Below are 54,444 nucleotides of genomic sequence, written 5' to 3'. Positions count from 1 at the left end.
CCAGCCAGCGCCCGACCGCACCGGGGTATGCACGCCAGGCCAGCACGGCGAACAGCAGCATGGGCAGCGGCTTGAGCAGCCAGCCCAGCGGATAGGGCTTGAGCGGCAACAGCAGCAGATAGAGCAGGCCCAGGCAGAGGGCGGCGGCAAAGCAGCGGCGCTGGAAGGTGGTCATACGAGACTCCCTGTTCGAGACGAGCCCCGATCCTGCCGGCAAACCCCGCTCCCCGCCAAAACCTCAAGCGCCAGAAACGGCGGCCGCAGGCGTCAGTGACTGAGCAGGCGGCGCGGCACCACGCGCAGCAGTTGCAGGCGCTCGTCCTTGAGGTGGGCGGTCAGGCCCAGCTGCGGATAGATCCAGGCCTCGCCCTCCGGCAGCTGCAGGCGCAGGCGCGGCGCGCCCAGGCTAGCACTGAGCGTGGCGGCGGAGATGGCCTGCTGCGGCTGCAGGTTGAGCGCCTCGATGCGCTGCCCGGCCAGCTGCTCGCGCATCTGCGCCGACTGCGGCTGCTCCGCATCGTTGGGCTTCACGCCGCTGGCGGTAGCCAGGCTGTCGCGCTGGGCGGCGGTGAGCGCCAGTTCCGCCTCCAGCGCCCAGGCGCCCGACTCCAGGGCCTGCGCGTCGCGCAGCAGCAGGCGCGGGCCATCCAGGCGCGGCTGCAGCCACAGCTCGGCCTTGGGCAGGCGATCATCGAGCTGGCTGAGGGTCAGGCTGTCCTCGGCCAGCGGCTGCAGCACCTCGGCCTGCCACTCGCCGAGCCAGGGCAGCGGCTCCGCCTTGTCCTCGCGCGGCACCAGCCACCAGTAGCCGAGCAGGCAGCTGGCCAGGGCCACGACGGTGAACAGCAGGGCGGGCGGACGACGCTTCATGGCAATGCTCCGGGCAGAAAAAAGCCGCACCTGGGTGCGGCTTTTCGGGGTGGTGCTGCTTACGCCTGGATCGAGCCTTTCAGCTTATTCATGGCGTTCTTCTCCAACTGGCGAATGCGCTCGGCGGAGACGTTGTACTTGGCGGCCAGGTCGTGCAGGGTCGCCTTCTCCTCGGCCAGCCAGCGCTGGTAGAGGATGTCGCGGCTGCGCTCGTCCAGGCCTTCCAGCGCTTCATGCAGGCTGGCGCTGGAACTGTCGCTCCAGTCGGCATCCTCGAGCTGCATGGCCGGGTCGTAGCGATGGTCTTCCAGGTAGTTGGCCGGCGACTTGAACGCGCTCTCGTCGTCGTCTTCCGCGGCCGGGTCGAAGGCCATGTCCTGTCCGGACAGGCGGCTCTCCATCTCGCGGACTTCGCGCGGCTCCACGCCCAGGCTCTCGGCCACGGCATGCACTTCGTCGTTGCTCAGCCAGGCCAGACGCTTCTTCTGGCTGCGCAGGTTGAAGAACAGCTTGCGCTGGGCCTTGGTGGTGGCGACCTTGACGATGCGCCAGTTGCGCAGGATGAACTCGTGGATCTCGGCCTTGACCCAGTGCACGGCGAAGGACACCAGGCGCACGCCCATTTCCGGGTTGAAGCGCTTGACCGCCTTCATCAGGCCGACGTTGCCTTCCTGGATCAGGTCGGCCTGGGACAGGCCATAGCCGGCGTAGCTGCGGGCGATATGCACGACGAAGCGCAGGTGGGCCAGAACCATCTGGCGCGCGGCTTCCAGATCTTGCTCGTAGTAGAGACTCTCGGCCAGCTCGCGCTCCTGCTCGGGGGTCAACAGCGGAATGCTGTTCACCGCATGCACGTATGCCTCCAGGTTGGCGCCTGGAACTAGGGCATGAACAGGTTGCAGGGAAGTGGTCATCAAAACCTCCGGTATTGCAAAGCGGGGTGCAGTCTAGCACTGCCCTTTCTGAGGTGGGAACCAGTGGAAAAGTTCCCTTACAGTTGCTCAGAAAATGATCAAAAATCAATAAATTGCTAGCGCGGCGCGAGCTCGCTCAAGTGACGGGCTACCGCCAGCCAGGCGCCAATATAGCCGAGGAAAACCGCGCCCAACAGTAGCGAAAGACCATCGGCTGCCGGCACGCCACCCAGGGCGAAATCGCTGCCGTAGAGCCCCGCCAGGCGTACCACTGCCTCGTTCAGCCAGTCCAGGCCGAAGGCCAGCAGGCCCCAGGCCAGCAGACCGGCGCCCAGGCCATACAGCGCCCCCATATAGAGGAAGGGCCGACGCACGTAGCCATCGGTACCGCCGACCAGCTTGATCACCTCGATCTCGCTGCGGCGGTTCTCGATATGCAGGCGAATGGTGTTGCCGATCACCAGCAGCAGCGCCATCACCAGCAGCAGGGTCAGGCCGAAGACGAAGCGGTCGCCGAGGCCGAGGATGGCGGTGAGGCGCTCCACCCACTGCAGGTCGAGCTGCGCCTGGTCGACGCCGGGCAGCTCGGCCAGGCGCTGGCGCAGGGCCTCCAGCGCGGCCTTGTCGATCTCGTGCGGAGTCACCACCACCACGGCGGGCAGCGGGTTGTCCGGCAGCTCGCGCAGGGCCTGACCGAGGCCCGACTGTTCTTCGAACGCGGCCAGGCCGGCCTCGCGGCCGATGAACTCGGCCTCGGCCACGTCGGCCATGGCCGCGATCTCCTCGCGCAGCTGCAGGCCGGCGTCGTCACCGGCCTCCTGCTTGAGGTACAGGGAAATCTGCGCGGCCTGCTGCCAGGAACCGCCGAGGCGCTCGACATTGTCCAGCAGCAGGGCCAGGCCCATGGGCAGCGACAGCGCCACGGCCATCACCAGGCAGGTGAAGAAGCTGCCGATCGGCTGGCCGACCAGGCGGCCGAGGCTGTCGACCAGGCTGGCGCGGTGGCTCTCGACCCAGGCGGCGAACAGCGTGGAGAAGTCCGGGCCCTGCTTGATCGGCTTGTCGGCCTTGCTCTGCACGGCGCCGACGCGCTCGGCGGCCTTGATATTGCGTTGCTTGTCGCTCATCAACCGGCCTCCCCGTCGCCGATCAGTCGGCCGCGTTGCAGGGTAAGCATGCGGTGGCGCATGCGCGCGATCAGGGCCAGGTCGTGGCTGGCGATCAGCACTGTGGTGCCGAGGCGGTTGATGTCTTCGAACACACCCATGATCTCGGCGGCCAGGCGCGGGTCGAGGTTACCGGTGGGTTCGTCCGCCAGCAGCAGGGCCGGGCGATGCACCACGGCACGGGCAATGCCGACGCGCTGCTGCTGGCCAGTGGACAGGTCGGCCGGGAACTGCTCGACCTTGTCCGACAGCGACACACGCTCCAGGGCGGCATTGACCCGCTTGGCGATGTCCGGCTTGGACAGGCCGAGGATCTGCAGCGGCAGGGCGACGTTGTCGAACACCGAGCGATCGAACAGCAGCTGGTGGTTCTGGAACACCACGCCGATCTGCCGGCGCAGGAAGGGAATCTGCGCGGTGGTGATCTGCGCCAGGTCCTGCCCCGCCAGCAGCAGCTTGCCGGTGGTCGGCCGCTCCATCGCCAGCAGCAGGCGCAGCAGGGTGGACTTGCCCGCGCCGGAGTGGCCGGTGACGAAGAGGAACTCGCCGCGGCGCACGTGGAAACTCAGTTCATGCAACCCGACATGGCCGTTGGGATACCGCTTGCCGACCTGCTCGAATCGAATCATCCCTGTTCCTTCTCAGCAAAGAGTGCCTGGACGAAGTCCTCGGCGACGAAGGTGCGCAGATCGTCGATGCCCTCGCCGACGCCGATGTAGCGGATCGGCAGGCCAAACTGCTTGGCCAGGGCGAAGATCACCCCGCCCTTGGCGGTGCCATCCAGCTTGGTCAGCGCCAGCCCGGTGAGGGTCACGGCCTGGTTGAACTGCTTGGTCTGGTTGATCGCGTTCTGCCCGGTGCCGGCGTCCAGCACCAGCAGCACTTCGTGGGGCGCGGTCTCATCCAGCTTGCCAATGACCCGACGGACCTTCTTCAGTTCCTCCATCAGGTTGTCCTTGGTGTGCAGGCGACCGGCCGTATCGGCGATCAGCACGTCGACGCCACGGGCCTTGGCGGCCTGCACCGCATCGAAGATCACCGAGGCGGAGTCGGCGCCGGTGTGCTGGGCGATCACCGCGATGCTGTTGCGCTCGCCCCACACCTGCAGCTGCTCGACGGCCGCAGCGCGGAAAGTGTCGCCGGCGGCGAGCATGACCTTCTTGCCCTCGCCCTGCAGCTTCTTGGCCAGCTTGCCGATGGTGGTGGTCTTGCCGACGCCGTTCACGCCGACCACCAGGATCACGTAGGGCTGCTTCTCGGCGTTGATGACCAGCGGCTGCTCGACCGGCTTGAGCAGGCCGCCCAGCTCTTCCTGCAACGCCTTGTACAGCGCGCCGCTGTCGGCCAGCTCCTTGCGCGCCACGCGCTTGGTCAGGCTGCCGATGATGGTACTGGTGGCCTCGACGCCGACGTCGGCCATCAGCAGGCGGGTTTCCAGCTCGTCGAGCAGGTCGTCGTCGATGGCTTTCTTGCCGAGGAACAGGCTGGCCATGCCCTCGCCCAGGCTGGCGCTGGTCTTGGACAGGCCCTGCTTGAGGCGGGCGAACCAGCCGCCCTGGTTGTCGCCGGGCTTGCTCTGTTCGACCACCGCGGGCGCGGCAACCGGCTCGGGTTGCGGCGCGGGTTCGACGGGCGCTTCGTGGACCGGATGGGTGACTTCGCTGCCGGCATTAATGCGGAAGCGCGAGAAAGCCGGCTTGGGCTCTTCGGCCAGCGGCGCGGCCTCGACCACGGGCAGGTGCTCGATCGGCGGCTGCACCACCACCGGCGCGGGCACCGGCTCAGGCGCGGCGGCAACGGGCTCGGGTACGGGCTCGACAACCGGCGCTGCGGCGGGCGTCACCACAGCGGGCTCAGCGCTGGTCGCAGTCACTGGCGCAGGGCTTACGGCAGCCTCGGGCTCCGCCGGCGCGCTGCTCGGTTCGACCGCTGGCGCGGGTTGAGGCTGCTCGGCCGCCCCCGGAGCTTCCGGCTTCTTGCGCAGCCAGCCAAACAGGGATTTCTTCTCGCCGGGTTGCTCCGGCGATGGCTTGTCGTCTTGGGAACCAAACATGGGTCGCTTGATCTCAGGGGAGCCGCACGGATCGCCGCGCCGCCCCGGAAAAGGATGCGGTATCCTAGCACCTCTTCGCCCGCCGGCGGTACGACCGGCCGGGCCGTCCGACAGGTCAAGAGCCCCTATGACACGACTCGCCCGCCGCTGCGCCGGCCTGCTCCTCAGCGCGTTCTGCATGCCCCTGGCGGCAATCGCCGCCGAACCCCAAGCGACCCACGAATTCCAGTTGGACAACGGCCTCAAGGTCATCGTCCGCGAGGATCACCGCGCCCCCGTGGTGGTCTCCCAGCTCTGGTACAAGGTCGGCTCCAGTTATGAGACGCCCGGCCAGACCGGCCTTTCCCACGCCCTCGAACACATGATGTTCAAGGGCAGCCGCAAGCTCGGCCCCGGCGAGGCCTCGCGCATCCTGCGTGACCTAGGCGCCGAGGAGAACGCCTTCACCAGTGACGACTACACCGCCTATTACCAGGTGCTGTCGCGCGACCGCCTGGCCGTGGCCTTCGAGCTGGAGGCCGACCGCCTGGCCAGCCTCAAGCTGCCGGCCGACGAGTTCGCCCGCGAGATCGAGGTGATCAAGGAGGAGCGCCGCCTGCGCACCGACGACAAACCCACCTCGCTGGCCTACGAGCGCTTCAAGGCCATGGCCTACCCGGCCAGCGGCTACCACACCCCGACCATCGGCTGGATGGCCGACCTCGACCGCATGACCGTCGAGGAGCTGCGCCACTGGTACCAGGCCTGGTACGCGCCGAACAACGCCACCCTGGTGGTGGTCGGCGACGTAACCAAAGACGAGGTACAGGGCCTGGCCCAGCACTACTTCGGTGCCATTCCGCGGCGTGACGTACCGCCGGCCAAGGCTCCACGCGAGCTGGCCGAGCCGGGCGAGCGACGCATCAAACTGCACGTGAAGACCCAGCTGCCGAGCCTGCTGATGGGCTTCAATGTGCCCGGCATCGCCACCAGCGCCGATGCCCGCGAAGTCCATGCGCTGCGCCTGCTCTCCGCCCTGCTCGACGGCGGCTACAGCGCCCGCCTGCCGTCGCGCCTGGAACGTGGCCAGGAGCTGGTGTCCGGTGCCTCCGCCTGGTACGACGCCTTCGCCCGCGGCGACAGCCTGTTCATGCTCTCCGCCACGCCGAACGTGCAGAAGGGCGTCTCGCTGGAGCAGACCGAAGCCGGCCTGTGGGCCCAGCTCGACGAGCTCAAACGCACTCCACCTAGCCCGGATGAGCTGGCCCGGGTGCGTGCCCAGGTGATCGCCGGCCTGGTCTACGAGCGCGATTCGATCACCAGCCAGGCCACCACCATCGGCCAGCTGGAAACCGTCGGCCTGTCGTGGACGCTGATGGACAAGGACCTGGCCGCCCTCGAAGCGGTGACCCCGGCCGATATCCAGAAGGCCGCCCGTACTTACTTCACCCCGTCGCGCCTGTCGGTCGCCCACATCCTGCCCGAGAAAGCCGCAGAAGGAGCCCAGCCATGAGCGAGCGCAACGGCATCCGTTACGGCCTGCTCGGCCTCGGCCTGATCCTGCTGATCGGCCTGCTCACCTATATCGCCAGCCGCAGCGCTCAGGCCCCGACGCTGGCAGAAGCGCCCGCCCAATCCACCGGCCTGGAGTCGCTGGCCGCCCTGGAAGGCAAGGCGCCGAGCAAGCGCACCCTGGATATCCAGCAATGGCAGACCGCTGAGGGCGCCAAGGTGCTGTTCGTCGAGGCGCGCCAGCTGCCGATGTTCGACCTGCGCCTGACCTTCGCCGCCGGCAGCAGCCACGACGACGGCGTGCCCGGCCTGGCCGCCCTGACCAACGCCATGCTCAACGAAGGCGTGCCCGGCAAGGACGTCACCGCCATCGCCGAAGGCTTCGAGAGCCTGGGTGCCGAGTTCGGCAACGGCGCCTACCGCGACATGGCCATCGCCAGCCTGCGCAGCCTCAGCGCCGCCGAGCAGCGCGAGCCGGCCCTGGTCCTGTTCGATCAGGTCATCGGCCAGCCGACCTTCCCCGAGGACGCCCTGGCGCGGATCAAGAACCAGCTGCTGGCCGGCTTCGAGTACCAGAAGCAGAACCCCGGCAAGCTGGCCGGCCTGCAACTGTTCGAGCGCCTGTACGGCACCCACCCCTATGCCCACCCAAGCGAAGGCAACGAGCAGTCGATCCCCGGCATCTCGGTGGCGCAGCTGCGTGCCTTCCATGCCAAGGCCTACGCCGCCGGCAACGTGGTGATCGCCCTGGTCGGCGACCTCTCCCGTGCCGAGGCCGAGGCCATCGCGGCCAAGGTCTCCGCCTCCCTGCCCAAGGGCCCGGCGCTGCCGCGCATCGCCCAGCCCGAGGAACCCAAGGCCGGCCCCAGCCATATCGAGTACCCGTCCAACCAGACCCACCTGATGCTGGCCCAGCTCGGCGTCGACCGCCGCGAGCCGGACTACGCGGCGCTGATGCTGGGCAACCAGATCCTCGGTGGCGGTGGCTTCGGCACCCGTCTGATGGAAGAGGTGCGCGAGAAGCGCGGCCTGACCTACGGCATCTACTCGGGCTTCAGCGCCATGCAGGCGCGCGGCCCGTTCATGATCAACCTGCAGACCCGCGCCGAGCTGAGCGAAGGCACTCTCGAGCTGGTGCAGGACATCCTCGCCGACTACCTGGCCAACGGCCCGACCCAGAAGGAACTGGACGAAGCCAAGCGCGAGATGGTCGGCAGCTTCCCGCTGACCACCGCGAGCAACGCCGACATCGTCGGCCAGCTCGGCAGCATGGGCTTCTACGACTTGCCGCTGACCTACCTCGACGACTTCATGAGCGAAGTGCAGGGCCTGAGCGTGGAGCAGGTGAAGGCCGCCATGGCCAAGCACCTGGCGACCGACAAGCTGGTCATCGTCACCGCCGGCCCCACGGTCGCGCAGAAGCCGCTGCCCCCACCCACCGACAAGCCCGCCGAACAACCGGCCGGCCCGCCGGAGCACTGATGCGCAAGTCACCTGGTAAAAAAACCGCAGAGCACAACGGCAGCGGCCAGCTGCGCATCATCGGCGGCGAGTGGCGCAGCCGCCAGTTCAGCTTCCCCATGGCCCATGGCCTGCGCCCGACGCCCAACCGCGTGCGCGAGACGCTGTTCAACTGGCTGGCGCCCTATGTCGAGGGCGCCCATGTGCTGGACTGCTTCACCGGCAGCGGCGCGCTGTTCCTCGAAGCCCTGTCGCGCGGCGCCAGCAGCGCCCTGGCCCTGGACAGCAACAACAGCGCCATCGCCAGCCTGCGGCAGATCCTCGCCACGCTGAAATGCAGCAACGGCCAGCTGCTGCAGACCGACGCCCTGCGCCACCTGGACAGCCAGCCGGCCACGCCCTACGACCTGGTATTCCTCGACCCGCCCTTCGGCCAGGACCTGCTGGCACCGGCCTGCGCGCTGCTGGAAGAAAAAGGCTGGCTGGCCAAGGACGCCTGGATCTACACCGAAAGCGAAACCGCACCCTCGACCCTGGCCATGCCCGGCAACTGGCGCCTGCACCGCGAGCAGAAGGCCGGGCAGGTGTACTACGCGCTGTGGGCGCGGGACTGAGGCAACCTTTGAAGAGATTCATCTACGACAACCTGCCGTATCTGCTGCTGTCCGCACTTGCGCTGGCGCTGTTGTTCAGCGACCGAGAGATCGGCTTCGGCCTGAACCGCAGCATACGTGAGGACAGCGGAATCGTGATCGGCCTGATCGAGCAGCGCCTCCTGGCTCTACTGGTGCTTCTGTTTGCGGCTTGGAAGATCTTGATACGCCCCAGACGCTAGCTCTCGCTGGCATATCCCGCTCTTACGTAAAAACGCTGCGAGCCTCAGCAATTGCGGCGTCCATAAACTGCAATCTGCGATCTTCATCATCCAGCTATGCACTGAGTCACGCCTCTGCGAAGCCAGCCCTAACTCAGGCCTCTTCGTATCGCATGGTCCAGTGCGCGTGTCGGCCCTGCGACCGACAGACAATTGAGGTCATGACGCATGAAGATCGCCGTTGCCGGGCTGGGTTACGTAGGACTGTCGAATGCCGTGCTGCTCGCTCAGCAGCATGAGGTGGTGGCCCTGGACATAGATGCGGCCAGGGTAGCGCTGATCAACCGACGGCAATCGCCGATCGCCGATCCCGAACTGGAGGACTATCTCCGGAACAAGCCGCTCGATCTGCGCGCCACCCTGGACAAGCAGGAAGCCTACGAAGGGGCGGAGTATGTGCTGATCGCCACGCCCTCCGACTACGACCCCCACACCAACTACTTCAACACCCAGGCCATCGAGAGCGTGATCGGCGAGGCCATGACGATCAATCCGGATGCGGTGCTGGTGATCAAGTCGACGGTGCCGGTCGGCTATACCCTGAAGGCACGCCAGCGCTTCGCCTGCGAGCGGCTGATCTTCTCCCCCGAGTTCCTGCGTGAAGGGCGCGCCCTGCATGACACCCTGCACCCGACACGCATCGTGGTCGGCGAGCGCTCGCGGCGCGCGGAGATCTTTGCCGAGCAGCTGAAGGAATGCGCTCTGGAGCCCGATGTACCGATCCTGCTCACCGACTCGACGGAAGCGGAGGCGATCAAGCTGTTCGCCAACGCCTACCTGGCCATGCGCGTGTCCTATTTCAACGAGCTCGACACCTATGCCGCCAGCCATGGTCTGGACAGCCGGCAGATCATCGAAGGCGTCGGCCTCGACCCGCGCATCGGCGACCACTACAACAACCCCTCCTTCGGCTACGGCGGTTACTGCCTGCCCAAGGACACCCAGCAGTTGCTGGCCAACTACCGCGACGTGCCGCAAAACCTTATCCACGCCATCGTGGCGTCGAACGACACGCGCAAGGACTTCATCGCCGAAGAGATTCTCAAGCGCCAGCCACGCGTCGTGGGCATCTATCGCCTGATCATGAAGAGCGACTCGGACAACTTCCGTGCCTCCAGCATCCTCGACATCATGCAGCGCATCATGGCCAGGGGCGTCGAAGTGATCGTGCATGAGCCGGGGCTGAATCAGAGCGAATACGCCGAGGCGCGCATCGTCGATGATCTGGAACTGTTCAAGCGCGAAGCCGACGTCATCCTCAGCAATCGCATGAGCCCGGCGCTCAGCGATGTGGCCGGGAAGATCTATACCCGCGATCTGTTCGGCCGCGACTGACTCTTCTCTGGAGCTCTCTAGCGCCTTACTCTGGAGCCTTTCCCGCTCCGGGCTGCAACCGATGTCCGCTCCCCCCTTCTCCCCCGCCTGGTGGCTACCCAGCCCACACTTGCAGACGCTGTTCGGCTCGCTGTGCCGCACGCTGCCGCAGCTGGAACGGCAGCGCGAGCGGCTGTGGCTGGAGGATGGCGACTTCCTCGACCTGGACTGGCATGGCCCGCATGAAGCCACGGCGCCGCTGGTGCTGGTGCTGCACGGGCTGACCGGCTCCTCCAGCTCGCACTACGTGCTCGGTCTGCAGCAGCAACTGGCGGCACGGGGCTGGGCCAGCGTGGCGCTGAACTGGCGTGGCTGCTCCGGCGAGCCCAACCTACTGCCGCGCGGCTACCACTCCGGGGTCAGCGAGGACGTGGTCAGCGTGGTGCGTCATCTGCAGGCCAAGCGGCCGCTGGCGCCGCTGTATGCGGTGGGCTATTCGCTGGGTGGCAACGTGCTGCTCAAATACCTGGGCGAGTCGGGCGAGGATTCCGGCCTGCAGGGCGCGGTGGCGGTGTCGGTGCCGTTCCGTCTGGACCACTGCGCCGAGCGCATCGACCGCGGCTTCTCCAAGGTCTACCAGGCGCACTTCATGCGCGAGCTGGTTGCGTATGTGCGCGACAAGCAGCAGCGCTTTACCGACGAGGGCCATCACGAGCGCCTGGCGGCGCTGCAGCAGTTGGGTCCGCTGGAGGGCATGCGCACCTTCTGGGACTTCGACGGGCGCTTCACCGCGCCGCTGCACGGCTACGCCGACGCCGACGACTACTACCGCCGCGCGTCCAGCCGTTACTACCTGGAGCGGATCCGCACGCGCACGCTGATCATCCAGTCCAGCGACGACCCCTTCGTCTTCCCCCACAGCGTGCCGCAGGCCCAGGAACTGTCGCGCAGCACCCATCTGGAGCTGCACGACCGCGGCGGCCATGTCGGCTTCATCGGCGGCTCGCCGCGGCGGCCGGAGTTCTACCTGGAGCGACGCATTCCTGCGTGGCTCGCTGGCGGACGCTAGCCGACCACATCCACCATCGACACGTGCAGGCGCTGCAGCAGCGCCTGTACCGCGTCGCGCGCGGCCTCGGTGACGTAGCCGCTCTCCAGCGCGAGAATCTGGTACACGCCGCGGCGCATCAGCTCCTCGCTCAAGTCGCCGGGGTTGTTGCGGATGGTGCAGAGGAAGCGCACCCAAGAGGTGAGGATGATCCAGCTGTTGAGGGTCAGCGCCTCGATCTGCTGGGCGTCCATGGCCAGGACGTCGGCGGCGACGAAGCCATGGTAGATCTCGGTGGCGGCCTGCAGACAGCGGTGGGCGAAGGCGCGGTAGCGCTCGGCCAGTTCCAGGTCGCTTTCCAGCAGGTGCTCGAGGTCGCGATGGAGGAAGCGGTAGTGCCACATGGCCGCCAGCAGCGCTTCCAGATAGAAGGTCTTGTCCGCCACCGTCAGGGCGCGACCCTCGGGCAGGCGCAGGAATACCGCTACCCGGCTCTCATACTCGGCGAACAGCTCGGCGATGATCGCCTGCTTGTTGCGGAAGTGGTAGTACAGGTTGCCCGGCGACATGCCCAGGTGGGCGGCGATGTGGTTGGTGGTGACGCTGCGCTCGCCCTGGGCGTTGAAGAGCTCCAGGCTGGCTTCGACGATGCGTTCGCGGGTCTTGTTCTTCGGGGCCATGGTTCGGCTCACGCGGCAAAGGGGACAAAAGTACAGGGAAGCGCCCGATCTGACGACCGGCGAGCGACTCGATTGACAGTTTAGAGCATTTACTCTAAAAATCATCCTCATCCACTCCGCCGCTCCCACAGAGGACGCTCCGCCATGGTCGCCGACGTTGCCTATCTCCAACAAAACCAACAACAGATCGACGCCCTGGAGCCGCTGCTGGCTGCCCAGCGTGCCGCCTACCGCGCCAACCCGATGCCATCGGCCGAACAGCGCCGCGCATGGCTCAAGGCCCTGCGCGAACTGATCCTCGGCGAGAAGCAGGCCCTGATCGATGCGGTGTCCAGCGACTTCAGCAACCGCGCCGCCAGCGAGACCCTGCTGGCCGAGATCATGCCCAGCCTGCACGGCATCGACTACGCCAGCAAACGCCTGGGCAAGTGGATGAAGCCGTCGCGCCGCCATGTCGGCATGGCCTTCCAGCCCGCCTCGGCACGCGTGGTGTACCAGCCGCTGGGCGTGGTCGGCGTGATCGTGCCGTGGAATTACCCGCTGTACCTGGCCTTCGGTCCGCTGATTGGCGCCCTGGCCGCAGGCAACCGGGTGATGATCAAGATGAGCGAATCGACTCCGACCACCTCGCAGCTGGTCAAGGACCTGCTGGCCAAGGTGTTCCCCGAGGACCTGGTGGCCGTGGTGCTGGGCGAGGCCGAAGTCGGTCAGGCCTTCTCGCGCCAGCCCTTCGACCACCTGCTGTTCACCGGTGCCACCAGCATCGGCAAGCACGTGATGCGCGCCGCCGCCGAGAACCTGGTGCCGGTGACCCTGGAGCTGGGCGGCAAGTCGCCGGCCATCGTCTCCGCCGAGGTGCCGCTGGATGACGCCGCCGAGCGCATCGCCTTCGGCAAGACCATGAACGCCGGGCAGACCTGCGTGGCGCCGGACTATGTGCTGGTGCCGCAGGAGCGCGTCGAGGGCTTCGTCGCCGCCTACCGCGCCGCCGTGCAGCGCTTCTATCCGAAGCTGGAAAACAACGCTGACTACACGGCGATCATCAACGAGCGCCAGCTGGGCCGCCTTAAGGGCTATATCAGCGACGCCGAGGCCAAGGGCGCGCAGATCGTCCCGCTGTTCCCCGGCGATCAGGGCCGCCGCCTGGCCCACAGCCTGGTGCTCAATGTCAGCGACGAGATGAAGCTGATGCAGGAGGAGATCTTCGGCCCGCTGCTGCCGGTGGTGCCCTACCAGCGCCTGGACGATGCCTTCGCCTATATCAACGATCGCCCGCGTCCGCTGGCCCTGTACTACTTCGGCTACGACAAGGGCGAGCAGCAGCGCGTGCTGCACGAGACCCACTCGGGCGGCGTGTGCCTGAACGACACCCTGCTGCACGTGGCCCAGGACGACATGCCGTTCGGCGGCGTCGGCCCTTCGGGCATGGGCCACTACCATGGCCACGAGGGCTTCCTGACCTTCAGCAAGGCCAAGGGCGTGCTGATCAAGCAGCGCTTCAATGCCGCACGCTTCATCTACCCGCCCTACGGCACCGCGATCCAGAAGCTGATCCACAAGCTGTTTATCCGCTAAGGGGCGCAGATGAGCGACATATCCAACGCCGCGCCGCAGCTGTCGCGCCGCGGCCTCCTCAAGGTCGGCCTGCTGGGCGGTGCCTTCCTCGCCACCGCCGGGGTCACCGCCAGCCTCAGCGGCTGTTCGGCCGGCGGCCCCGCTGCCGGCTTCGCCGTGCTGCGCGGCAGCGACCTGCCCAGCCTGCGCGCGCTGATCCCGGTGGTGCTAGAGGGTGCTGTGCCAACGGACGCCATGCAGGCTGCGGTGGACGCCACCCTGCAGGGCATCGACCACAACCTCAATCACCTGTCGCCGGAACTGCTCAAGCTCACCCAGCAGCTGTTCGACGTGCTGGCCATGAGCGTAACCCGCGGCCCGCTGACCGGTATCTGGGGCAGCTGGGAAAACGCCAGTTCGGAGGACATCCGCCAGTTCCTCGACCGCTGGGAGCACAGCTCGCTGGACCTGCTGCGCATGGGCCACGCCTCGCTGCTGCAGGTGGTGCTGATGTCCTGGTATGCCCGGCCGCAGTCCTGGGCCCATTGCGGCTACCCCGGCCCACCTCAGTTCTAACGGCCGGCGGCGCACCCTTACAGAACTACAAGAAAAGAGCCTGAACATGCCTGTACCCGATATCTTCCGCGACGGCCTGGCCCGCGGCTGGACCACTTACGATGGCTCGCGCCTGGAAAAAGACCTGCTGCTGGAAGCCGACGTCGCCATCATCGGCAGTGGCGCCGGTGGCGGCACCACCGCGGAGATCCTCAGCGCCGCCGGGCTCAAGGTGCTGCTGATCGAGGAAGGCCCGCTGAAGACCAGCAGCGACTTCAAGATGCAGGAGGCTGACGCCTACCCGCAGCTGTACCAGGAAGGCATCGGGCGCATGAGCAAGGACGGCGCCATCACCATCATGCAGGGCCGTGCCGTCGGCGGTACCACCCTGGTCAACTGGACCTCCAGCTTCCGCACCCCCGAGCCGACTCTCGCCCACTGGGCCGAGGCCCATGGCGTGAAGGGTCACGGCGCCGCCGATATGGCGCCCTGGTTCGAAAGGATGGAGCAGCGCCTGGGCGTCGCGCCCTGGGCCATTCCGCCAAACCCGAACAACGCGGTGATCAGCGCCGGCTGCGACAAGCTCGGCTACGGCTGGAAGGTGATCCCACGCAATGTGCGCGGCTGCTGGAACCTCGGCTACTGCGGCATGGGCTGCCCGGTCAACGCCAAGCAGTCGATGCTGGTCACCACCATCCCGGCCGCCCTCGACCAGGGCGGCGCCCTGCTCTACCTGGCGCGCGCCGAACGGCTTATTCACGACGGCCAGCACGTCAGCGGCCTGGAATGCCTGGGCATGGACGAGCGCAGCGTGGCGCCCAATGGCCGACGCATCATGGTCAAGGCTCGCCATTACGTGCTGGCCGGCGGCGGCATCAACTCGCCGGCGCTGCTGCTGCGCTCCAAGACGCCGGATCCGCACGAGCGGGTCGGCAAGCGCACCTTCCTGCACCTGGTGAACTTCTCCGCGGCGCAGTTCGAGCAGGTCATCAACCCCTTCTACGGCGCGCCGCAGTCGGTGTATTCCGACCACTTCCAGTGGAACGACGGCGCCACCGGGCACATGTCCTACAAGCTGGAAGTACCGCCGCTGCAGCCGGCCCTGGCCGCCACCCTACTCGGCCGCTTCGGTGTCGACAACGCCATGCGCATGGAGCAGCTGCCGCACACCAACGTGATGCTGGCGCTGATGCGCGACGGCTTCCACCCGGACAGCGCCGAGGGCACGGTGGAACTGCGCGGCGACGGCACGCCGGTGCTCGACTACCGCTTGACCGACTACACCTGGGACGGTCTGCGCCGGGCCTTCCACAGCATGGCCGAGATCCAGTTCGCCGCCGGCGCCAAGGCCGTGCTGCCGGTGCATGCCCAGGCCGAGTACGTGAAGAGCCTGGCCGAGGCCAAGGCACTGATCGAGCGCCTCGACCTGCGCCTGTTCCAGACTCGCCTGGGCAGTGCCCATGTAATGGGCGGCTGCGCCATGGGTGAGGACCAGAAGATGGCGGTGACCGACAGCCTGGGCCGCCACCACCAACTGGAAAATCTGTCGATCCACGACGGCTCGCTGTTCCCCACCAGCATCGGCGCCAACCCGCAGCTGTCGATCTACGGCCTCACCGCCAAGCTCTCGACCCTGCTGGCCGAACGCCTCGAGGTCTGAAGCAGATGAACAGGCTGATCGCTCTCCTGCTGCTGGTCGCCGGCATCATTCACCTGCTGCCGCTGGCCGGCGTGCTCGGTGGCGAACGGCTCAACGCGCTCTACGGGCTGGCGTTGGACGAGCCCAACCTGCAGATCCTCATGCGCCACCGCGCCGTGCTGTTCGGCCTGCTCGGTGCGCTGCTGGTGGCCGCCGCGTTTATCCCCGGACTGCGTAATCTGGCGCTGCTCGGCGGCCTGCTCAGCGTCGTCAGCTTCCTCCTGCTGGCCTGGAGCGCACCGCTCTACAACGAGGCCTTGCGCCGCGTGGTAGTGGCCGACTGGGTGGCCCTGGCCTGCCTGCTGCTGGCGCTGCCGCTGCACCTGCGCCTGACCGCTGGCGGCCCCTGAGGATTTCCTCTGCTTGGCCCGGGGGGAAACGCTGCGCTACCATCCGCGCACTCCAACCGCTCCGAGCAGGACTTCGCGATGAATCGAGTGTTGTACCCGGGTACCTTCGACCCCATCACCAAGGGCCATGGCGACCTGATCGAGCGCGCATCGCGCCTGTTCGACACCGTGATCATCGCAGTCGCCGCCAGCCCCAAGAAGAATCCGCTGTTCCCTCTGGAGCAACGCGTGGCGCTGGCCCGGGAGGTCACCGCGCACCTGCCGAATGTCGAGGTGGTCGGCTTCTCCACCCTGTTGGCGCACTTCGTCAAGGAACAGAACGCCAACATCCTGCTGCGCGGCCTGCGTGCGGTGTCCGACTTCGAGTACGAGTTCCAGCTGGCCAACATGAACCGCCAGCTGGCACCGGACGTGGAAAGCATGTTCCTGACCCCGTCGGAGAAGTACTCCTTCATCTCCTCGACCCTGGTCCGCGAGATCGCGGCACTCGGCGGTGACATCGGCAAGTTCGTCCATCCGGCCGTCGCCGAGGCCCTGGCCGAGCGCTTCAAACGCTGATCCTCGAGGTGCCGTGCGGGTGACTACGGTCGCCCTTGCATGGCGCGATGCCCGGCAATCCGGCACAATTCGCCCATTGAATGCCTGAAAGTGCCATGCCCAACGGGCCTGGCAGGAGTTGCCCGATGTCCCTGAAAATCACCGACGACTGCATCAACTGCGACGTCTGCGAGCCCGAGTGCCCCAACGGCGCCATCTCCCAGGGTGAGGAGATCTACGTGATCGACCCCAACCTGTGCACCGAGTGCGTCGGCCACTACGACGAACCGCAATGCCAGCAGGTCTGCCCGGTGGACTGCATCCCGCTCGACGAGGCCCGCGTCGAGACCAAGGAGCAACTGATGGACAAGTACCGCCTGATCACCGGCAAGGCCTGATCGCGTCAGCGAGTCACAGTCGCCACCGCTGGGTATCGATCTCCGCTAGGCTGTTAGGCCTGTCCCGCACGGATCGCCCCATGCTCGCCAAACATCCTCTCGCCGGCCTGCTGTGGCTTGGCTGGTGCGGCCTGGGAGGTGGCGGCTTCTTTCTGCTGCGCCAGGCCGGCGACAAGCCCACCTACCGTTTCATCGACGCCCGCGAACGCGCGCCGCTGAGCGCCGGTCCGGACCTCTACCGCCGCAACGGCACGGTGCAGCGTGAGTTGTCGCTCAACGGCCCGCTGGCCGCCGCCATTCCCGGCCTGCCTGCGGCCCTGGCCCATCTGGCAGAGCGCTACGGCAAGCTGCCACTGACCGATTCGCTGACTCCGGCCATTCGCCTGGCTCGCGACGGCGTGGGCATCGACCGGGTCTATCGCGAGCGTGCCGAATGGCGCCTGGAGGCGTTGCGGCAGGACCCGACCAGCGCGGCCATCTTCCTCGACCAGCAGCGCATCCCGCCGCTGCACGGCCTGCTGCGCCAGCCGGCCCTGGTGCGCACCTTGGAGCGCCTGGCTCGCGACGGTCACGCCGGCTTCTACGGCGGCGAAACGGCGCGCCTGCTGCTGGAAGGCGTCCAGGCCGGCGGCGGGGTGTGGAGCGCCCGCGATCTGCGTGACTACCGCGTAGTGGAGCGCCAGCCCCTGCGCGTGTCGCTGGAAGGCGGGCGCGAGCTGATCAGCGCGCCACCGCCGTCGGCAGGCGGGGTGGCGCTGGCGCAGAGTCTGCTGATACTGCAGCAACTGCCCTGGCAGAAGGCCGGGGCGGTGCAGCGCAGTCACTACGTGGTGGAAACCCTGCGCCGCGCCTACCGCGACCGCGGCCTGCTGGGCGACCCCGACCATGTGCGCAACCCGCTGCCCCAACTGCTCGCGCCCGACTACCTGAAGGAGCTGGCCAAGGGCATCGCCCTGCAGAACGCCACACCGAGCGCCAGCCTGCCGCCTTCGCCGGCCTGGCGCGAAGGCGATCACACCACCCACTTCACCGTGCTGGATGCCGAAGGCAATGCGGTGACCGCCACCCTGTCGATCAACCTGCCGTTCGGCGCCGCCTTCACCGTCCCCGGCACCGGCGTGCTACTGAACAACGAGATGGACGATTTCGCCGCCGACCCAAGCGGCAGCAATGCCTATGGCCTCTCCGGCAGCCAGGCCAATGTCATTGCCGCCGGCAAGCGACCGCTGTCCTCCATGAGCCCGACCTTTATCGAGAGCGACCAGGAGCTGGCCAGCTTCGGCACGCCCGGCGGCAGCCGCATTCCCAGCATGGTGCTGCTGGCCGCACTCGACTACCTGGATGGCAAGCCGGTGCAGCAATGGCCGGCCACGCCGCGCTATCACCACCAGTACCTGCCGGACGTGATCGAGTACGAGGCCGACGCCTTCAGCCCCAGCCAGCTGAGCAGCCTGGAAATGCGCGGGCACCGGCTCAAGCGCGTGGAACGCAGCTACGGCAACCAGCAGGTACTGCTGTGGCACAAGGACAGCGGCCAGGTAGAGGCCGCCAGCGACCCGCGTGGAGTGGGCCGCTCGGAGCTGTGGCAATAGACGACTGAGGGCAGAAGCGCAGAAGCCGGCCACAAGGACCGGCTTCTTGAGTAGAGCGGCGGAAGGATCAGTCCTTCTTGTAACCGCTCTCGGTGCAGCCCAGGCAACGCACGAAGGCGGACATACCAGGCTCCACTACCAGCGCCTGGCCGGCTTCCTTGACGTTGCCGCCGGCGGCAGTGAACGGCAGGCTAACCAGGAACAGGCCGGCACCGATCACAGTGACGCCGATCAGCAGCGGACGGGCGATAAGCAAGTCACCGGTCATGGCATAGCCCTTAGGAGCTTCGAGAGCATAGGCAGGATCGCCGCTGGCATTCTGCTGAACCACCTCCGCCTGCGCCGGCAGTGCCAGCAGGCCAGTGGTCAGAGCCAAGACAGCGGCGGTGGTGCGAAACAGGTTCATGGCGCGATCCTTCATTGTGTAGTTATGGCAGAGCGTTGCAGCTAACTATAACAGCGCTCGCGTAATTGTCAGCGTGAACGCCGTCAATCGCCGTGGAATGCGTATTCAGGCTTCTTCGGCACATAGGGGCGGAAGAACGCCTGCAGCGCGCGGATATCCGCCTCGGCGTCACCACTGGGCTGGAACGGCGCGCCGATCACCACCCGGCGATTGGCGAAGTCCAGGGCCGCCGGCACTATCGGCACACCTGCCCCCACGGCGATATGGTAGAAGCCCATCTTCCAGCGCTGCACCTTCTTGCGCGTGCCCTCCGGCGACAGCACCAGGATGAACTCGCGGCTGTCGCGAAAGCCCTGAATCGCCTGGTCCACCATGTTCAGGCTGAGATGGCGCTGGATCGGGATGCCGCCCCAGCTGCGCAGCAGGCCGCCGAAAGGCCAGCGGAAGATGCTGTGCTTGCCGAACCAGCGGGCGTTCAGGCGCAGAACGAACTTCAGCGCGATGAAGATCACGAAATCCCAGTTGGAGGTGTGGTGGGCACCGATGGCGACGAACTTGTCGATCCTTGGCAACGCGCCCTCGATACGCCAGCCCATCAGTCTCAGTGCGCTACGCCCCAGCCATTCGGCGAACGGGTTGGGCGGCAGGTAGTTGCCGTGCATCGTTGTTCCTACTGCCTGTTCTTATTCTGTGCGATCCGGGAGCACGCGCTCTAGCGCTGGCATTTCGGGCAATACACGCTGGCCCGCTGACCCAGCTTCACCTCGCGCAGGGTGGCACCGCAGACCCTGCAGAACTCGCCGCCGCGCCCATAGGCGAACAGCTCCTGCTGGAAGTAACCGGGCTGGCCATCGCCACCGATGAAGTCGCGCAGGGTGGTGCCGCCGCGCTCGATGGCGTGAGCCAGGATGCGCTTGATCTCCACGGTCAGCGCCACGTAGCGCGCGCGGGAGATCGAGCCGGCCTCGCGGCGCGGGTCGATGCCGGCGGCGAACAGCGCCTCGGTCGCGTAGATGTTGCCCACGCCCACCACCACCGCGTTGTCCATGATGAACGGTTTGACCGCCATTGAGCGACCGCGCGACAGCTGATACAGACGCTCACCATCGAAGAGGTCGGTCAGTGGCTCCGGGCCCAGTTTGAGCAGCAACTCGTGATTGAGCGGATCGTTGCTCCACAGCAGCGCGCCGAAGCGCCGCGGATCGGTGTAGCGCAGGGCCAGGCCCGACTCCAGTTCGATGTCGACATGCTCGTGTTTGGCCACCGGCGCACCCACCGGCACCAGGCGCAGGTTGCCGGACATGCCCAGGTGACCGATCAGGGTGCCGCTCTCGGCTTGGATCAGCAGGTACTTGGCACGCCGCTCGACGCATTCGATGCGCTGGCCGGACAGGCGCACATCGAGGTCTTCGGGGATCGGCCAGCGCAGCCGGCGCTCGCGCACCACCACGCGGCTGACGCGCTGACCGACGAGATGGGGGGCGATACCGCGGCAGGTGGTTTCGACTTCGGGTAATTCAGGCATTCACGCACTCGCGGGGTACAACTGAGCGGAGTGCCACCCTAGCAGGAAAGGCGCTGCGCCGGGAGGCCCGCTTAGCCGGCGCCCAGGTCGTGGATGCTTTCCTTGAGGGTCTGGAAGTCGTACTCGGTGAGGCCGACATACTCCAGCACGTGCTGCTGGATGCTGTCCCACTCGTGGTCCTCGTCCTGGTTGCCCAGCACCCGGAAGCTGGCGCAGATGTGCTCGGCCATCTTGAGGATCGCCATCAGCGTCTTCAGCTGGGCATCGCGGCCGGTGTCATCCTCGAAGAACGACAGCGCGTTGTGGTGGTTGGCGATGGCCTCGCACAGGTGCAGCGGCAAGTTCCACGACTTGGCGGTGAAGTAACCCACCACCGCATGGTTGGTGTTGAGCAGGCGGTTCTCGGTGTCCACCACGCGGCGCTCGCTGCTGGCGTTGAAGTACGCCTCCTCCAGCACCGTCATGTAGTTGGGGAAGCGCTTGAGCATCAGCGGGATGCCACAGTTGTGGAACAGGCCGAGGGTATAGGCCTCGTCCGGTGCCTGGTAGCCGATGCGTTTGGCCAGCGTCAGGCAGGTCATTGCCACGTCCTGGGCGGTGTCCCAGAAGCGGTTGAGGATGACGATGGTCTCGTCGCTCATCTCGCCCTTGATCGACTGGGCGTTGATCAGGTTGATCACCGAGTTGCAGCCCAGCAGGTTGACCGCTTGCTGGATCGAGGCGATGCGGTTGGACAGGCCGAAGAACGGCGAATTGACGATCTTCAGCAGCGCGCCGGACAGGCCCGGGTCCTGGCTGATCAGCCGGGCGATGGTCTTCAGGTCCGGGTTGGGCAGGAACTGCTCCATCTGCAGATCGACCATGATCTGCGGCTGCGGCGGCACGCTGATGCCCTGCAGCACCTGCTGGATCTGTTCGGCGGAGAGTTCTTGGGCCATGGAAAAGGACACGTGGAGAATGTGAACGAGCCTACAGTTTAACCGAGACGCGGCGACAAGGCGGTTAAACCTTTGGCTGACCTTTTCCACCCAGGGCCGGTCGGAACAGGGACATCCCATGTATAGAGGAGACTCCACCATGTCGCTGTCCCTGAAAGGCAAACGCGTCGCCCTGCTGGTGACCGATGGTTTCGAACAGGTCGAGATGACCGAGCCGAAGAAGGCCCTGGAACAGGCCGGCGCCCAGGCCGACATCCTGTCCGTCAAGGAAGGCCAGGTGCGCGGCTGGCACCATGACAAGCCGGGCGACAGCTTCCCGGTCGACGGCACCTTCGACACCGCCCAGGTCGAGGAATACGACGCCCTGGTCCTGCCGGGCGGCGTGATGAACTCCGACACCATCCGCACCGATACCGCCGCCCTGACCCTGGTGCAGGCCGCGGAGAAATCCGGCAAGCCGATCGCGGTGATCTGCCACGGTGCCTGGCTGCTGGTCTCGGCCGGACTGGTCAAGGGCAAGACCATGACCAGTTGGCCGTCGCTCAAGGACGACATCCGCAACGCCGGTGGCGACTGGCAGGACCAGGAGGTGATCCGCGACGGTAACTTGATCAGCAGCCGCAAACCCGACGACCTGCCGGCGTTCAACCAAGCATTGCTGGAGTCGCTGGCGGCCTGACGGGTGCGGGCGGGGTATAATCGCGCTCTTTTTTCCGGAGCGCCCCAATGACCCTGCCCGCCCTGCGCCTCAAAGCCAACGCCGATCGTCGCCTGCGCGCCGGTCACCTGTGGGTCTACAGCAACGAGATCGACGTGGCGGCCACCCCGCTGCACGGCTTCCAGGCCGGCGACCAGGCGATCCTCGAAGCGGCCGGCGGTAAGCCGCTGGGTATCGTGGCGATGAGCCCGAACAACCTGATCTGCGCCCGCCTGCTGTCGCGCGACGTCAAGCACGTGCTGGACAAGTCGCTGCTGGTGCACCGCCTGAACGTGGCCCTGAGCCTGCGCGAGCGCCTGTTCGACAAGCCCTTCTACCGCCTGGTCTATGGCGATTCCGACCTGCTCCCCGGGCTGGTGGTCGACCGCTTCGGCGACCATCTGGTGGTGCAGCTGGCCTCCGCCACCATGGAGCGCAGCAAGGACGCGCTGATCGAGGCCCTGGTCCAGGTGCTCAAGCCACGCGGCATCCTGTTCAAGAACGACTCCGCCGCCCGCGATGCCGAGGGCCTGGAGCGCTATGTCGACACCGCCTTCGGCGTGGTGCCGGAGTGGGTCGATCTGGAAGAGAACGGCGTGAAGTTCCACGCCCCGGTGCTGGAAGGCCAGAAGACCGGCTGGTTCTACGACCACCGCATGAACCGTGCGCGCCTGGCGCCCTATGTTCAGGGCAAGCGCGTGCTCGACCTGTTCAGCTACATCGGCGGCTGGGGCGTACAGGCTGCAGCCTTCGGCGCCAGCGAAGTATTCTGCGTCGATGCCTCCGGCTTCGCTCTAGATGGCGTGGAGCGCAACGCCACCCTCAACGGCGTCGCCGAGAAGGTCACCTGCGTGGAAGGCGACGTGTTCGCCGCCCTCAAGGAACTGAAGTCCGCCGAGGAACGCTTCGACGTGATCGTTGCCGACCCGCCCGCCTTCATCAAGCGTAAGAAGGACATCAAGAACGGCGAGGCCGCCTACCGCCGCCTCAACGAGACCGCCATGCGCATGCTCAACAAGGACGGCATCCTGGTCAGCGCCAGCTGTTCCATGCACCTGGAAGAAGACAACCTGCAGAACATCCTGCTGACCAGCGCCCGCCACCTGGACCGCAATATCCAGCTGCTCGAACGCGGCGCCCAGGGCCCGGACCACCCGGTGCACCCGGCCATCGCCGAGACCCGCTACATCAAGAGCCTGACCGTACGCCTGCTGCCCAACAGCTGAGTAACGGAAGCCCCGCCCGCGCCTGCGGACGGGGCTCGCTCCGCCTGCCTCAGAAGCCCTTGCGCTTCACCGTCCACACCGGGCTGACACACAGGCTGCACAGGGTGCCGTTGAAGGTGCTGCTGGCGCTCTGGTCGTTCATCAGCTGGTAGCGGAACCAGGCCGTGGCCGGGCCGCGATAGGCTCCACCACTGCCGACCGGCTCGAAGTGCGAGACCGTGCGGCGCTCGCCCCAGAACACCGGCACGTTGGCGCGGTTGTAGACCGGCTGGGCATTCAGGTAGGGGAAGGCGATGTTGTCGCCGCCGCCGGACATCAGGAACATCGGCCCCTTCTGCTTGCTCTGCGAACTGGTGTTGTGACCGAGCCCGAGGGTATAGGGCTGGATCGGCGCCGTCGTGCGCACCCGGTCATCCTGGCCGGCCATGATCGAACCGCCACCACCCTGGGAGTGACCGGAAGTGCCGACCCGCCCGGCATTCAGCTTGCCGGCATAGGTGCCGGAGGCGCTGCCGTTGGCCTGCACCAGGTAACTCAGGCAGGCGAGCATCTCCTGGCCGGTGCCGGCATCGGACGTTTCCGCGGCGGCCACCACGAAGCCGTGGCTGGCCCAGTGGGTCAGCAACGCCGCATAGGTGTCGGGCGTGGCGCCGGTGCCGTTGCCCCACAGGATGATCGGGTGGCGCACGCCATTCTGACCGAGGTTGCTGGGCCGGTAGATGCGGCAGCTGGGCCCCTCGGCCTGGCTGGTGGTGGCATACGGGCCGCTGTTGTCGAAACTGGAAACGGCCGGGAACGGCGTGCCGGGGGTGTCCGGCAACGCCGCGAGAGCAGAGGCCGAGAAGGCAAAGAGAGTGGCCGCCAGGCCGAGTTTGGAATCGAGCATCGAAGGGAATCCTTGTTGTTATTCGTCGAGTAGGAGTTCGCCATGGCCCTCCCCGACCCACTGCATCGGACTGGGCTGCACTGCTGGTACTTCGCCGGCGATTGCGGGCGCCCGGCAAACCGCGCGGAACGCACCGCACTGCACCGTACGTGACCGACTGGTCATACCAACAATCGCCCGAACGGCGAAACCGGATGAACGGCATAAGCCCAAAGAGCTAACTCCCCATGCCGGCAGCCGGGCCGCAGCGCCGAGCGCCATCGGACCGGGAGCTACCGCGAACCTTTCCCCGGCGGGCGCGGGGGGCGTAGAATCGGGGCATTCCTCGCCAACCATCCCCCGGCGGGTCCGTGAGCCCGGGCCGAACGAACGGTGACCCCGTTTCGTCCTGCGGCCCCCTTCCGAACGCACGGCCATCTCCCGTTTGCATCCGGTCCAGTCGACGCTCACCATACGAAACATCACCTGATTAGCCGCAGGAACGTGTCATGCCCGATTACCGCTCGAAAACCTCCACCCACGGCCGCAACATGGCCGGCGCCCGTGCCCTGTGGCGCGCCACCGGGATGAAGGACGAAGACTTCAAGAAGCCGATCATCGCCATCGCCAACTCCTTCACCCAGTTCGTGCCCGGCCACGTGCACCTGAAGGACCTGGGCCAGCTGGTTGCCCGCGAGATCGAGAAACACGGCGGCGTGGCCAAAGAGTTCAACACCATCGCTGTCGACGACGGCATCGCCATGGGCCACGACGGCATGCTCTATTCCCTGCCGAGCCGCGAGATCATCGCCGACTCCGTGGAATACATGGTCAACGCCCACTGCGCCGACGCCATCGTCTGCATCTCCAACTGCGACAAGATCACCCCCGGCATGCTGATGGCCGCCCTGCGCCTGAACATCCCGGTGGTGTTCGTCTCCGGCGGCCCGATGGAAGCCGGCAAGACCAAGCTGGCCAACCACGGCCTGGACCTGGTCGACGCCATGGTCGTCGCCGCCGACGACTCCTGCTCCGACGAGAAGGTCGCCGAGTACGAGCGCAGCGCCTGCCCGACCTGCGGCAGCTGCTCCGGCATGTTCACCGCCAACTCGATGAACTGCCTGGTCGAGGCCCTCGGCCTTGGCCTGCCGGGCAACGGTTCGACCCTGGCCACCCACAGCGACCGCGAGCAGCTGTTCCTGCGCGCCGGCCGCCTGGCCGTCGAGCTGTGCCAACGCTACTACGGCGAGAACGACGCCAGCGTGCTACCGCGCAACGTCGCCAGCTTCAAGGCGTTCGAGAACGCCATGACCCTGGACATCGCCATGGGCGGATCGACCAACACCATCCTGCACCTGCTGGCCGCCGCCCAGGAGGCGGAGATCGCCTTCGACCTGCGCGACATCGACCGCTTGTCGCGCAAGGTGCCGCAGCTGTGCAAGGTGGCGCCGAACATCCAGAAGTACCACATGGAAGACGTGCACCGCGCCGGCGGCATCTTCTCCATCCTCGGCGAGCTGGCCCGTGGTGGCCTGCTGCACACCGACGTGCCGACCGTGCACAGCCCGAGCATGGCCGACGCCATCGCCCAGTGGGACATCACCCAGACCAGCGACGAGAAGGTCCACACCTTCTTCAAGGCTGGCCCGGCCGGCATCCCGACCCAGACCGCGTTCAGCCAGAGCACCCGCTGGGACACCCTGGATGACGACCGCGCCGAAGGCTGCATCCGCAGCGTCAAGCATGCCTACTCGCAAGAGGGCGGCCTGGCCGTGCTGTACGGCAACATCGCCCTCGACGGCTGCGTGGTGAAGACCGCCGGCGTCGACGAGTCGATCCACGTGTTCGAAGGCACCGCGAAGATCTTCGAGAGCCAGGACAGCGCCGTGAAAGGCATCCTCGCCGACGAAGTGAAGGCCGGCGACATCGTGATCATCCGCTACGAAGGCCCGAAAGGCGGCCCGGGCATGCAGGAAATGCTCTACCCGACCTCCTACCTCAAATCCAAAGGCCTGGGCAAGGCCTGCGCCCTGCTCACCGACGGTCGCTTCTCCGGCGGCACCTCGGGCCTGTCCATCGGCCACGCCTCGCCGGAAGCCGCCGCTGGCGGCGCCATCGGCCTGGTGCGTGACGGCGACAAGGTGCTGATCGACATCCCCAACCGCAGCATCAACCTGCTGGTCAGCGATGAAGAACTGGCCGCCCGCCGCATCGTGCAGGACCAGAAGGGCTGGAAGCCGGTCGCCCCGCGCGCGCGCAAGGTGACCACCGCGCTCAAGGCCTACGCCCTGCTGGCCACCAGCGCCGACAAGGGCGCGGTACGCGACAAGGCGCTGCTCGACCAGTAAGGCACGCAGCAACTCCCACATAAGCCCGGCCCCGCGCCGGGCTTATGCTTTGTAGGGCGGGTGAAACCCGCGAACGGCCATGCGGGTTTCTCGGAGCACAGCATGAAGATCGGCCTGATCAGCGACACCCACGGCCTGCTGCGCCCCGAGGCGCTGGCGGCGCTGCAGGGGTGCGCGCATATCGTGCATGCCGGCGATATCGGCAGGCCGGAGATTCTCGACGCCCTGCGCGAGCTGGCGCCGCTAACGGTGGTGCGCGGCAATAACGACGAGGGGCTGGACTGGGCCGCCGAGCTGCCGCAGCAGGCCACGCTGCAGCTGGGCGGGGTCGGCCTGTATTTGGTGCACGAGGCGGCGCATGTGCCGGCGCAGTTACCGGATAACGTGCGCGTGGTGATCACCGGCCATTCGCACAAGCCGCTGATCGAGGAGCGCGCCGGCCTGCTGTGGATCAACCCCGGCAGCGCCGGACCACGGCGCTTCAGGCTACCGATCGCCGTCGCCCTGCTGCATATCGACAACGGCGAACCCCGCGCCGAGCTGATCGAGCTGCAGCCCTAGTCCGGATCCGTCTCAGCTGACGCCGGTATAGCGATCGGCGCGGTGGTTGATCGCCAGCACCAGGTTGAGCATCACCGCCCCGAGCACCGACAGGGCCACCTTGTCCGGCGTCACCACGAACACCGCCGCCAGCACGATGACCGCGTCGATCGCCATCTGCACCGCGCCGGCGCGCAGGCCGAAGCGTTCCTGCAGGAACAGCGCGAGGATATTCACCCCGCCCAGGCTGGCCCGATGACGGAACAGCATCAGCAGGCCCAGGCCCATGGCCGCGCCGCCGAACAGCGCGGCATACAGCTCGTTGAGATGGGTGAAGGCGACCCAGCCCGGGGTCAGCTCGGCCAGCAGCGACACCAGCAGCACCGCGCAACCGGTACGCAGGGTGAAGCCCCAGCCCAGGCGCCAGATGCCCAGCGCGTAGAACGGCAGGTTGACCAGGCAGAACACCAGGCCGAAAGGCCAGCCGGCCAGATACTTGGCCAGGAAGGCCACGCCCACGGTGCCGCCGGTGAGCAGCCCGGCGTGGCTGTAGAAGGCGATGCCCAGGGCCACCAGGGCGGTGCCGAATAGCAGCGCCAGGGCATCCTCCCACAGCGGATGGCGGACGAAGATGGCGGCGACGGTTTCCGCCTCGGGCGTATCGATAGGGTCGGTCATGTGCAAATTTCAGCGGGTAAAGGCAAAAGCATAGGGCGCCCCCTTCGAACGAAGGCGACGTCGATCAATGTCAGTGCAGAAAAGTCCTAGCGGCGCTGCCAGGTCTCGAAGCAATAGGCCGGCGACGCTTCGGTCGCCTCGTGCGCTTCGCTCTCGCTGCGCTGCCAGTCAGCCTCGGCGAAGGCCGGGAACCAGGCATCGCCCTCGGGCTGCAGCGCCACGCGGGTCAGGTACAGGCGCGCGGCCTGGGCCAGGCCCTGCTCGTAGAGCTGGGCGCCGCCGATCAGCATCAGCTCGTCGACGCCCTGCTCACAGGCCCATTCGTCCGCGCGCACTATGGCGGCGTCCAGCGACGGGAAGACTTCCGCGCCCTCCAGTTGCAACCCGGCCTGGCGGCTGACCACCAGGTTGAGCCGGCCCGGTAGCGGGCGGCCCAGCGAATCCCAGGTCTTGCGCCCCATGATGATCGGCTTGCCGAGAGTCTTGGCCTTGAAGTGCTTGAGGTCCGCCGGCAGGTGCCAGGGCAGCTGGTTGTCGCGACCGATCACACGGTTGTCGGCGAGGGCGGCGATCAGGCAGAGGGGAAGAGTCGTTTTCATGAGCGCGAGGATACCGGCTGGCGCAGGCTCAGGCCACCTGGCTACTGCCCGGCCGCTTGCCGACCACCCGGTTGCGCCCCTGCTCCTTGGCCAGGTACAGCGCCACGTCGGCCAGGCGCAGGGCGTCGGCCAGGCTCTGGTGCGGCTGCGGCACCAGCCAGGCCAGGCCGATGCTGAGCGTCACCACCGGCGCGATATCGGACTTGGCGTGGGCCAGGCCCAGGGCCTCCACTTCGGCGCGCAGCTGCTCGAGGATCTGCATCACGGCGGCCTCGTCCAGGTCGTACCAGAGGCCGACAAACTCCTCGCCGCCATAACGCGCGGTCATGTCCAGCGGACGCCGGGCCTGGGCGCCGATCACCCGGCTCACCCCGCGCAGCGCCTCGTCGCCGGCATTGTGGCCGTAGTGGTCGTTGTAGCGCTTGAAGAAGTCCACATCCATCATCACCACGGCGAGCGGCTGCTGCTCGCGCTGGGCCTGGCGCCAGCTGGCCTCGGCACGCTCACCGAAGGCGCGGCGGTTGAACAGGCCGGTGAGCGAGTCCTTCTCCGCCAGGTCCTGCAGCAGACCCTGGGCAAGGAAGCTCTGCCGCGTGGCGTACTCGAGGAAGTAGCAGCCCACCGAGCCGATCACGTTGGCCGTGGCCAGGAAGAACAGGTTGTACAGCAGCACCGCGCCATCCAGATCGTTGATCAGTTCCATCGCCAGGTAGGCGAGGAAGATCAGCCAGCCGCACAGCGAGGCGACCACGAAACGCAGGCCGGTGAGGAAGTAGAAGAACACCGTGACCAGGATGATGCCCTCATAGGGCAGCGGGTAGCCGTGAGCTCGGGCGACCCAGATGATGCCGACGACGCCCATGCCACAGACCAGCGCGCAGACCCCTCCCAGCAATTGCAGGCTGCCGAGCAGGCGGCTCCGATAGGTCGCCAACCAGTTCAGCAGCAGCACGGGCCCTATCAGCCCCAGGCGGATCGTCAGCGTCGGGTTACGCACCTCGTCCGGCAGGCTGATGGAGTCCAGCACGGCGAAGACCAGGAACAGCACGATGGCCACCAGCAGCGACCAGCGCATGCGGATCAGGAACACCCTGGCGTGGTAGTGGTGGTAGGCCGCCTCGAGCTCTCCGTCGAAATTGAGCAGGCGGAATCCCTCGCGCAACTGGCGCAGGTAGGGCGAGTCGTGGTTGACCCAGTCCAGGGGGGGCAGCTTCATGGCTGTGCTCTTCTCGTTGTTGTGCCTGAAGCCTAGTCGCAGCCGACGGCGCGCCACAACTCGGACTTTTCCCCAGGCGCGGCGCAGCGGTTATGCTTTGGCCCTCGACCCGCAGACGGAACGCCGCGTGACAAACAGTCCCCCGCCTCCCCGCTCGCGCCTGCAACGCCTCTGGCTGTGCGAAGCCATTCGCCTGCGCGAGGACCACGCCGGCCCGCTGGAAGATGTAGAGGCCAACCGCCTGGCGCGCCAGACCGATGGCGCCCTGGCGAGCCGCATCGAGGCCCGCGCCCTGTTCCTGGCCAGGCGCGATGGCCAGCTTCAGGCCCAGCGTCACTGGCTGCAGGGCGCACGCCTGGCGCTGCTGGCCCTGCTGATCCTGGCCCTGGTCGGCGGCGCCGGGCTGGCCCTGGCGGCGCTCGGCGACGGCAGCCGCCCGGTCAATGTGTTCTGGGCCCTGGGCAGCCTGCTCGGCATTCATCTGCTGACCCTGCTCGCCTGGCTGCTCGGTATCGCCTTCGCCGGCGAGCACCAGGCCGCCCTCGGTCGCCTGTGGCTGTGGCTCAGCGAGAAGCTGGCGCGCGACGCCGCGGCCGCCCAGCTCGGCCCGGCGCTGGTCCTGCTGCTGCAGCGCCGGCGCCTCAACCGCTGGCTGCTCGGCGCCCTGGTCCACGGCCTGTGGCTGGTGGCGCTGCTCGCCGCCACGCTGATGCTCCTGCTCCTGCTCAGCACCCAGCGCTACGGCTTCGTCTGGGAGACCACCCTGCTCGGCAGCGATGCCTTCGTCGCCCTCACCCACCTGCTCGGCGCCCTGCCCGCCCTGCTCGGCTTCCCGCTGCCGGACGTGGACACCATCCGCGCCAGCGGCGATTCCGCCCTGCTGGTGGAAACGGCGCGGCATGCCTGGGCCGGCTGGCTGCTCGGCGTGCTGCTGGTGTTCGGCCTGCTGCCGCGCGCCCTGTTCCTGCTGCTGTGCCTGTGGCGCTGGTGGCACGACAGCGCGCGCCTGCGCCTGGACCTCGCCCTGCCCGGCTACCGGCTGCTGGCCGAGCGTCTGCAACCGCCGGCCGAACGCCTCGGCGTGCTGGATGCGGAGCCGCAGGCGCTGCACCAACCTCTGAGCGGGCACAGCGCGCTGGCCACGGACGGCGCCCTGCTGGTGGCGGTGGAGCTGGACGACAGCCGACCCTGGCCGCCGCAAGTGGGCAAAGGCGTAGCCAACGCCGGTGTGCTGGACAGCCGCGAACAGCGCCAGCACCTGCTCGACCAGTTGAGCCGTTTTCCGCCGGCGCGCCTGGCCGTCGCCGTCGACCCGCGACGCTCGCCGGATCGCGGCACCCTGGCGCTGCTCGGCGAGCTGTCGCGCACGGCCGCCGCCACCCGCGTCTGGCTGCTGCCGCCACCACCCGGCGAGGCGCTGGACAGCCAGCGCCTGGGTGACTGGCACGAGGCCCTGCAGCGCCTCGGCCTGGCCTTCTCCGATGCGGCGCCACTGGCCTGGCTGGAGACTGGACATGACTGATCGCGTAGCCCGGATGCCATCCGGGAAGCAGGCAGCTCCACCCCGGATGACATCCGGGCTACGAACTGGAGAGCGGCCATGACCAGACCGCTGCGTCTGGCCGTGGTCGGCCACACCAATGTCGGCAAGACCTCGCTGCTGCGCACCCTGCTGCGTGACGTCGGCTTCGGCGAGGTCTCGCACCGGCCCAGCACCACCCGTCACGTCGAGGGCGCGCGCCTGTCGGTGGACGGCGAAGCGCTGCTGGAGCTGTACGACACCCCCGGCCTGGAAGACGCCATCGCCCTGCTCGACTATCTGGAACGCCTGGAGCGCCCCGGCGAGCGGCTGGACGGCCCGGCGCGCCTGGCGCGCTTCCTCGACAGCGCCGAGGCGCGCCAGCGCTTCGAGCAGGAGGCCAAGGTGCTGCGCCAACTGCTGGCCAGCGATGCCGGGCTGTACGTGATCGACGCCCGCGAGCCGGTGCTGGCCAAGTACCGCGACGAGCTGCAGGTGCTGGCCGGCTGTGGCAAGCCGCTGCTGCCGGTGCTCAACTTCGGCGCCGCCGCGGCCCAGCGCGAGCCGGAATGGCGCGAGGCCCTGGCCCGTCTCGGCCTGCATGCGCGGGTGGCGTTCGACACCGTGGCGCCGCCGCTGGATGGCGAGCGCCGCCTGTACGAGAGCCTGGCCCTGCTGGTGGAACCGGCACGCCCGCAACTGGAGCGGCTAATCCTCGACCACGAGGCCCAGGACGAAGCCCGCCGCCAGGCCGGCGCACGGCTGATCGCCGAACTGCTGGTGGACTGCGCCGCCTGCCGGCGCAGCGTGGCGGCCCAGCCGCAGATCGAACAGGGCGAGATCGCCGCCCTGCACCAGGCCATCCGCCGCCGCGAGCAGCAGTGCGTCGACGCGCTGCTGCGCCTGTATGCCTTCCGCCCGGACGATGCCCAGGCCGGCGACCTGCCGCTGGCGGACGGGCGCTGGGGCGATGACCTGTTCAACCCGGAGACCCTGCGCCAGCTCGGCGTGAAAGTCGGCGGCGGCATGGCCGCCGGTGCGGCCACCGGGGTGGGCATCGACCTGCTGGTGGGCGGCGTGACCCTGGGCGCCGCCGCGCTGCTCGGCGCCCTGGCCGGTGGCGGCCTGCAGACCGCGCGCAACTTCGGCGGGCGTCTGCTCGGCAAGCTCAAGGGCCAGCGCGAACTGACGGTGGACGACAACGTGCTGCGCTTGCTCGCCCTGCGTCAGCGCCAGCTGCTGGCCGCCCTGCTCGCCCGCGGCCACGCGGCGACCGCGGCGATCCGCCTGGACCAGCCGCTGGACAGCGCCTGGCGCGAGGCCCGGCTGCCCGAGGCCCTGCGCCGGGCGCGGGCGCATCCGCAATGGTCGTCGCTGAATCCCGGCGCGCGCCTGGAACAGGCCGAGCGGCGCGAGCAGGTGGATGCCCTGACCGGCGAGCTGCTCGGCGCCTGAGCGCCGTCAGCGCACCTGATTGACGCGGATGATGGCGTCGATCAGCCCGGCACCGGGGAAGTCGGCGAACACGATGCCGACATGACCGAGCTTGCCGCGCTGGGCGTCCAGCAGGTTGCGGGTCAGGTCGTTGGTGCCCTCGAAGGCGATCGAGCAGATGCCGATGAAGCAGCCGACCCGTGGGAAGTCCGGGTAGCTGCTCTTCCAGCCCGGCGTGGTGCGCCCGGTGAGCAGGCGCGGCGCACCGGTCTGCGGGCTGGAGTGGCCGCTGGCGACGAAGTACGGAAAGGAGCCGCCCGAACCACTGAGGAAGTTGATCGAGCTGTGGCCACGGCCATTGGCCCGCCAGACCTGCGCCTTGACCTTCTCCCACTTGCCGTACAGGTCCCAGTTGCTGCTCAGGTTGTAGGCGTCCTGGGTGTCGAACGAGCCGGAGTAGTCCAGGCCGTAAGTGGCCCCGGCGAAGTTCTGCAGGATCACGATCTTGCCGCGCACCTCATCGAGCAGCGGGTCCTGGCCGGTGGGCTGCCAGATGTAGCCGCTGTAGCGGGCGTTGTACTCGGTGAAGGTGGCCTCGAAGCTGCGGCTGACATTCTGCTCGGTGTGTTCGGGCTTGACCCGCACCAGCAGCGTCTCGCCCGGATGCTGGGCGAGGAAGGCGACCATGGCGTCGAGCACGTCGCCGAACATGGTGTGCTGGTACACCGGGCCATGGTGGATGGCGAACACGTTGTCGATGTGCCGGGCGCGCACGTCGAAGGCGCGGATGCCCGCCTCCAGCTGGGTGCGCAGCGGCAGCGACTGGGTGCGCACGATGTCGCCGCCATAAAACGACAGCGAGTCGTGGGTGCCCGGCACAGACAACTGGCGCACGCGCTTGGCGCCGTCCAGCGCGGCCATCCAGTCGCTGTTGCGGTAGTTGAGGTTGCTGTCGCTGGAGTAGGCGTTGCTCGAATGGGCAACGGCGGAGAGCGGCGCGAGCAGGCAGGCGACGGCCAGCGCGCGGCGCAGTAGGCGAGAGTGCATGGTGAGGTTCCTTGTGGTGCCGGTTCTTGTCGGTGTTGTTGGCTAACCACTACCCGGTCCGTCGGGCCGCTTTCTCGTGAGCGCGTCGGCGAACGGAAATAGCATCGGCAGTGAAGCGCCTCGCCGGCCATTGCGCCAGGTCCATCCGTGCCAGGTGCACGGGCCGATCACGACAACCGGCGTTTCAGCGCCGCGCCAGGCTGGTCCACAGGGTCGCCGCGACAATCAGCAGGCCGCCGATCCAGGCCTGCAGGCTCAGCTCCTCGCTCAGCCAGAGCACGGCGAACAGCGCGCCGAACAGCGGCTCGCTGCCCATCAGCAGGCTGACCCGGGTCGGGCTGCTGCGGCCCAGCGCCCAGTTCTGCACGTAGAAGGCGAACAGCGTGGCGAACAGCACCAGATACAGGCTGCCGACCCAGAATGCCGGTTCGGCCGGCAACGGCGGCAGGCCGTAGGGCAACAGCAGCGCGCCGAGCAGCAGACAGCCGAAGCCGATCACCCCGGACTGCACGGCGGTCAGCGCCAGCGGCGGCACCTGGCGATTGGCGGTGAGACGGCGGGTCAGGCATACCTGGAAGGCACGCAGCAGCGCGGCGGCCAGCATCAGGCCATCGCCCAGGCCGAAGTCGAGGTGGACGCCACCGCTGAGCAGCCAGGTGCCGATTAGCGACAGCGCCACCGCCGGCAGCAGGCGCGCATCCGGGCGCTGGCCGAGCATCAGCCACTCGACGAAGGGCGTCAGCACCACGCACAGGCTGATCAGGAAGGCCGCGTTGCTCGCCGTGGTCAGCTGCACGCCGTAGGTCTCGCAGAGAAAGATCGCCAGCAGGGCCAGGCCCAGCGGCAAGCCGGGTGCCCAGGCACGCCTCCCCTCGCCGCGCAGCTGCGGCACCAGCAGTAGGAAGGTGATGCAGAAGCGCACGGCGAGGAAACCCAGTACCGGGTAGAACAGCAGCGCCTGCTTGGCCACGCCGTAGCTGGTGCCCCACACCAGCGCCACCAGCAGCAGAAGCAGGTCGCTGGTGTGCAGCAGGCGGGCCCGCAGGGGTTGGCTCAGGGTGGTCATGGTGGCTCCAGCGCTACTTCGGGACAGAGCGGCATTGTCCATTGGGCATCACACCGCGATAATCCAACCATTTCGAACATGACTCGTTCCCCATGAGCACGAATCAGACCCAGCACCTGCTGCCATTGATGGCCAGCTTCGTCCGCGTGGTGGAGTGCGGCAGCTTCTCCGCCGCCGCCCGCCAGCTGCATACCAGCGGTTCGGCGCTGAGCCGCCAGGTCGCCCAGCTGGAGGCCGCGCTGGGCCTGCGCCTGCTGGAGCGCACCACCCGCCGCCTGCGCCTGAGCGAGGCCGGCGGTGAAGTGTTCGAGCGCTGCCGGGAGATGCTCGCGGCGGCCCAGGCAGCGGTAGCCGTGGGCGAGCGACTGATGAGCCACCCACGCGGCCAGGTGCGCCTGTCGGTGCCCAAGGCCTTCGGCAAGTACCTGGTGGCGCCGCTGCTGGCGGATTTCCTGGTGCGCTATCCGGAGGTGGACGTCAGCCTCAACCTCAGCGACCGCAGCCCGGACCTGATCGCCGACGGCTTCGACCTGATCGTGCGCATCACCGAGCAGCCACCGCAGCAGATGGCCGGGCGCCCGCTATGCCAGGTGCGCCAACTGCTCTGCGCCACGCCGCAATACCTGGCGCGCCACGGCACGCCGCAGCACCCGCAGGAGCTGGTGCGGCACCAGTGTCTGTATCTGGACGAGGTGGCGGACGATCACCGCTGGCACTTCAGCGACGGCCGCGAGCAGTGCATGGTGGCGGTGGCCGGGCGCTTCGCCAGCAACCACAGCGAGGTCCGCCTGAACGGCGCGCTGAACCACCTGGGCATCGCCTGCCTGCCGCACTTCACCGCCGCCCAGGCGCTGGCCGAAGGGCGACTGGTGCAGGTGCTGGCCGACTGGCGCTACACCGGCTCCTACCAGGGCACCGCCTGGGTGCTCTACCACCCCAACCGCCACCTGCCGCCGAAGCTGCGGGTGTTGATCGATCATCTGGCGGCGGGGCTGGCAGGCTAAGGCTGGTTACACCGCCACCGGCGCGGCGATGTGCGGGTGGGCCTGGTAGTTCTGCAGCTCGAAGTCCTCGAACTTGAAGGCGAACAGGTCCTTCACGTCGGGGTTCAGGCGCATGGTCGGCAGCGGTAGCGGCTCGCGGGTCAGCTGCAGGTCGGTCTGCTCGATGTGGTTGGCGTACAGGTGGCAGTCGCCGCCGGTCCAGACGAAGTCGCCCGGCTGCAGGTCGCAGACCTGGGCGATCATCAGGGTCAGCAGGGCGTAGCTGGCGATATTGAAGGGCACGCCGAGGAAGATGTCGGCCGAGCGCTGGTACAGCTGGCAGCTCAGGCGGCCCTCGGCGACGTAGAACTGGAACATGGTGTGGCACGGCGGCAGGGCCATCTCATCGACCAGCGCCGGGTTCCAGGCGGAGACGATCAGGCGCCGCGAGTCCGGGTTGTTCTTGATCATCTCGATCAGCTTGCTGATCTGGTCGATCGACTCGCCATTGGGCGCCGGCCAGGAGCGCCACTGGTAGCCGTATACCGGGCCGAGGTCGCCGTTCTCGTCGGCCCACTCGTCCCAGATGCGCACGCCGTTGTCCTTCAGGTACTTGATGTTGGTGTCGCCTTGGAGGAACCACAGCAGCTCGTGAATGATGGATTTCAGATGGCACTTCTTGGTGGTCACCAGCGGGAAGCCGCCGGCCAGGTTGAAGCGCATCTGGTGGCCGAACACCGAGTAGGTGCCGGTGCCGGTGCGGTCGCTCTTGAAGGTGCCGGTCTCGCGCACCAGGCGCATCAGGTCGAGGTACTGTTTCATTGCACGGCTCCTTGAACGGCCTGGCGGCGATAGGCCCAAATCATAAGGCCGAGGCCGCCGAGAATCATCGGCAGGCACAGCACCTGGCCCATGGTCAGCCAGCCGCCGGCCAGGTAGCCGAGCTGGGCGTCCGGCACGCGGACGAACTCGACGATAAAGCGGAACACGCCATAGCAGATGGCGAACAGGCCGGACACCGCCATGGTCGGGCGCGGCTTGCGCGAGTAGGCCCAGAGGATCAGAAACAGGGCCACGCCTTCCAGCGCGAACTGGTACAGCTGCGACGGGTGGCGCGGGTCCGGCCCGCCATTGGGGAAGGCCATGGCCCAGGGCACGTCGGTGACCTTGCCCCACAGCTCGGAGTTGATGAAGTTGCCGATGCGCCCGGCACCCAATCCAATCGGAACGAGAGGGGCGATAAAGTCCATCAGCTCGAAGAAGCTCTTGCCGTTGCGCCGGCCGAACCACCAGGTGGCCAGCATCACGCCGATCAGGCCGCCGTGGAAGGACATGCCGCCTTCCCAGACGCGGACGATCTTCAGCGGGTCGGCCACGTAGGCGGATAGGTCGTAGAACAGCGCGTAGCCCAGGCGGCCGCCGAGGATCACGCCCATGGCCACCCAGAACACCAGGTCGGAGAGTTTCTCCTTGCTCCAGCTGGCGTCGAAGTCCTTCAGCCGGCGGCTGGCGAGGAACCAGGCGCCGCCGATGCCGACCAGGTACATCAGGCCGTACCAGTGGATCTTGATGAGGCCGAGGTCCAGCGCCACCGGGTTTATCTGCGGATAAGTCAGCATTGCGACTCCTTAGATCAGGAAGCTCACGCCCACGCACAACAGCAGCAGGGCGAACAGTCGTTTCAATACGGTGGCCGGCAGGCGGTGCGCCAGGCGCGCGCCGATGCGGGCGAAAAACATGCTGGTGATGGCGATGCCGGCCAGCGCCGGCAGGTACACGAAACCCAGGCTCCACGCCGGCAGGTGCGCCTCGTTCCAGCCCAGCAGCATGAAGCTCAGGGCGCTGGCCACGGCGATCGGCAGACCGCAGGCCGAGGAGGTCGCCACCGCCTGCTGCATGGGCACGCTGCGCCAGGTCAGGAACGGCACGGTCAGCGAGCCGCCGCCGATGCCGAAGATCGCCGAGGCCCAACCGATCACCACGCCGGCGCCAGTCAGCCCGGGCTTGCCTGGGACAGTGCGGCTGGCCTTGGGTTTCAGACCCAGGCCCATCTGGATGGCGATGATGATGGCGAACACGCCGATGATCTTCTGCAGCATCGGCCCCTGGATCGCCGCGGCGGTAGCCGCGCCGACCGCCGCGCCGAGCAGGATGCCCAGCGCCATCCAGGCGAATACCGGCCACAGCACGGCGCCCTTGCGCTGGTGCTCCAGCACCGAGTTGATCGAGGTGAAGATGATGGTGGCCAGCGAGGTGCCCACCGCCAGGTGGGTCAGGATCGCCGGATCGAAGCCCTGAGCGGTGAAGCTGAACACCAGCACCGGCACGATGATGATGCCGCCGCCGACGCCGAACAGTCCGGCCAGCACACCGGCCGCCGCACCCAGCAGCAGATAGAGCAGGAATTCCATGCAACCCCCTAAAACGAAGCGGCATGGTAACGGATGGGCACCCTGCCCTCCAGCCGAGGCGATGGATGCCCATGGCTTTGTTAGACTCCAGGCACCTGATCACAGGCCCTTGGAGGCGGTATGTGCCTGATCGTCTTCGCCTGGCGCCCCAGACACCCGCAACCGCTGGTGCTGGCCGCCAACCGCGACGAGTTCTATGAGCGAGCCACCCTGCCCCTGGGCGAATGGGAAGACGCTCCCGGCGTGTACGCCGGCCGCGACCTGCTGGCCGGCGGCACCTGGCTGGGGGTGACGGCCGAGGGCCGCTTCGCCGCCCTGACCAATATCCGCGACCCGCGCCAGCCACGCGGTGAGCGCTCGCGCGGCGAGCTGCCGCTGGAATACCTGCGTGGCGAGATGGACGCCGAGGCCTTCCTCGCCGAACTGGCACCGCGACTGGAGCAGTACAGCGGCTTCAACCTGCTGCTCGGCGACCGCCGCGCGCTGTACTTCTTCAACTCCGAGCTGGCCGAGGTACGCCGCCTGATGCCCGGAGTCTACGGCCTGTCCAACGCCGACCTGGATACGCCATGGCCCAAGGTGCTGCGCGCCACGGCGGCGCTGGCCAATACCCTCGACGATCCGCAGCCGGCCAACCTGCTGGCGCTGCTCGGCGACCGCCAGCAGCCGCCACGGGTGCTGCTGCCGGACACCGGCGTGGGCGTCGACTGGGAGATGCTGCTGGCCACCGTGTTCATCGTCGGTCCCGGCTACGGCACCCGCGCCAGCAGTGCCCTGGTGCTGCACGGCGATGGCGGCGTGCGCCTAATGGAGCGCAGCTTCGGCAGCGGCGGCGAGCTGCTCGGCGAGGTGGATCTGCGCCTGGGGCCGCGGGAGTAAGCAGGCCTCACTCCTGCCAGTCGCAGAAACAGCCTACGGCCAGGTTGCTGTCGGCGCGCACCGGGCGCCCCGCCAGCAGCGCCTCGATGATCGGCTCGATGAAGCTGTTGCTGGAGGTGCACAGCGCGCCTTCGCTGTAGGGGCCGAAGTAGGCCAGGCGGCCCTGCTGGTCCCAGATCGCCACCGCCGGGCTGGCCGGCAAGCGCTCGCTGCCCGGCAGTTCGGTCAGCGGCTGCAGCGCCTGCAGGTTGTCCGGCAGGCGGCCGTGGCTGCCGGCCTTCTGCAGCGCGTAGAACTGCACCCCGCGCCCCGAGTACGCCTGCACCAATTCGCCGAGATGCTGCTGGTTGCCGACATTGCACGGGCAGCCCGGGTCCCAGAAGTGCACCAGGCGGATCGGCCCCGGCCCGGCCAGCTCCGCCGGCAGGCGCAGGTCGGCCCCCGAGAACAGCTCGGTGCGCGCCTCGAAGGGACGGATATAGCGGGCCTGGAACCACCAGAAGGCGGCCAGCATGGCGCCCAGCCAGAGGATGGCGATCAGGCTGACGAGAAGCGTCTTGTGGCGCGGCGACATGAGAATGGAATCGGAAGAAAGGTGCCTAGCTTGCCACGCCGTGCCCGACAGCTGAATATCGGCTGTCCCACACCACCACCGAAGACGCCATGACCGCCATGCCTCAGACCCTGCCAGAGCCCTTCCAGCCCGAGCGCCTGCGCGCCGGCCTGCGACCCTTGGCCGCGGCCACCCAGCCGCTGGAGGCCGAGGCCCTGGCCTACCAGCGCTACTATGGCCTGGACCTGCCGCAGCATGCCGGGATGCGCAGTCGCCTGGGCCGCTTCGAGTGCGACGAACTGAGCCTGGTGGCGCAGCTATGGACGCCACCTGAGCCCAAGGCGACACTGATCCTGCTGCACGGCTATTACGACCACATGGGTCTGTACCGCCACGTGGTCGACTGGGCGCTGGGCGAGAACCTCGCCGTGCTGGCCTGCGACCTGCCCGGTCACGGCCTGTCCGAAGGCGCACGAGCCAGCATCGATGACTTCTCCGCCTACCAGCGCACCCTGCAGTGCCTGTTCGCCGAGGCCGCCAGCCTGGACCTGCCGCAGCCCTGGCATCTCTGTGGGCAGAGCACCGGCGGCGCCATCCTGCTGGACTTCCTGCTGCTCGGCGAACCGCGTCCGGAGCCCGGCGCCACCATCCTCCTGGCGCCCCTCGTGCGGCCACGGGCCTGGGGCCTGTCCAAGCTCAGCTACCACCTGATCGGCTCGTTCCGTCGCGAGATTCCCCGGCGCTTCTCGGCCAACTCCAACGACGCCGAGTTCCTCGACTTCCTGCAGAACCGCGACCCGCTGCAGCCGCGCCACCTGCCGACCGCCTGGGTCGGCGCCCTGGCCAAATGGATTCCGCGCCTCGAGAAGGCCCCGCGCAGCGTGCAGCGGCCGCTGGTGGTGCAGGGCGAGGCGGACATGACGGTGGACTGGCGGCACAACCTGCAGGTGCTGCAGGACAAGTTCGACCAACCGGAGATACTGCGCATCCCGGGCGCGCGACATCACCTGGTCAACGAGAGCGAAGGCATCCGCCGCGAGTACTTCGCCTTTCTCAGCGAACGCTTGCGCTAGGACTCGCGTCTACGCGGCCCGGCGATGAATCGTCAGATGCCCTGCTGGGCCGGCTGGATATTCTGCTCGCTCTGCCCTGCCGCCAGCCCTGCACGCAGCGCGGCCACGGCGGCCTGGTAGTAGGCCTTGCCGGCCGGCGACTCGGCGAAGGCGACGAACTCGTCCAGCTCCGGGTCGGACAGGTCGCGATAGACGTGCAGCAGGGTGTTGTCGATATCCGCCTCGATCTGCTGCATCAGCCGCTCGCGCTGGCTCTGCACCAGCGCCTGCGCCTGGTCGCCGCCAAACAGGCCGGGCACCATCGAGCTCAGGCTGTCGGCCGCGACGCCAGCCAGGGCCAGGCTGACCTCGGCGCCGGCCTCGGTGGCCGGCACGACCTGCGCCAGATGGCGAATCAGCAGGCGGCGGGTGGCGGATGCCTCCACGACGGGCAGACCGTTGGCGTGGGCGGCCAGCTGGTCGCGGGCACTGGCACGGATCTCGGCGGCGACCACGCGCTTGCCCAGTGGTGACTCGAAGAACTGCAGCGCCGGCCGCGGATCGGCCAGCGCCATGCGCAGCGCGGCCTGGGCGCGCTGGTCCATGGCCGCCGGCTCGAAACGCCGGTTGCTGTTGGTCACCAGGGCCTGGAACACCGCCGGCGGCAGGGTGCCCTGGTAGCGCTGCTGGGCTAGCTTGAGCGCCTCGCCGAAATGCGCGCGCTGCTCGGGCCAGCCGGCACTCTGGTAGAGCCGGGCGTGGTCGTCGGCGGAAACGGCGAAGCTGCACAGCAGCATGAACAGAGCAAAAACGGCGCGCATGAATAACTCCTGTCTGGCGCGGCTATTGTAGGGGCCCGCAGGCGGCGCTGGTAGAATCGGCGCATGACCGACCAGCACCTGCAGCGGCTCCTGCCGCAGATCATCGACGACCTCGCCAGCCAGGGCTGGTCGCGGCAGGCGCATGCCCTGCCGCAAACTCTGACCCGCGAACTGGCCGCCGAGTGCCGCAGCCGCGCGCAAGACGGTGCACTGAGCCCGGCCGGCGTCGGTCGCGGCCAGGGCCTGGCGGTGCGCGAGGGCATCCGCGGCGACAGCATCCAGTGGCTGGAACAGGGCCAGAGCGCGGCCTGCGACCAATACCTGCAGGCCATGGACGAGCTGCGCCAGGCCCTCAACCAGGCCTTCTACCTGGGCCTGGAAGACTACGAGAGCCACTTCGCCCTGTATCCGCCGGGGGCCTTCTACCAGAAGCACCTGGACCGTTTCCGCGACGACGACCGCCGCACCGTGTCCGCCGTCTACTACCTCAATGACGACTGGCAGACCGAGCAGGGTGGCACCCTGCGCCTCTACCCACAGGACGGCGTCGCGCTGGACGTGCTGCCCACGGCCGGCACCCTGGTGCTGTTCATCTCCGCCGAGCTGCCCCATGAGGTGCTGCCGGCGACCCGCGAGCGCTTGTCGCTCACCGGCTGGTTCAGGAGACGCGCCTGATGGAAAAACTGCTGGTCAGCCGCTGCCTGCTCGGCCACAAGGTGCGCTACGACGGCGGCGCCCACGGGCCCTACGACCTGCTGCAGCGCTGGCAGGATGAGGGACGCATCGTCGCCCTGTGCCCGGAGGTGGCAGGCGGCCTGCCCACGCCGCGGCCGCCGGCGGAAATCCCCGGCGGCCAGGGCGCAGAAGTGCTGGACGGCCGCCAGCCGGTGCTGACCGACGCTGGCGCCGACGTGACCGCGGAATTCGTCGCCGGCGCCGAGATCGCCCTGCGCCTGGTCCTGCAGCACGGCCTGCGGGTAGCGGTGCTCAAGGCGCGCAGCCCATCCTGCGGCAACACCCAGGCCTACGATGGCAGTTTCAGCGGCAGCCTGGTCGCGGGCGAAGGCGTGACCGCCACCCTGCTGCGCCGCGCCGGCGTGCAGGTGTTCAACGAGACCCAGCTGGCCGAGGCCGCTGCCGAGCTGGCGCGCCTGGAGCGGCGCGACGACTGACCGCGCAGGTGCAACGCCAGCGCACTAAGGTCAGTGCAGACTGCCATCGAAAGGAGCCTGCCATGCGTCTCTCCCTGCGTAACTCCCTACACACCTTGGGCCTATGCGCCCTGCTCTGCACACCCCTGCCGGCGCTGGCCGAGAACGCGGTTCCGCAGCTGCCAGCGCCGCCGGGGGCCGAGGTGTACTTCATCGAGCCGGCCGACGGCGCCAGCGTCGGCCAGACCTTCAGCGTCAAGTTCGGCCTCAAGGGCATGGGCGTGGCGCCCGCCGGCGTCGACTTCCCCGCCACCGGCCACCATCATCTGCTGGTGGATGTGAGCACCCTGCCACTGCTGGACGTGCCTTTACCGGCAACCGAACACATCCTGCACTTCGGCAAGGGCCAGACCGAGACCGAGCTGAGCCTGCCGCCGGGCACCCATACCCTGCAGCTGCTGGTCGGCGACAAGCACCACGTGCCGCTGGACCCACCGGTGATCTCGAACAAGATCACCATCACGGTGCAATGAGCCGGCCATGAAAAAGCCCCGCAGGTGCGGGGCTTTTTTGTCGGTGCCTTTGCTCAGCGCACCTGCGGCGCGGTCAGCTTGTCCAGCAGCGCCGCCTGGGCGTTGCGCGGGTTGGCGTTGCCGAACGGGCTGAGGCGCAGGTAACGGCCGTCCGGCTGCAGCACCCAGGCCTGGGTGTTGTCGGACAGGTAGCTTTCCAGCTCCTTCTTGACCCGGGTGATGAGCTTCTTGCCCTCCATCGGGAAGCAGGTCTCCACGCGCTTATCGAGGTTGCGCTCCATCCAGTCGGCACTGGAGAGGAACAGCTGCTCGTCGCCACCGTTGCCGAAGTAGTAGATGCGGCTGTGCTCGAGGAAGCGGCCGACGATCGAGCGCACGTGGATATTGTGCGACACCCCCGGCACGCCGGGACGCAGGCAGCACATGCCGCGCACCACCAGGTCGATGCGCACGCCCATCTGGCTGGCCTTGTACAGCGCGCGGATGATCTTCGGATCGGTCAGCGAGTTGACCTTGGCCATGATGTGCGCCGGCTTGCCCTCGCTGGCGAACTGCGCCTCGCGGGTGATCATGTCGAGCAGGGTCTTCTTCAGGGTGAAGGGCGCGTGCAGCAGCTTCTTCATGCGCAGGGTCTTGCCCATGCCGATCAACTGGTTGAACAGCTTCGACACGTCCTCGCCCAGCCCCTCGTCGGCGGTCAGCAGGCTGTAGTCGGTGTACAGCTTGGCATTGCCGGCGTGGTAGTTGCCGGTGCCGAGGTGCGCGTAGCGGCGCAGCTCGCCGTTCTCGCGGCGCAGGATCAGCATCATCTTGGCGTGGGTCTTGAAGCCGACCACGCCGTAGATCACCACCGCACCGGCGGCCTGCAGGCGGCTGGCCAGCTGCAGGTTGGACTCCTCGTCGAAGCGCGCGCGCAGCTCGATCACCGCGGTGACTTCCTTGCCGCTGCGCGCCGCCTCGACCAACGCATCGACGATTTCCGAGTTGGCCCCGGAGCGGTACAGGGTCTGCTTGATCGCCAGCACGTGCGGATCTTTCGCCGCCTGGCGCAGCAGGTCGACCACCGGGGTGAAGGACTCGAAGGGGTGCATCAGCAGGATGTCCTGCTTGCCGACCACGCTGAAGATGTTCTCGGCGTTCTGCAGCAGCTTGGGAATCACCGGCGTGAAGGGCGCGTGCTGCAGCTCCGGGTGGCTCTCCAGCCCAGTGATGCTGAACAGGCGGGTCAGGTTGACCGGACCGTTGACCCGGTACAGCTCGCTCTCGCTCAGGTTGAACTGCTTGAGCAGGTAGTCGGACAGCTGCGGCGGGCAGGTCTCGGCCACTTCCAGGCGCACGGCGTCGCCGTAGCGCCGGCTGAACAGCTCGCCGCGCAGGGCGCGGGCCAGGTCCTCGACGTCCTCGGTGTCCACCGACAGGTCGGCGTTACGGGTCAGGCGGAACTGGTAGCAGCCCTTGACCTTCATGCCGGGGAACAGGTCGTCGGCGTGAGCGTGGATCATCGACGAGAGGAACACGTAGTTGTCCCCTGCCCCACCCACTTCCTCCGGCACGCGGATGATCCGCGGCAGCAGGCGCGGCGCCGGGATGATGGCCAGACCGGAGTCGCGGCCGAAGGCATCAACCCCTTCCAATTCGACGATAAAGTTGAGGCTCTTGTTCACCAGCAGCGGGAACGGGTGCGTCGGGTCGAGGCCGATCGGCGTGATGATCGGCGCGATCTCGTCGCGGAAGTAGCGGCGCACCCAGGTCTTCAGCTTGGTGGTCCAGTAGCGCCGGCGGATGAAGTTGACCTGGTGCTTGGCCAGCTCCGGCAGCAGCACGTCGTTGAGCAGCGCGTACTGGCGGTCGACCTGCTCGTGGGCGATCTCGGAGATGCGCGCCAGCACCTGGCTCGGCAGCAGGCCGTCGGCGCCGGCCTGTTCGCGGGCGAAGTTGATCTGCTTCTTCAGGCCGGCGACGCGGATCTCGAAGAACTCGTCGAGGTTGCTGGAGAAGATCAACAGGAACTTCAGGCGCTCGAGCAGCGGGTAGGACTCGTCCAGCGCCTGTTCCAGCACGCGGATATTGAACTGCAGCTGCGACAGCTCGCGGTGGATGTACAGGCTGCTGTCATCCAGACCGGGGATCGGCAGCGCCGGGGGCGCCGGCTCGGGCTCGACCACCGGCACGACCGCCTCGGCCACGACTTCCAACGGTGCCTGCGGCTCGGCCTCGAGCTGGGCGTCGGCGATCTGCTTGTTGCTGAGTCCCTCGGTATTCATTGCCTTGCTTCCCTGGGGCGGCTCAGCGCCCCGCGTTCAAGAGTTCTGCCGCACGCACGGCGAAGTAGGTGAGGATGCCATCGGCGCCGGCGCGTTTGAAGGCGGTCAGCGATTCGAGGATCACCGCCTCGCTCAGCCAGCCGTTCTGGATGGCCGCCATGTGCATGGCGTACTCACCGCTGACCTGGTAGACGAAGGTCGGCACGCGGAATTCACTTTTCACCCGCTGCAGGATGTCCAGATAGGGCATGCCCGGCTTGACCATGACCATGTCGGCGCCTTCGGCCAGGTCCGCCGCCACCTCGTGCAGGGCCTCGTCGCCGTTGGCCGGGTCCATCTGGTAGCTGGCCTTGTTGGCCTTGCCCAGGTTGGCCGCCGAGCCGACCGCGTCGCGGAACGGGCCGTAGTAGGCGCTGGCGTACTTGGCCGAGTAGGCCATGATCCGCACGTTGTGCTGGTCGGCCAGCTCCAGGGCCTCGCGGATGGCCTGCACGCGGCCGTCCATCATGTCCGACGGCGCCACCACCTGGGCGCCAGCCTCGGCGTGGGACAGGGCCTGCTTGACCAGGGCGTCCACGGTCACGTCGTTCATCACGTAGCCGGAGTCGTCGAGGATGCCGTCCTGGCCGTGGGTGGTGAAGGGGTCCAGGGCCACGTCGCTGATCACCCCCAGCTCCGGGAACTTGGCGCGCAGGGCGCGGATGGCGCGCTGGGCGATGCCGTCCGGGTTCCAGGCCTCGCTGCCGTCGAGGGACTTCTTCTCCAGCGGGGTCACCGGGAACAGCGCCAGGGCCGGAATGCCCAGTTCCACCCAGCGCTCCGCCTCCTGCAGCAGCAGGTCGATGGACAGGCGTTCGACGCCCGGCATCGACGGGATCGCCTCGCGGCGGTTGGCGCCGTCGAGGACGAACACCGGCAGGATCAGGTCGTCGGTGGTCAGCACGTTCTCACGCACCAGGCGACGGGAAAATTCGTCGCGACGGTTGCGACGCAGGCGGGTAGCGGGGAACAGGCGATTGGCGGGGGTAAAGCTCACGACGGACTCCAGAACCCGCACGGCGGGCGAGTGTGACAGTTGTACCCGGCCATTATGACCAAATAATGTCTGCCACACCCAAACTGCGACGGGCAGCCGCAGTTCCGTGGCTCCCTCAGGCCGTTTGCGCCTGGGCACGGCCCGGCCAGAACAGCCAGATCAGGCTGCCCAGGCTCCAGATCGCCAGCAGCGCCCAGGACAGGCTGCCGCCGCCAATCAGGCCGACCTGCTGGGCCCAGAGCAGCGCCAGCAGGTTGAGGCCCAGGCGCAGCGCCTCCAGCGGGCGGGCGAACGGACGGTTCTCCAACCAGGTGCCGATGCAGTACAGACCGAAGGCCACCCACAGCCACGCGCCGGCCAGCACGCCGAGGCTCTGTTGCGCCGCCACGACCAGCAGCCAGCTGGTGCCCGCCACGTAGCTGGCGAACTGCAGGCCGGCGTAGAGCTTCTGGCCACGGCTCAGCGGCACCTCGAACTTGCGGAAGGCGGCCAGGTCCGGCTTGTCGATCGGATAGCGCGCCGCCACATCGGCCGGGCGCCAGCCGGTGGGCATAAACCAGATGCGCAGCTTGTCCCACCAGGACTCGGCGCGCCGCGCATCGCGCCATAGCTGCACGTAGAACTGCACGTTGGCCCACAGCGGGTTCCAGCTGCGCAGCGGCACGCTCACGCCGAACACCACCGGATGCTCGTCCAGCTCCTCCTGGAAGGTGCCGAACAGGCGATCCCAAAGGATGAACACGCCCCCGTAGTTACGGTCCATGTAGATAGGGTTCTGCGCATGGTGCACGCGGTGGTTGGAGGGGGTGATGAAGAACCACTCGAACCAGCCCAGCTTGGCGATGTGCCGGGTGTGCACCCAGTACTGGTAGAGCAGGTTGAGCGCGCCGACGGTGACGAATACCACCGGCGGGATGCCGGCCAAGGCCATCGGCAGGTAGAAGATCCAGCTCAGCAGGAATCCGGTGCTGGTCTGGCGCAGGGCGGTGGAGAGGTTGTAGTCCTCGCTCTGGTGGTGCACCACGTGGGACGCCCAGAACACGTTGCGTTCGTGGCCGAAGCGGTGGCTCCAGTAGTAGCAGAAGTCGTAGGCGACGAAGGCCAGCACCCACACCCAGGGCTCGTCCGGCAACACGGTCAGGTGCAGGTGCTCGTAGGCGAAGGCGTAACCGAGCACGGCGATGGTCTTGCTCAGCAGGCCGCTGGCCTGGGACAGCACGCCGGCGCTGAGGCTGTTCAGCGAATCGGCCAGGCGATAGGTGCTCACCCCGCGCACGCGATCGGTGATCAGCTCGGCGATGATGAGCAGGAAGAAGAAGGGCACGGCAAGCAGGATCAGGTTCATGGTTCGGCACTGCACAGGTTGACCTAAGCTGATCCTATTCCTGCCCGCCCGACCACTCGCGGCGGCGAATGCCAGCCCGGGTGGCATTTGGCGACATGCCGTCGCTCGACGCTGTGTCGGGCAATCGGCGAAACTGGGACATCGACTTATTGCTTGGCCAATGGAGAACAGCATGCACAAACGAGTCGCGGTCATCCTTTCCGGCTGTGGCGTCTACGACGGCGCGGAAATCCACGAAAGCGTGATCACCCTGCTGCGCCTGGATCAGCGCGGCGCCCAGGTGCAATGCTTCGCCCCCAACGTGGTGCAGATGCATGTAATCAACCACCTCACCGGCGAGGAAATGCCGGAGAGCCGCAACGTGCTCACCGAGGCGGCGCGCATCGCTCGCGGCGACGTGATGGACGTGCGCGAACTGAAGGCCGAGCAGTTCGATGCGCTGATCCTGCCGGGCGGCTTCGGTGTGGCCAAGAACCTCTCCAACTTCGCCGTGGAAGGCGCCGGCTGCAGCGTGCAGCCGGACGTCCTGGCCGCCGCCCAGGCCTTCGCCCAGGCCGGCAAGCCGGTCGGCCTGATCTGCATCGCGCCGGCCCTGGCGGCGAAGATCTACGGCGAAGGCGTGACCTGCACCCTGGGCGCCGAGGACGACCCCGCCGTCTCCGGCCTCACCGCCATGGGCGGCCAGCACGTCGAGTGCACGGTGGAAGACATAGTCGAGGACACCGAGCGCAAGCTGGTCAGCACCCCGGCCTACATGCTCGCCGAGTCCATCGCCGAGGCCGCCGCCGGCATCAACAAGCTGGTCGACCGCGTGCTGGAGCTGGCCCAGCCGGCGCAAGGCTGATACGGCCATAGTGCGCGGCACACCCGCCGCGCCCCTGGCCAGCGCCGCCGAACTGCGGCAGCGTGGGGCCCTCGACCCGCAGGACAGACCGCCCCATGCAACAACCCTTCGAACTCACCACCGAGCTGCGCGACGCCGTCGCCAGCTTCTTCCAGCGCATCCCCTTCAACCAGGTACTGGGCATTCGCCTGGAAGAGCTGAGCGTCGACAAGGTGGTGATGAGCCTGCCGATGAAGCCCGAGCTGATCGGCAACTTCGTCCAGGGCATCCTCCACGGCGGGGTGATCTCCTCGCTGCTCGACGTGGCCGGCGGCGCCATGGCGCTGATCGGCGCCTTCGAGCGCCACCAGCACCTGCCGGCCAACGAGCGCATGGCGCGCCTGGCCAAGCTCGGCACCATCGACCTGCGCGTCGATTACCTGCGCCCCGGCCGCGGCCAGGCCTTCACCGCCACGGCGGTGCTGCTGCGCTCGGGCAACAAGGTGGCGGTGGTGCGCACCGAACTGCACAGCGATGACGGCACCTTGGTGGCGGTGGGTACCGGCACCTATCTGTGCGGGTAGCCCGCGGAGCTGATCTGTTCCCTCTCCCTCCGGAGAGGGCTAGGGTGAGGGCGCCTCAGGCGACTCGGAGCAGCGAGTAGCCCGGATGCAATCCGGGAAACAGGCAACTCCGCCCCCGGATTGCATCCGGGCTACTTCATCAGGCGGGTCAGGATGCGATCCAGCGCATTGGCGAAGGCCTGGCGGTCCTTCTCCGAGTAGGCGGCCTGGCCGCCGCCCATCTGCCCCTGGTCACGCAGATCGGCGAACAGGTTACGGGTGGCCAGCTTGTCGCCCATGTTGCGCTCGTCGAATTCGCGGCCGCGCGGGTCCAGCGCCGCCACGCCCTTCTTCACCAGGCGGTCGGCCAGCGGGATGTCGCTGCAGATCACCAGCTCGCCGGGCACGGCGTGCTCCACCAGATAATCGTCCGCCGCATCCGGGCCGCTCGGCACCACCACCAGCTTCACGCAGGCGAAGTTCGGCCTGGCCACGGCCTGCCCGGCCACCAGCACCACCTCGAAGCCGCGCTTGAGGGCGAACTTCACCAGCTGGTCACGGGCCAGCCGGGGGCAGGCATCGGCGTCGATCCATACACGCATCTTCGGCACTCTTATTCGGACGAGGCCGGCATGGTAGCCGCTGCCACGCGGCGCCGCTCACCCAGCCAGCTGCGCCCGTAGAGGGTGGCGATGCCGGCCAGGGCGAGGGCCTGGGCGCAGAGGCTCCAGGCGTCGGCATGGATGCCCAGCCAGTCGAATTCGAAGAATGCCACCGGTCGCGTGCCGAGCACGCCGGCTTCCTGCAGGGCCGCCACGCCATGGCCGGCGAACACCACCGAGAGCACGCAGAGCAGCACGGCGTTGGCGCTGAAGAAGGCGGCCAGCGGCAGCTTGCGCGAGCCACGCAGGATCACCCAGGCCAGGCCGAGCAGCACGACCAGGGCGCAGGCGGCACCGGCCAGGACCATGCCATGGCCGGCGGGGCCGGCCTGCAGCCACAGGGTTTCGTAGAACAGGATGACCTCGAACAGCTCGCGGTACACCGAGAAGAACGCCAGCACGGCGAAGCCGAAGCGCCCGCCGCCGCCGACCAGGCTGCTCTTGATGTAGTCCTGCCAGGCCGCCGCATGCCGGCGGTCGTGCATCCACACGCCGACCCACAGCAGCACCACGCTGGCGAACAACGCGGTGGCGCCTTCCAGCAGCTCGCGCTGGGCGCCGCTGATATCGATCAGGTAGGCCGCCACCGCCCAGGTGGCGAAGCCGGCCAGCAGCGCCAGGCCCCAGCCGATGTGCACGCTGCGCGCGGCCTGCTGCTGGCCGGTGTTGCGCAGGAAGGCGAGGATCGCCGCCAGCACCAGGATCGCCTCCAGGCCTTCGCGCAGGAGGATCAGCAGGCTGGAGAAGAAGCTCAGCGAGTCGCTCATCGCGCCGTCGGCGAGCAGCGCGGCGGACCTGTCCAGCTCGGCCGTGGCGACGGCCAGGGCCTGCTCCGCCTGCGCCAGCGTGACGCCGTCCTGCAGTCCCTGCCGGTAGGCCATCAGCGCCTTCTCGGTGATCTTGCGTTGCTGCGGGTCGAGGTTGTCGAGGGCACCCTCGACCAGCTCGAAACCTTCCAGGTAGGCGCCGACGGAGAGGTCGAAGGCCTGCTCGTGCTCGCCGGCGCGATAGGCCTGCAGGCTCTGCTGCAGGGTGCTGCGGGTGTGCTCGATCAGCTCGCCCGGGCCACGCTGCTGCAGCGGCGGATGGGCGCGCTGGGCGCGGAAGGCGGCCACGTCGCCACCACTCGCGGCCACTTCGGCCGGGGTCTTGCCGGCCAGGTCGGCCAGGGCGAAGGGCTTGCTCGCGGCCGCCACCGGCGCGGCGGAGAAACCGGCGATATAGCTGGCCAGGTCCCAGCGCTGGCGCTCGTCCAGCTGGTCGGCGAAGGCCGGCATGTCGCTGCCGTCCCTGCCCTGGCCGATCACCACGAACAGGTCGTGCAGGCTCAGGCGGTCCAGCCGCGCAGCGTCGCGCAGGTCGCCGGGCGGCGGTTCCAGGCCGAGGGCGGCGGGACCGTCACCGGCACCGGCATCGCCGTGACACACGGCGCAGTGCTGTGCGTAGAGCGGCGCGCCGCGGCCCGGATCGGGGGTGATGGCCGGTACGACGGGCTGGGCCAGGGCGGACAGGCTGCTCAGCATGAGCAGGGGCAGCAGGCAGAAACGCATGAGGCGGAGGGCAGACATCGGGGCATCCCGGAAGAGCGGAATGCGAATTGTTGCCTGGCTAACGACTTCACTCAAGCAGAAACCGACACATCCTGTAACAAGAGTTCGAACAGTCTGTTCGAGTCGCTTACACCGGGGCGCGGCGGACCGTGGCCAGCAACGCGGCGGCGCCGACGAACAGGCCGGCGAAGGTGCGGTTCATCAGGCGCTGCTGACGCGGCGTGCGCAGGGCGCGCAGCACGCGGGAGGCCAGGCCGGTGTAGCCGGCCATGACGATCAGGTCGACCACGATCATGGTCACGCCCATGATCAGGTACTGCGGCAGCAGCGGCTCCTGCGGATGGATGAACTGTGGCAGCACGGCGAGCATGAACACCACCGCCTTGGGGTTGCTGGCGTTGACCAGGAAGCCACGCAGCACCAGGGTCAGCGGCCGGCCGATGGGGCGCTCGGCGGCACCAGTGGCCAGGTCACTGGGCAGCGCGCGCCACTGGGCGATGGCCAGCCACACCAGGTAGGCCACGCCGAACCACTTGATCAGGCTGAAGGCCAGGGCCGAGGCGGAGAGGATGGCACCGACGCCGGCGGCGACGACGGCGATCTGCAGGGCCAGGCCGATCTGCAGGCCGAGGGCGTTCCAGTAGCCGCGCCAGAAACCGTACTGCAGGCCGCTGGACATCGAGGCGATGGCGCCGGCACCCGGCGACAGGCTGATCACCCAGCAGGCGACGAAGAAAGCGAGCCAGGTGTCGAGAGCCATGGCGAGTACCTCGGAAAGCAAAAGGGGCAGGCCTTTCAGCCTACCCCTCCGCTTCAACGCTGCACAGTATCAGTCAGTCCGGCGAACCCTTGCGCAACTGTACCGGTTCGCTGTCCTTGCGCCGCGCCATGGCACCACGGATGCGGATGTTGATCGCTTCCACGGCCAGGGAGAAGGCCATGGCGAAGTAGACGTAGCCCTTCGGCACGTGGACCTCGAAGGCCTCGGCGATCAGCACGGTGCCGACCACGATGAGGAACGACAGGGCGAGGATCTTCAGCGACGGATGCTTGTCGATGAAGGAGCTGATGGTGCTGGCCGACAGCATCATCACCAGGACCGAGATGACGATGGCGGCGACCATCACCGGCACGTGCTGCACCAGGCCGACGGCGGTGATCACCGAGTCCAGGCTGAAGACGATGTCGATGATGGCGATCTGGATGATGATGCCCATGAAGCCACGGGCCTTGCCGCCACCCTGCTGGGCCTCCTCGGCACCCTCCAGGCTATGGAAGATTTCCATGGTGCTCTTGAACAGCAGGAACAGGCCGCCGAAGAACAGGATCAGGTCACGCCCGGAAATGCCCTGGCCGAACAGGTGGAACAGGTCGTTGGTGAGCTGCATGACCCAGGTGATCGACAACAGCAGCAGGATGCGCGTGCCCATCGCCAGGGCCAGGCCGAAGAAGCGCGCCTTCGGCTGCTGGGCCGCCGGCAGGCGGCTGACCAGGATCGAGATGAAGATGATGTTGTCGATGCCGAGGACGATTTCCAAGGCGGTCAGGGTCAGAAACGCGACCCAGATTTCCGGGCTGGTCAGCCATTCCATCTGCGGGATGCTCCGAGAGAGTGAGAGAAAGGGTTCAGCGCCAGCGGCGCACGGTCTTCTGGAAGAACAGGCTGTTGGGCACCTGCAGCAGGCCGCCGCTGGCGTCCGCGCCGTGGTCTTCCAGGGTGGTGTAGAACAGGTTGACGCCGAGCACCCGGCCCTTGATGCCGGGCTTGTCGCCACCGTCGAGCAGCTCGACCGTATCGCCGATGCGGAACGGGCCCATGCTGAAGATCAGCAGGGCGCAGAACATGTTGGAGAGCACGCTCCAGATGGCGAAGAAGGCCACCGCGGCGACGGCGGCGAAGCCGGTCAGCGCCGCCCACAGCACCTCGGCGGACACGCCCAGGCGCTCCAGCACCAGCATCGCCGCGCTGCCGACGATCAGCCAGCGCAACAGGCCGCGCAGCGGCAACAGGATCTCCGTCGGCAGCAGCGTGTAGCGGGCATCCAGGCGGGTGATGCCGCGGGTCACGATGCGCTGCGCCAACCAGGCCAGACACAGGATCAGCAGTATCTGCGCGGCGACCACCAGCGGCTCGCGCCAGGCGGCGAGCAGACCCAGCTCCTCCATCAGTCGGCTTCCTCCAGTTGGCGCTGCAGCTCTTCGAGGGTTTCCAGGGCCAGCAGCCAAGCCTCTTCCAGCTCGGCCTCGACTCCCTTCAGACGCGCCTGCTCGGCCAGCAGTTCACGCAGCTCGTCCTTGCGCGCCGCCTCATACAGGCCGCTGTCGCCGAGCTGCTCCTCGATGGCGGCGAGCTTGTCGTGGACCTTGCCCAGCTCCTTCTCCAGCTTCTCCGCCTCGCGCTTGTGCGGAGCGAGCTGCTGGCGCAGGGCGGCGGCGGCCTGGCGCTGGGCACGCTTGTCGGTCTTGTCCGCGCTCGGCGCAGTGGCCGCGCTCTGCGGCTGTTGGCGGGCACGGAAGTCGATGAGCCAGCGGGCGTAATCGTCGAGATCACCATCGAACGGCTGGATGCGGCCATCGGCGACCAGCATGAACTCGTCGGTGGTGCTCTTCAGCAGGTGGCGATCGTGCGACACCACCAGCACGGCGCCGGCGAAATCCTGCAGAGCCATGGTCAGCGCCAGGCGCATTTCCAGGTCCAGGTGGTTGGTCGGTTCGTCGAGCAGCAGCAGGTTGGGCTTCTGCCAGGCGATCAGGGCCAGGGCCAGGCGCGCCTTCTCGCCACCGGAGAAGTTCAGCACCGGTTCGTCGCAGCGCGGGCCGCGGAAGTCGAAGCCGCCAAGGAAGTCGCGCAGGGTCTGCTCGCGCTCGCTAGGCGCCAGGCGTTGCACGTGCAGCAACGGGCTGGCCTTGGGGTCGAGGGCATCGAGCTGGTGCTGGGCGAAGTAGCCGATGGCCAGGTTCTCGCCGCGCGCCAGGCTGCCATCGAGCACGGTGAGATCACCGGCCAGGGTCTTGATCAAAGTCGACTTGCCGGCGCCGTTGGGGCCGAGCAGGCCAATGCGCGCGCCGGGGGCGAGGCTCAGCTTGACCTTGTCCAGCACCGTCTTGTCGCCATAGCCGAGGCGCGCCTCGGACAGGTTGAGCAGCGGGCTGGAGAC

56 protein-coding genes and 2 pseudogenes (2 of these 58 running past the window's edge) are annotated in these 54,444 nt (G+C 67.7%); 27 read left to right on the top strand and 31 right to left on the bottom strand.

Translation table 11 applies throughout. The features are described 5' to 3' along the window. The 6 genes from FFS62_RS20495 to ftsY all read right to left on the bottom strand — a co-directional run. Positions 1-175: the beginning of a lysoplasmalogenase gene (locus tag FFS62_RS20495; RefSeq protein ID WP_137974706.1), read on the bottom strand. It extends 524 nt beyond the left edge of the window; 175 of the gene's 699 nt are visible here — the first part of the coding sequence; it begins with the start codon at positions 173-175; its stop codon lies off the left edge, out of view. Between the two features lie 92 nt (positions 176-267). Further along, positions 268-870 (bottom strand): hypothetical protein, encoded by a 603-nt coding sequence (locus FFS62_RS20490; RefSeq protein WP_137974705.1) that lies wholly within the window; start codon positions 868-870, stop codon positions 268-270. A 59-nt stretch (positions 871-929) separates the two neighbouring features. Then, positions 930-1,784: an RNA polymerase sigma factor RpoH gene (gene rpoH, locus FFS62_RS20485; RefSeq protein WP_137974704.1), complete on the bottom strand. Its 855-nt coding sequence runs from the start codon at positions 1,782-1,784 to the stop codon at positions 930-932. Positions 1,785-1,900: 116 nt separating this feature from the next. Beyond that, on the bottom strand, positions 1,901-2,911 hold the full coding sequence (gene ftsX, locus FFS62_RS20480; protein WP_137974703.1) for a permease-like cell division protein FtsX: 1,011 nt from the start codon (positions 2,909-2,911) through the stop codon (positions 1,901-1,903). Then, positions 2,911-3,579 (bottom strand): cell division ATP-binding protein FtsE, encoded by a 669-nt coding sequence (ftsE, locus tag FFS62_RS20475; protein ID WP_137974702.1) that lies wholly within the window; start codon positions 3,577-3,579, stop codon positions 2,911-2,913. The genes ftsX and ftsE overlap by 1 nt, the downstream gene beginning before the upstream one ends. Beyond that, a complete protein-coding gene (ftsY, locus tag FFS62_RS20470; RefSeq protein WP_137974701.1) occupies positions 3,576-5,003 on the bottom strand; it encodes a signal recognition particle-docking protein FtsY in 1,428 nt (475 codons plus the stop codon). The genes ftsE and ftsY overlap by 4 nt, the downstream gene beginning before the upstream one ends. A gap of 127 nt (positions 5,004-5,130) precedes the next feature. Between ftsY and FFS62_RS20465 the strand changes: the two are divergent. From FFS62_RS20465 to FFS62_RS20440, 6 genes and pseudogenes are all read left to right on the top strand, one after another. Then, positions 5,131-6,496, top strand: a pseudogene (locus FFS62_RS20465) (M16 family metallopeptidase); the annotation flags it as partial. Next, entirely contained in the window at positions 6,492-7,976 is a 1,485-nt protein-coding gene (locus FFS62_RS20460; protein WP_137974699.1) for a pitrilysin family protein, read from the top strand. The pseudogene FFS62_RS20465 and the gene FFS62_RS20460, both read left to right, overlap by 5 nt. Next, the gene (gene rsmD, locus FFS62_RS20455) at positions 7,976-8,569 is read left to right on the top strand and encodes a 16S rRNA (guanine(966)-N(2))-methyltransferase RsmD (RefSeq protein ID WP_137974698.1); all 594 of its coding nucleotides are present in this window, start codon (positions 7,976-7,978) and stop codon (positions 8,567-8,569) included. The genes FFS62_RS20460 and rsmD overlap by 1 nt, the downstream gene beginning before the upstream one ends. An 8-nt stretch (positions 8,570-8,577) precedes the next feature. Further along, positions 8,578-8,790, top strand: a complete 213-nt coding sequence (locus tag FFS62_RS20450) for a hypothetical protein (RefSeq protein WP_137974697.1) — start codon at positions 8,578-8,580, stop codon at positions 8,788-8,790. Between the two features lie 207 nt (positions 8,791-8,997). Continuing rightward, the gene (locus tag FFS62_RS20445; protein ID WP_137974696.1) at positions 8,998-10,164 is read left to right on the top strand and encodes a nucleotide sugar dehydrogenase; all 1,167 of its coding nucleotides are present in this window, start codon (positions 8,998-9,000) and stop codon (positions 10,162-10,164) included. A gap of 61 nt (positions 10,165-10,225) precedes the next feature. Continuing rightward, entirely contained in the window at positions 10,226-11,212 is a 987-nt protein-coding gene (locus tag FFS62_RS20440; protein ID WP_137974695.1) for a hydrolase, read from the top strand. On the opposite strand, the gene FFS62_RS20435 is transcribed toward FFS62_RS20440, so the two are convergent. Then, entirely contained in the window at positions 11,209-11,871 is a 663-nt protein-coding gene (locus tag FFS62_RS20435; protein ID WP_137974694.1) for a TetR/AcrR family transcriptional regulator, read from the bottom strand. The genes FFS62_RS20440 and FFS62_RS20435 overlap by 4 nt on opposite strands. Before the next feature lie 144 nt (positions 11,872-12,015). Here FFS62_RS20435 and FFS62_RS20430 point away from each other — a divergent pair, with 144 nt between their 5' ends. The 7 genes from FFS62_RS20430 to FFS62_RS20400 all read left to right on the top strand — a co-directional run bounded on the left by FFS62_RS20430 (position 12,016) and on the right by FFS62_RS20400 (position 18,556). Beyond that, the gene (locus FFS62_RS20430; RefSeq protein WP_137974693.1) at positions 12,016-13,446 is read left to right on the top strand and encodes a coniferyl aldehyde dehydrogenase; all 1,431 of its coding nucleotides are present in this window, start codon (positions 12,016-12,018) and stop codon (positions 13,444-13,446) included. A gap of 9 nt (positions 13,447-13,455) precedes the next feature. Continuing rightward, positions 13,456-14,001 (top strand): twin-arginine translocation pathway signal protein, encoded by a 546-nt coding sequence (locus tag FFS62_RS20425; RefSeq protein ID WP_137974692.1) that lies wholly within the window; start codon positions 13,456-13,458, stop codon positions 13,999-14,001. A gap of 46 nt (positions 14,002-14,047) precedes the next feature. Further along, the gene (locus FFS62_RS20420) at positions 14,048-15,640 is read left to right on the top strand and encodes a GMC family oxidoreductase (protein ID WP_137974691.1); all 1,593 of its coding nucleotides are present in this window, start codon (positions 14,048-14,050) and stop codon (positions 15,638-15,640) included. A 5-nt stretch (positions 15,641-15,645) separates the two neighbouring features. Next, entirely contained in the window at positions 15,646-16,029 is a 384-nt protein-coding gene (locus FFS62_RS20415) for a phosphopantetheine adenylyltransferase (RefSeq protein ID WP_137974690.1), read from the top strand. Between the two features lie 78 nt (positions 16,030-16,107). Next, entirely contained in the window at positions 16,108-16,587 is a 480-nt protein-coding gene (coaD, locus tag FFS62_RS20410; protein WP_137974689.1) for a pantetheine-phosphate adenylyltransferase, read from the top strand. Positions 16,588-16,712: 125 nt separating this feature from the next. Then, the gene (locus FFS62_RS20405; protein WP_137974688.1) at positions 16,713-16,964 is read left to right on the top strand and encodes a YfhL family 4Fe-4S dicluster ferredoxin; all 252 of its coding nucleotides are present in this window, start codon (positions 16,713-16,715) and stop codon (positions 16,962-16,964) included. An 80-nt stretch (positions 16,965-17,044) separates the two neighbouring features. Further along, a complete protein-coding gene (locus FFS62_RS20400; protein WP_256662330.1) occupies positions 17,045-18,556 on the top strand; it encodes a gamma-glutamyltransferase family protein in 1,512 nt (503 codons plus the stop codon). 67 nt (positions 18,557-18,623) lie between these two features. On the opposite strand, the gene FFS62_RS20395 is transcribed toward FFS62_RS20400, so the two are convergent. The 4 genes from FFS62_RS20395 to FFS62_RS20380 all read right to left on the bottom strand — a co-directional run bounded on the left by FFS62_RS20395 (position 18,624) and on the right by FFS62_RS20380 (position 21,371). Further along, a complete protein-coding gene (locus FFS62_RS20395; RefSeq protein ID WP_137974686.1) occupies positions 18,624-18,962 on the bottom strand; it encodes a multidrug transporter in 339 nt (112 codons plus the stop codon). Positions 18,963-19,045: 83 nt separating this feature from the next. Then, positions 19,046-19,624, bottom strand: coding sequence for a lysophospholipid acyltransferase family protein (locus FFS62_RS20390; protein ID WP_137974685.1), 579 nt, complete (start codon positions 19,622-19,624; stop codon positions 19,046-19,048). A gap of 50 nt (positions 19,625-19,674) precedes the next feature. Further along, positions 19,675-20,487: a bifunctional DNA-formamidopyrimidine glycosylase/DNA-(apurinic or apyrimidinic site) lyase gene (gene mutM / locus FFS62_RS20385; protein ID WP_137974684.1), complete on the bottom strand. Its 813-nt coding sequence runs from the start codon at positions 20,485-20,487 to the stop codon at positions 19,675-19,677. Positions 20,488-20,558: 71 nt separating this feature from the next. Further along, positions 20,559-21,371 (bottom strand): HDOD domain-containing protein, encoded by an 813-nt coding sequence (locus tag FFS62_RS20380; protein WP_171016384.1) that lies wholly within the window; start codon positions 21,369-21,371, stop codon positions 20,559-20,561. Between the two features lie 193 nt (positions 21,372-21,564). Between FFS62_RS20380 and FFS62_RS20375 the strand changes: the two genes are divergently transcribed. Together FFS62_RS20375 and FFS62_RS20370 are read left to right on the top strand one after the other, a co-directional pair. Further along, positions 21,565-22,104: a type 1 glutamine amidotransferase domain-containing protein gene (locus FFS62_RS20375; protein ID WP_137974682.1), complete on the top strand. Its 540-nt coding sequence runs from the start codon at positions 21,565-21,567 to the stop codon at positions 22,102-22,104. A 47-nt stretch (positions 22,105-22,151) separates the two neighbouring features. Beyond that, positions 22,152-23,348, top strand: a complete 1,197-nt coding sequence (locus FFS62_RS20370; protein WP_137974681.1) for a class I SAM-dependent rRNA methyltransferase — start codon at positions 22,152-22,154, stop codon at positions 23,346-23,348. 49 nt (positions 23,349-23,397) lie between these two features. Here FFS62_RS20370 and FFS62_RS20365 read toward each other — a convergent pair whose 3' ends face one another. Next, positions 23,398-24,234, bottom strand: a complete 837-nt coding sequence (locus FFS62_RS20365; protein WP_137974680.1) for an alpha/beta hydrolase — start codon at positions 24,232-24,234, stop codon at positions 23,398-23,400. A gap of 488 nt (positions 24,235-24,722) precedes the next feature. Here FFS62_RS20365 and ilvD point away from each other — a divergent pair, with 488 nt between their 5' ends. Both ilvD and FFS62_RS20355 read left to right on the top strand, forming a co-directional pair. Then, positions 24,723-26,561: a dihydroxy-acid dehydratase gene (gene ilvD / locus FFS62_RS20360; protein WP_137974679.1), complete on the top strand. Its 1,839-nt coding sequence runs from the start codon at positions 24,723-24,725 to the stop codon at positions 26,559-26,561. A gap of 102 nt (positions 26,562-26,663) precedes the next feature. Continuing rightward, positions 26,664-27,122: a metallophosphoesterase family protein gene (locus FFS62_RS20355; protein WP_137974678.1), complete on the top strand. Its 459-nt coding sequence runs from the start codon at positions 26,664-26,666 to the stop codon at positions 27,120-27,122. A gap of 12 nt (positions 27,123-27,134) precedes the next feature. Here FFS62_RS20355 and FFS62_RS20350 read toward each other — a convergent pair whose 3' ends face one another. The 3 genes from FFS62_RS20350 to FFS62_RS20340 form a co-directional block, all read right to left on the bottom strand. Then, on the bottom strand, positions 27,135-27,779 hold the full coding sequence (locus tag FFS62_RS20350; protein ID WP_137974677.1) for a YitT family protein: 645 nt from the start codon (positions 27,777-27,779) through the stop codon (positions 27,135-27,137). Positions 27,780-27,865: 86 nt separating this feature from the next. After that, positions 27,866-28,378 (bottom strand): type 3 dihydrofolate reductase, encoded by a 513-nt coding sequence (gene folA, locus FFS62_RS20345; RefSeq protein ID WP_137974676.1) that lies wholly within the window; start codon positions 28,376-28,378, stop codon positions 27,866-27,868. Positions 28,379-28,406: 28 nt separating this feature from the next. Beyond that, the gene (locus FFS62_RS20340; protein WP_137974675.1) at positions 28,407-29,594 is read right to left on the bottom strand and encodes a diguanylate cyclase; all 1,188 of its coding nucleotides are present in this window, start codon (positions 29,592-29,594) and stop codon (positions 28,407-28,409) included. 127 nt (positions 29,595-29,721) lie between these two features. Between FFS62_RS20340 and FFS62_RS20335 the strand changes: the two genes are divergently transcribed. Together FFS62_RS20335 and FFS62_RS20330 are read left to right on the top strand one after the other, a co-directional pair. Then, a complete protein-coding gene (locus tag FFS62_RS20335) occupies positions 29,722-31,116 on the top strand; it encodes a DUF2868 domain-containing protein (RefSeq protein ID WP_256662329.1) in 1,395 nt (464 codons plus the stop codon). 78 nt (positions 31,117-31,194) lie between these two features. After that, positions 31,195-32,568 (top strand): DUF3482 domain-containing protein, encoded by a 1,374-nt coding sequence (locus FFS62_RS20330; RefSeq protein WP_137974673.1) that lies wholly within the window; start codon positions 31,195-31,197, stop codon positions 32,566-32,568. 6 nt (positions 32,569-32,574) lie between these two features. Here FFS62_RS20330 and FFS62_RS20325 read toward each other — a convergent pair whose 3' ends face one another. Together FFS62_RS20325 and FFS62_RS20320 are read right to left on the bottom strand one after the other, a co-directional pair. Further along, positions 32,575-33,594, bottom strand: coding sequence for a phosphatidylinositol-specific phospholipase C (locus FFS62_RS20325; RefSeq protein ID WP_137974672.1), 1,020 nt, complete (start codon positions 33,592-33,594; stop codon positions 32,575-32,577). Positions 33,595-33,778: 184 nt separating this feature from the next. Next, positions 33,779-34,660, bottom strand: a complete 882-nt coding sequence (locus FFS62_RS20320) for a DMT family transporter (protein WP_137974671.1) — start codon at positions 34,658-34,660, stop codon at positions 33,779-33,781. Between the two features lie 92 nt (positions 34,661-34,752). On the opposite strand from FFS62_RS20320, the gene FFS62_RS20315 reads away from it, so the two are divergent. Beyond that, on the top strand, positions 34,753-35,664 hold the full coding sequence (locus FFS62_RS20315) for a LysR family transcriptional regulator (protein WP_137974670.1): 912 nt from the start codon (positions 34,753-34,755) through the stop codon (positions 35,662-35,664). Between the two features lie 6 nt (positions 35,665-35,670). Here the strand turns inward: FFS62_RS20315 and FFS62_RS20310 are convergent, their stop codons facing one another. The 3 genes from FFS62_RS20310 to FFS62_RS20300 are packed head-to-tail and all read right to left on the bottom strand — an operon-like array spanning position 35,671 to position 38,054. Further along, positions 35,671-36,465 carry a thymidylate synthase gene (locus tag FFS62_RS20310; protein ID WP_137974669.1) on the bottom strand — a complete coding sequence of 265 codons (795 nt, stop codon included), beginning with the start codon at positions 36,463-36,465 and terminating at the stop codon, positions 35,671-35,673. Continuing rightward, a complete protein-coding gene (gene lgt, locus FFS62_RS20305; RefSeq protein ID WP_137974668.1) occupies positions 36,462-37,262 on the bottom strand; it encodes a prolipoprotein diacylglyceryl transferase in 801 nt (266 codons plus the stop codon). Before lgt ends, FFS62_RS20310 begins: the two co-directional genes overlap by 4 nt. A gap of 9 nt (positions 37,263-37,271) precedes the next feature. Then, a complete protein-coding gene (locus FFS62_RS20300) occupies positions 37,272-38,054 on the bottom strand; it encodes a sulfite exporter TauE/SafE family protein (protein WP_137974667.1) in 783 nt (260 codons plus the stop codon). A gap of 120 nt (positions 38,055-38,174) precedes the next feature. On the opposite strand from FFS62_RS20300, the gene FFS62_RS20295 reads away from it, so the two are divergent. Further along, positions 38,175-38,933: an NRDE family protein gene (locus FFS62_RS20295; RefSeq protein ID WP_137974666.1), complete on the top strand. Its 759-nt coding sequence runs from the start codon at positions 38,175-38,177 to the stop codon at positions 38,931-38,933. 7 nt (positions 38,934-38,940) lie between these two features. On the opposite strand, the gene FFS62_RS20290 is transcribed toward FFS62_RS20295, so the two are convergent. After that, on the bottom strand, positions 38,941-39,507 hold the full coding sequence (locus FFS62_RS20290) for a DUF6436 domain-containing protein (protein WP_137974665.1): 567 nt from the start codon (positions 39,505-39,507) through the stop codon (positions 38,941-38,943). A gap of 110 nt (positions 39,508-39,617) precedes the next feature. Between FFS62_RS20290 and FFS62_RS20285 the strand changes: the two genes are divergently transcribed. Further along, positions 39,618-40,559, top strand: a complete 942-nt coding sequence (locus FFS62_RS20285) for an alpha/beta hydrolase (RefSeq protein ID WP_137974858.1) — start codon at positions 39,618-39,620, stop codon at positions 40,557-40,559. 32 nt (positions 40,560-40,591) lie between these two features. Here the strand turns inward: FFS62_RS20285 and FFS62_RS20280 are convergent, their stop codons facing one another. After that, on the bottom strand, positions 40,592-41,359 hold the full coding sequence (locus tag FFS62_RS20280; protein ID WP_137974664.1) for a DUF2059 domain-containing protein: 768 nt from the start codon (positions 41,357-41,359) through the stop codon (positions 40,592-40,594). A 63-nt stretch (positions 41,360-41,422) separates the two neighbouring features. On the opposite strand from FFS62_RS20280, the gene FFS62_RS20275 reads away from it, so the two are divergent. The 3 genes from FFS62_RS20275 to FFS62_RS20265 all read left to right on the top strand — a co-directional run bounded on the left by FFS62_RS20275 (position 41,423) and on the right by FFS62_RS20265 (position 43,043). After that, positions 41,423-42,034, top strand: a complete 612-nt coding sequence (locus FFS62_RS20275; RefSeq protein WP_137974663.1) for a 2OG-Fe(II) oxygenase — start codon at positions 41,423-41,425, stop codon at positions 42,032-42,034. After that, positions 42,034-42,531 (top strand): DUF523 domain-containing protein, encoded by a 498-nt coding sequence (locus tag FFS62_RS20270; protein WP_137974662.1) that lies wholly within the window; start codon positions 42,034-42,036, stop codon positions 42,529-42,531. Before FFS62_RS20275 ends, FFS62_RS20270 begins: the two co-directional genes overlap by 1 nt. A gap of 74 nt (positions 42,532-42,605) precedes the next feature. Further along, positions 42,606-43,043 carry a DUF4399 domain-containing protein gene (locus FFS62_RS20265; RefSeq protein ID WP_256662344.1) on the top strand — a complete coding sequence of 146 codons (438 nt, stop codon included), beginning with the start codon at positions 42,606-42,608 and terminating at the stop codon, positions 43,041-43,043. A 53-nt stretch (positions 43,044-43,096) separates the two neighbouring features. Here the strand turns inward: FFS62_RS20265 and ppk1 are convergent, their stop codons facing one another. The 3 genes from ppk1 to FFS62_RS20250 form a co-directional block, all read right to left on the bottom strand. Then, positions 43,097-45,307, bottom strand: coding sequence for a polyphosphate kinase 1 (gene ppk1 / locus FFS62_RS20260; RefSeq protein WP_137974660.1), 2,211 nt, complete (start codon positions 45,305-45,307; stop codon positions 43,097-43,099). A gap of 22 nt (positions 45,308-45,329) precedes the next feature. Further along, positions 45,330-46,343, bottom strand: a complete 1,014-nt coding sequence (gene hemB / locus FFS62_RS20255; RefSeq protein WP_137974659.1) for a porphobilinogen synthase — start codon at positions 46,341-46,343, stop codon at positions 45,330-45,332. Positions 46,344-46,458: 115 nt separating this feature from the next. After that, positions 46,459-47,688 (bottom strand): sterol desaturase family protein, encoded by a 1,230-nt coding sequence (locus FFS62_RS20250; protein WP_137974658.1) that lies wholly within the window; start codon positions 47,686-47,688, stop codon positions 46,459-46,461. A gap of 172 nt (positions 47,689-47,860) precedes the next feature. Here FFS62_RS20250 and elbB point away from each other — a divergent pair, with 172 nt between their 5' ends. Together elbB and FFS62_RS20240 are read left to right on the top strand one after the other, a co-directional pair. Next, positions 47,861-48,532: an isoprenoid biosynthesis glyoxalase ElbB gene (gene elbB / locus FFS62_RS20245; RefSeq protein WP_137974657.1), complete on the top strand. Its 672-nt coding sequence runs from the start codon at positions 47,861-47,863 to the stop codon at positions 48,530-48,532. A 95-nt stretch (positions 48,533-48,627) separates the two neighbouring features. Continuing rightward, positions 48,628-49,095, top strand: coding sequence for a thioesterase family protein (locus FFS62_RS20240; RefSeq protein ID WP_137974656.1), 468 nt, complete (start codon positions 48,628-48,630; stop codon positions 49,093-49,095). A gap of 131 nt (positions 49,096-49,226) precedes the next feature. On the opposite strand, the gene FFS62_RS20235 is transcribed toward FFS62_RS20240, so the two are convergent. The 6 genes and pseudogenes from FFS62_RS20235 to FFS62_RS20210 all read right to left on the bottom strand — a co-directional run. Then, complete coding sequence (locus FFS62_RS20235; protein ID WP_137974655.1) at positions 49,227-49,676, bottom strand: YaiI/YqxD family protein; 450 nt, start codon at positions 49,674-49,676, stop codon at positions 49,227-49,229. An 11-nt stretch (positions 49,677-49,687) separates the two neighbouring features. Continuing rightward, a pseudogene (locus FFS62_RS20230) lies at positions 49,688-51,220 on the bottom strand (FTR1 family protein); the annotation flags it as partial. A gap of 193 nt (positions 51,221-51,413) precedes the next feature. After that, positions 51,414-52,046, bottom strand: coding sequence for a homoserine/homoserine lactone efflux protein (gene rhtB, locus FFS62_RS20225; RefSeq protein ID WP_137974654.1), 633 nt, complete (start codon positions 52,044-52,046; stop codon positions 51,414-51,416). Between the two features lie 73 nt (positions 52,047-52,119). After that, positions 52,120-52,878 (bottom strand): TerC family protein, encoded by a 759-nt coding sequence (locus FFS62_RS20220; RefSeq protein ID WP_137974653.1) that lies wholly within the window; start codon positions 52,876-52,878, stop codon positions 52,120-52,122. 34 nt (positions 52,879-52,912) lie between these two features. Continuing rightward, entirely contained in the window at positions 52,913-53,452 is a 540-nt protein-coding gene (locus FFS62_RS20215) for a mechanosensitive ion channel family protein (RefSeq protein ID WP_137974652.1), read from the bottom strand. Next, a protein-coding gene (locus FFS62_RS20210; protein WP_137974651.1) for an ATP-binding cassette domain-containing protein crosses the window boundary here: on the bottom strand, positions 53,452-54,444 show its 3' portion. The gene runs 921 nt beyond the window's last position; only the last 993 of its 1,914 coding nucleotides appear in the window; its start codon lies off the right edge, out of view; its stop codon occupies positions 53,452-53,454. Before FFS62_RS20210 ends, FFS62_RS20215 begins: the two co-directional genes overlap by 1 nt.

The organism is Pseudomonas sp. F(2018) (assembly GCF_005508865.1).
Classification (GTDB): Bacteria; Pseudomonadota; Gammaproteobacteria; order Pseudomonadales; family Pseudomonadaceae; genus Aquipseudomonas.
Note: the sequence above shows the minus strand (reverse complement) of the source record. Positions and strands in the feature narration are given on the sequence as shown.

What these genes read in the sequence shown, in the direction of transcription:
- FFS62_RS20415 (WP_137974690.1), top strand. Translation starts at nt 15,646, where the DNA reads ATGAACAGGCTGATCGCTCTCCTGCTGCTGGTCGCCGGCATCATTCAC.
- FFS62_RS20235 (WP_137974655.1), bottom strand. Translation starts at nt 49,676, where the DNA reads ATGCGTGTATGGATCGACGCCGATGCCTGCCCCCGGCTGGCCCGTGAC.
- FFS62_RS20445 (WP_137974696.1), top strand. Translation starts at nt 8,998, where the DNA reads ATGAAGATCGCCGTTGCCGGGCTGGGTTACGTAGGACTGTCGAATGCC.
- elbB (WP_137974657.1), top strand. Translation starts at nt 47,861, where the DNA reads ATGCACAAACGAGTCGCGGTCATCCTTTCCGGCTGTGGCGTCTACGAC.
- FFS62_RS20350 (WP_137974677.1), bottom strand. Translation starts at nt 27,779, where the DNA reads ATGACCGACCCTATCGATACGCCCGAGGCGGAAACCGTCGCCGCCATC.
- FFS62_RS20370 (WP_137974681.1), top strand. Translation starts at nt 22,152, where the DNA reads ATGACCCTGCCCGCCCTGCGCCTCAAAGCCAACGCCGATCGTCGCCTG.
- ftsY (WP_137974701.1), bottom strand. Translation starts at nt 5,003, where the DNA reads ATGTTTGGTTCCCAAGACGACAAGCCATCGCCGGAGCAACCCGGCGAG.
- FFS62_RS20460 (WP_137974699.1), top strand. Translation starts at nt 6,492, where the DNA reads ATGAGCGAGCGCAACGGCATCCGTTACGGCCTGCTCGGCCTCGGCCTG.
- FFS62_RS20435 (WP_137974694.1), bottom strand. Translation starts at nt 11,871, where the DNA reads ATGGCCCCGAAGAACAAGACCCGCGAACGCATCGTCGAAGCCAGCCTG.
- FFS62_RS20355 (WP_137974678.1), top strand. Translation starts at nt 26,664, where the DNA reads ATGAAGATCGGCCTGATCAGCGACACCCACGGCCTGCTGCGCCCCGAG.
- FFS62_RS20390 (WP_137974685.1), bottom strand. Translation starts at nt 19,624, where the DNA reads ATGCACGGCAACTACCTGCCGCCCAACCCGTTCGCCGAATGGCTGGGG.
- ftsX (WP_137974703.1), bottom strand. Translation starts at nt 2,911, where the DNA reads ATGAGCGACAAGCAACGCAATATCAAGGCCGCCGAGCGCGTCGGCGCC.
- FFS62_RS20240 (WP_137974656.1), top strand. Translation starts at nt 48,628, where the DNA reads ATGCAACAACCCTTCGAACTCACCACCGAGCTGCGCGACGCCGTCGCC.
- FFS62_RS20250 (WP_137974658.1), bottom strand. Translation starts at nt 47,688, where the DNA reads ATGAACCTGATCCTGCTTGCCGTGCCCTTCTTCTTCCTGCTCATCATC.
- FFS62_RS20320 (WP_137974671.1), bottom strand. Translation starts at nt 34,660, where the DNA reads ATGACCACCCTGAGCCAACCCCTGCGGGCCCGCCTGCTGCACACCAGC.
- FFS62_RS20215 (WP_137974652.1), bottom strand. Translation starts at nt 53,452, where the DNA reads ATGGAGGAGCTGGGTCTGCTCGCCGCCTGGCGCGAGCCGCTGGTGGTC.
- rsmD (WP_137974698.1), top strand. Translation starts at nt 7,976, where the DNA reads ATGCGCAAGTCACCTGGTAAAAAAACCGCAGAGCACAACGGCAGCGGC.
- FFS62_RS20490 (WP_137974705.1), bottom strand. Translation starts at nt 870, where the DNA reads ATGAAGCGTCGTCCGCCCGCCCTGCTGTTCACCGTCGTGGCCCTGGCC.
- FFS62_RS20325 (WP_137974672.1), bottom strand. Translation starts at nt 33,594, where the DNA reads ATGCACTCTCGCCTACTGCGCCGCGCGCTGGCCGTCGCCTGCCTGCTC.
- FFS62_RS20440 (WP_137974695.1), top strand. Translation starts at nt 10,226, where the DNA reads ATGTCCGCTCCCCCCTTCTCCCCCGCCTGGTGGCTACCCAGCCCACAC.
- FFS62_RS20290 (WP_137974665.1), bottom strand. Translation starts at nt 39,507, where the DNA reads ATGTCGCCGCGCCACAAGACGCTTCTCGTCAGCCTGATCGCCATCCTC.
- FFS62_RS20295 (WP_137974666.1), top strand. Translation starts at nt 38,175, where the DNA reads ATGTGCCTGATCGTCTTCGCCTGGCGCCCCAGACACCCGCAACCGCTG.
- ppk1 (WP_137974660.1), bottom strand. Translation starts at nt 45,307, where the DNA reads ATGAATACCGAGGGACTCAGCAACAAGCAGATCGCCGACGCCCAGCTC.
- FFS62_RS20270 (WP_137974662.1), top strand. Translation starts at nt 42,034, where the DNA reads ATGGAAAAACTGCTGGTCAGCCGCTGCCTGCTCGGCCACAAGGTGCGC.
- rhtB (WP_137974654.1), bottom strand. Translation starts at nt 52,046, where the DNA reads ATGGCTCTCGACACCTGGCTCGCTTTCTTCGTCGCCTGCTGGGTGATC.
- mutM (WP_137974684.1), bottom strand. Translation starts at nt 20,487, where the DNA reads ATGCCTGAATTACCCGAAGTCGAAACCACCTGCCGCGGTATCGCCCCC.
- rpoH (WP_137974704.1), bottom strand. Translation starts at nt 1,784, where the DNA reads ATGACCACTTCCCTGCAACCTGTTCATGCCCTAGTTCCAGGCGCCAAC.
- FFS62_RS20395 (WP_137974686.1), bottom strand. Translation starts at nt 18,962, where the DNA reads ATGAACCTGTTTCGCACCACCGCCGCTGTCTTGGCTCTGACCACTGGC.
- FFS62_RS20400 (WP_256662330.1), top strand. Translation starts at nt 17,045, where the DNA reads ATGCTCGCCAAACATCCTCTCGCCGGCCTGCTGTGGCTTGGCTGGTGC.
- FFS62_RS20280 (WP_137974664.1), bottom strand. Translation starts at nt 41,359, where the DNA reads ATGCGCGCCGTTTTTGCTCTGTTCATGCTGCTGTGCAGCTTCGCCGTT.
- FFS62_RS20420 (WP_137974691.1), top strand. Translation starts at nt 14,048, where the DNA reads ATGCCTGTACCCGATATCTTCCGCGACGGCCTGGCCCGCGGCTGGACC.
- lgt (WP_137974668.1), bottom strand. Translation starts at nt 37,262, where the DNA reads ATGCTGACTTATCCGCAGATAAACCCGGTGGCGCTGGACCTCGGCCTC.
- FFS62_RS20340 (WP_137974675.1), bottom strand. Translation starts at nt 29,594, where the DNA reads ATGAAGCTGCCCCCCCTGGACTGGGTCAACCACGACTCGCCCTACCTG.
- FFS62_RS20430 (WP_137974693.1), top strand. Translation starts at nt 12,016, where the DNA reads ATGGTCGCCGACGTTGCCTATCTCCAACAAAACCAACAACAGATCGAC.
- coaD (WP_137974689.1), top strand. Translation starts at nt 16,108, where the DNA reads ATGAATCGAGTGTTGTACCCGGGTACCTTCGACCCCATCACCAAGGGC.
- ftsE (WP_137974702.1), bottom strand. Translation starts at nt 3,579, where the DNA reads ATGATTCGATTCGAGCAGGTCGGCAAGCGGTATCCCAACGGCCATGTC.
- FFS62_RS20375 (WP_137974682.1), top strand. Translation starts at nt 21,565, where the DNA reads ATGTCGCTGTCCCTGAAAGGCAAACGCGTCGCCCTGCTGGTGACCGAT.
- folA (WP_137974676.1), bottom strand. Translation starts at nt 28,378, where the DNA reads ATGAAAACGACTCTTCCCCTCTGCCTGATCGCCGCCCTCGCCGACAAC.
- FFS62_RS20300 (WP_137974667.1), bottom strand. Translation starts at nt 38,054, where the DNA reads ATGGAATTCCTGCTCTATCTGCTGCTGGGTGCGGCGGCCGGTGTGCTG.
- FFS62_RS20365 (WP_137974680.1), bottom strand. Translation starts at nt 24,234, where the DNA reads ATGCTCGATTCCAAACTCGGCCTGGCGGCCACTCTCTTTGCCTTCTCG.
- FFS62_RS20315 (WP_137974670.1), top strand. Translation starts at nt 34,753, where the DNA reads ATGAGCACGAATCAGACCCAGCACCTGCTGCCATTGATGGCCAGCTTC.
- ilvD (WP_137974679.1), top strand. Translation starts at nt 24,723, where the DNA reads ATGCCCGATTACCGCTCGAAAACCTCCACCCACGGCCGCAACATGGCC.
- FFS62_RS20275 (WP_137974663.1), top strand. Translation starts at nt 41,423, where the DNA reads ATGACCGACCAGCACCTGCAGCGGCTCCTGCCGCAGATCATCGACGAC.
- FFS62_RS20425 (WP_137974692.1), top strand. Translation starts at nt 13,456, where the DNA reads ATGAGCGACATATCCAACGCCGCGCCGCAGCTGTCGCGCCGCGGCCTC.
- FFS62_RS20330 (WP_137974673.1), top strand. Translation starts at nt 31,195, where the DNA reads ATGACCAGACCGCTGCGTCTGGCCGTGGTCGGCCACACCAATGTCGGC.
- FFS62_RS20405 (WP_137974688.1), top strand. Translation starts at nt 16,713, where the DNA reads ATGTCCCTGAAAATCACCGACGACTGCATCAACTGCGACGTCTGCGAG.
- FFS62_RS20220 (WP_137974653.1), bottom strand. Translation starts at nt 52,878, where the DNA reads ATGGAATGGCTGACCAGCCCGGAAATCTGGGTCGCGTTTCTGACCCTG.
- FFS62_RS20310 (WP_137974669.1), bottom strand. Translation starts at nt 36,465, where the DNA reads ATGAAACAGTACCTCGACCTGATGCGCCTGGTGCGCGAGACCGGCACC.